Consider the following 57671-nt stretch of genomic DNA (forward strand, 5'->3'; position numbering starts at 1 on the left):
TTCGTAATCTTCCGGCAAATGCCGTCCGCTTCCGAATAACCTCCGCGAATTTCTTCGCTTTGCTTACGCTCAATGTTCAGTTTTCAAAGAACAATTTGTGTTTCGTTTTGTTTCGTTATTTCATTGCCGTTTGAAGCGGCTTAAGTAATATATCACACCCCGCAACAGGATTGCAACCCTTTTTACTCATGGAATTTTCAACCATTTTAATAGTCATTCGTACTAATAGAAAAACCGGCAACTCCGCCAGTGCGGAGCGCCGGTTCTATAGCGATGGCTTAGGCCTCTTAGTGCTCGTCGCGCATGTGCGGGAACAGCAGTACGTCGCGGATCGACGGCGCGTCGGTCAGCAGCATGACCAAACGGTCGACGCCGATGCCCAGACCGCCCGTAGGCGGCATGCCGTATTCGAGCGCGCGGATGAAGTCGTCGTCCATCTCGTGCGCTTCGTCGTTACCCGCTTCCTTCTCGGTCAGTTGCGCTTCGAACCGTTCGCGCTGATCGATCGGATCGTTGAGCTCGGTGAATGCGTTCGCGTGTTCGCGGGCGACGATGAACAATTCGAAGCGGTCCGTGAAGCGCGGATCGGACGCTTTTTTCTTCGCCAAAGGAGAGATCGCCACGGGATGACCCGTCACGAACGTCGGCTGAATGAGCGTATGCTCGCAGAACGTCTCGAAGAACGCATTGACGATGTGACCGAACGACATATGCTTCTCGACCGGTACTTTGTGCTCCTTGGCCAGAGCATGCGCCTCTTCGTCCGTCATTTGAACTTCGAAGTCGACGCCGACGACTTCCCGGATGAGCTGCGTCATCGAGACGCGGCGCCAAGCCGGGGTCAGATCGACCTCTTGCCCTTGATAAGAAATCTTCGTCGTGCCGTGCACTTCCTGCGCGATGTGCGCGATCAGCTGCTCGGTCAAATTCATGATGTCCTCGTAGTCGGCATACGCCTCGTACAGCTCGATCATCGTGAATTCCGGGTTGTGGCGCGTGGAGATGCCCTCGTTGCGGTACACCCGCCCGATCTCGTACACCTTCTCCAAGCCGCCTACGATCAGGCGTTTCAAATGAAGCTCGATGGCGATGCGCATGTACAGCTGCATGTCGAGCGCGTTGTGATGCGTAATGAAAGGACGCGCCGCCGCGCCGCCCGCGATCGAGTGGAGCGTAGGCGTCTCCACTTCCAAGTAACCGCGGCTATCCAAATAACGGCGCATCGATTGAATGATCCGGGAACGGGTAATGAACGTCTTCTGCACATCCGGGTTCACGATCAGATCCACGTACCGCTGACGGTAACGCGTCTCGACGTCCTTCAGGCCGTGGAATTTGTCCGGAAGCGGCAGCAGCGACTTCGTCAACACTTCGAGATCCTTGACCTTGACGGACAGCTCGCCCGTCTTCGTCTTGAAGACGACGCCTTTGACGCCGATCATGTCGCCGATATCGAGCAGGTCGAACGCCTTGTACTTATTCTCCTCGACCGAATCTTGACGGACGTAGATTTGAATTTTGCCGGATAAGTCCTGAAGATTGGCGAAAGACGCTTTGCCCATGCCGCGCTTGGTCATAATGCGGCCGGCCAGGCTGACCTCGACCGCTTTCTCGTCGAGTTCTTCCTTCGTGAAGTCGGAATACTTCGCCGCGAGCTCTCCCGCTTCGTTCGCCCGGGCGAATTTGGTGCCGAACGGGTCGATGCCGAGCGCGCGAAGCTCGTCCAGCTTGTTGCGCCGGATTTGCAGCAATTCCCCTAATTCGATTGTTTCGGTATTTTCCGTGTGGTCCATGATCGTATACTCCTTCGTCTTTCGAGTCTAAACAGAGCAAGCAAAGCTTCCCTAACGCCGGAAGACGTCGGAGAAGCTTTGCGTAGCGAACGGATAGGCGTTAAATATCGATGGTTACATTTTGATATCGACGATTTTGTATTGAATAATGCCCGCAGGAACGCTCACTTCTACCGTCGTGCCTTTTTTCTTGCCGATAATCGCCTTTCCTACAGGGCTTTCGTTCGAAATCTTGTTATTCAACGGGTCGGACTCCGCCGTGCCCACGATCGTATATTCCATCGAATCTCCGAATTCGAGATCTTCCACGACGACGGTGGAGCCGATGCTGACCGTCTCCAGGTCGATCTCTTCGTGGTTGATGATGCGCGCGTTGCGGAGCATCTTCTCCAGGGTGATGACCCGTCCCTCGATGAAAGCTTGCTCGTTCTTCGCGTCTTCGTATTCGGAGTTCTCGCTGATATCGCCGTAACCGATGGCAACCTTAATTCGTTCCGCGACTTCGCGGCGCTTGACGGACTTCAGGTTCTCGAGTTCTTCTTCCAACCGCTTAAGACCGTCTTGGGTCAGAAGCACTTCCTTATCGCTCATCTCACCGATCTCCTGTCATGGGAAAGATTTTCACGGTTGCTAAAACAATATATGGCCTGTCGCCGCCGACATGCCATCTTCGGGTGGTAAAGCCTTGGATTTTCCTGATGTTCGGGCGAATATTGGTTCTGATTATATTTCAAGCCCTCAGAAATGTCAATTCGCGGAAATGCCCATATTGAAACCGCTTCCTGCGAGCAAAAATGCCTTCGGCGTCCTCAAGGTCCTAGTGGACGACCGCTTCTCCCGCCCCCGACGCGTTCTCGGCTTCCTGCCGAAGCAGTTCGTCGACGGTGTTAACGTAATCCTCCAGGACGGAGACGACGCCGGCGCGCGCGGTCAGATCCATGACGGAATTTTTGACTTGCGCGGAGTCCGGCAGGCCTTTCAAATACCAGGCCAAATGCTTGCGCATCTCGCGAACCGCGACGCTTTCGCCCTTCAGATCGATCAACCGGTCCATATGAAGGATCGCGATGCGGATCTTCTCGGCCGGCGTCGGGTCGGCGAGCAGCTCGCCCGTCGTTAAATAATGGACGGTACGGTACAGCATCCACGGGTTGCCTAGGGCGCCGCGGCCGATCATGACGCCGTCGCAGTTCGTATGCTCGAGCAGCTTCTTCGCGTCCTCCGGGGAGAACACGTCGCCGTTGCCGATGACCGGAATGTTCACTGCCTGCTTCACGTCCCGCAAAATATCCCAGTTGGCCTTGCCCGTATACAGCTGTTCCCGCGTGCGTCCGTGCACGCTGACCGCCGCGCCGCCCGCGCGTTCGACCGCTTGCGCGTTCTCGACAGCGTAAATATGCTCGTCGTCCCAGCCGATGCGCATCTTGACCGTTACCGGTTTCTTGGCGGCATCCGCCGCGTAAGACACCATCTCGTATATTTTATTCGGATCGAGCAACCAACGGGCGCCGGCGTCGCACTTCGTCACCTTCGGTACCGGGCACCCCATGTTGATGTCGATAATGTCCGCGTTCGTGTTCTTGTCGACGAACTTGACGGCTTCGACGAGAGATTCCTTGTCGCCGCCGAAGATTTGCAAGCTCAGCGGCTTCTCCCGTTCGTCCACGAACAGCATCTCGAGCGTCCGAGTATTGCCGTGAAGAATCGCTTTGTCGCTGACCATCTCGGCGCAGACGAGTCCGCAGCCGAATTCCTTGGCGATCAGCCGGAACGCCGGATTGCAGACGCCCGCCATCGGCGCGAGCACGACGTTATTGTTCATGGCCACGTTGCCGATCTTAAGCATGGTGTTTCGACTCCTTTCTTAACTCGCCGTCGGCCGGATTCCACGCGGCGTAACGGGCGATGCCTTCTTCCTCAAGCGAGAACGCCGACAGCTCGCGCGCCCAGGGGAAAGGTTTCTCCTCCGGCCACGCGTCGCGAAGCGGCACCAATACGAACGCCCGCTGTCCCATTCTGGGATGCGGGAGCGTAAGTTCCGGAGTGTCCATTGACGTCTCTCCGTGAACGAGCAAGTCCAAATCGATATTCCTCGGTCCCCAACGCACGTCCCTGACGCGCCCCATTTCCTGTTCGATCGCCAGCAGGCGCCTCAACAACTCGACCGGTTCCAGTTCCGTGTTCAGAGCGACCGCCATATTCAGAAAAGAAGGCTGGTCCGTATAGCCGACGGGCGCGGTTTCGTAAGCCGCCGACACGCGGAGAAGCTCGACCCCCGGCTCCACCTGCAGCCTGCGCACCGCTTCCGCGAGCGACTGTTCCCGGTCTCCCAGGTTGGCGCCTAGCGCCACGTATGCTTCCAACACGTGCTCAATCCTCTGCGGGTACGACGTTGCCGTCCGGGTTCCGTTTCCTGCGGAACTCCACGGTCACCCCGTCGAACGTAATGTCGAACGGCGGATTCGGCTTCGTCACCGCCACCGTCGCTTGAATGATACTAGTATACGTACCGAGCAATGCGGATGCAATGTTCTGGCACAACGTCTCGATCAGCTTGACCGGCGGACCTTCCACGATTCCTTTCACGAGGGCGTGGATGTCCGCGTAATTGACGGTGTCCGTCACGTCGTCGCTGGCGGCCGCCTTCCCCAAGTCCATCCGCATGTCGAGATCGACGTAATATTTCTGCCCCAGCTTGTTCTCTTCGGGGTATACGCCATGGTATCCGTAGAAAACCATGCGCTTCAATAACATTCTATCCATCGGTCAAACCCCCGTTCCTGCTTGGCGATACGCGATCGCGTCGGTCATCGCGGCGACTCGCTTCATCTCGGCGACGTCGTGTACCCGGACGATCTGGCAGCCCTGCGCGATGCCGAGCGCGGTCGTCGCCGCCGTTCCTTCGAGCGCTTCCCCGGGCGTTACGCCAAGCGTTCGCTGGATGAACGATTTGCGCGACGTCCCGAGCAGCACCGGATAGCCGAGCGCGACGATATCGCCCAGCCGTCCCATCGCATCCAGGTTCTGCCCGAGATCCTTGGCGAAGCCGATGCCCGGGTCGAGCCAGACGTTCCGCTCTTCCACGCCCGCGTTCCGGGCGATCGCGACGCACTCTTGCAAGTCCCGCAGTAAGTCGGGAATAAAATCGGAGTACTCATGGTCGTTGCGATTATGGGTCAGAACGACGGGACAGCCGAACCGCGCGGACACCGCGGCAAGCTCGGGCTCCCGCTTGAACCCCCACACGTCGTTCACGATATGCGCCCCGGCTTCGAGCGCCGCGCGGGCCGTTTCCGCTTTGTAAGTATCAATGCTTATCGGTAACGCGACATGCTCCCGAATCGCCCGGATGACCGGCACCACGCGGCGAATCTCTTCCTCTTCGGAGACGGGCGCGTAACCCGGGCGCGTGGATTCGCCGCCGACGTCGATGATATCGGCACCGTCATCGGCCATCTGCTTCGCCCTCTCGACGGCGGCGGACACCTCGTCATAGCGGCCCCCGTCGGAGAAGGAATCCGGCGTCGCGTTCAGGATTCCCATCACGAGCGTTCTCACGCCGAGCTCCAGCTTCAAGCCGTCCGTGAATTCATAGGTTCTATGGTAGAAGGTCGGCTTCATCGTTCGTTCCTTTCCGCTTCCGCGCGGTATTCGCGCATAAGGGTACTCGTGATCGGCCCGACGGAACCTTCGCCGCCGGGATGATGCCCGCTTCCCTCGCTATTCTCGATCTTCGCGACCGGCACGATTTCTTGAATAGAATTCGTCAGGAAAGCTTCGTCGGCGGCCAGCAGCTCGTCCCACCCGTACGAGCCTTGCTCCGTCCGGATGCCGAGCCTTGTCGCCAGATCCAGCACGTAGGCCCGGGTAATCCCTTCGAGCAAGCCGGTCGACGCTTCGGGCGTGTACAAGACGCCGTCCGCGATCCAGAACACGTTGCTGACCATTCCCTCGACGATGCGGCCTTCCCGATTCAGGAACAACCCTTCCGTTCCCGCGCCGGCGCCAGAGGCGATTAATTCCCTCTTGCCATTGATATTATTCATATAGTGGAACGATTTTAAACGGACATCGCCTTCCGGGGTGCTGCGCGGCGTCTTCAGCAACCGGATCGTCTTGCCCTTGCGCGAGGACGGTTCGTCCGGGGGGAGCGCCTTGGCATAGACGACCTCGTTCGGCCCGGCATACCCTTCGGGCGGCAGCCCGATATCGCCTTCGCCCGCGGATACCGACCAGCGAATATACCCGTCGGCCAATCCGTTCTCCTTCAATAGAACGGCGACGCGGTCGCGCATCCGCGCGACGTCAGGCTCATAGGCGATGCCTAGCGCCTCGCAGCCCTTCGACAGCCTCTCCGCGTGCTCCGCCAGCAGCCACGGCTCCCCGCCGTACGTCCGGAACGTCTCGAACAACCCCATCCCGTACAAAAAACCGTGATCGAATGCGGAGATCACGGCTTCGGTACGGTCTATCGGTCGTCCGTTATACAGAAACTTCATTCCCTGACGCCCGATTTCTGGCTCAGGAAATTGCGAAGAATGCGAAGCCCGTGGTCCGTCATGATGGACTCCGGATGGAATTGCACGCCTTCCACGATGTACTCCTTGTGCCGTAGGCCCATGATCATGCCGTCTTCCGTCTCGGCGCTGATCTCGAGGCAATCGGGGAGCGTCTCGCGCTTCACAATCAGAGAGTGGTATCGGGTCGCGGTGAACGGGGAAGGCAATCCTTCGAAGATCGTTCGCTCGTCGTGGGAGATTTCCGACGTTTTGCCGTGCATCAGCTCGCCCGCCCGAATGACGTCGCCGCCGAACGCTTGTCCTATCGCTTGATGGCCGAGGCAGACGCCGAAGATCGGAATCTCGCCCTTGAAGCGCTCGAGCAGCGCGAGGCTGACGCCCGCTTCGTTAGGCGTACAAGGTCCCGGGGAGATGAGGATGTGGTCCGGCGCCAGCTTGGCGATGCCGTCCAGATCGATCTCGTCGTTGCGGTAAACTTGAATGTCCTCGCCGAGCTCGCCGAGATATTGTACCAAGTTATACGTAAAGGAATCGTAATTATCGATGACCAGAATCATGAGCGTTTCCCTGCCCTTCCGTTGCTTCGCTATATTGGACCGCTTTCCACAGCGCCTTCGCCTTGTTCAGGGACTCGTAGAATTCCCGCTCCGGCTCGGAGTCGATGACGATGCCCGCGCCCGCTTGGATGTGGCACACGCCGTCCCGAACCGCGATCGTGCGAATAATTATATTAAATTCCATATTCCCGCTATAGTCAATCCATCCGACCGAACCGGTGTACGGTCCCCTGCGCGTCGGCTCGAGCTCCTCGATGATCTCCATCGTACGGATCTTGGGCGCGCCGGTAATCGTTCCTCCCGGGAACACGGCTGCCAATACGTCGAGCGCGTCCTTGCCGCGGGCGATCCGACCTTCTACCTGGGACACGAGGTGCATGACGTGCGAGTACCTCTCGACCGTCATGAGCTCCGGTACCTTCACCGTGCCGTATTCGGAGACGCGGCCGAGATCGTTGCGCTCGAGGTCGACGAGCATGACGTGCTCGGCCCGCTCCTTGTCGCTGGACAGCAGCTCGTCCTCCAGCGCCAAGTCCTCTTCGGGCGTCCGCCCGCGCCGCCGCGTGCCCGCGATCGGGCGGGTCGACAGCTTGCCATCGTCCAGCTTCACGAGCAGTTCGGGGGAGGCGCTGACGAGCGAGAAGTCCGGCGCGCGGAACATTCCCATATAGGGAGACGGATTCACGACGCGAAGCCATTCGTACAGCGTCTCGGGTGCGGCTTCCGTCGGCCGGCTCTGGCGCAAGGACAAGTTCACTTGAAACACGTCCCCTTGCCCGATATACCGCTGAACGCTGCGCACCGCCTCTTGATACGTAGCCTTGCTCATCGAAGTGGACAAGCCGGGCAGGCTCTCCACGTCGATCTGCAGCAGATCGCGCTCCGTCCGTTCGCGCATCGCGCGCTTGCGGGCGGCGCTCGCCTCGCCGCGCCCGTCCGCCAGCCAGCCCGACCACTGGCGCTCCATATCCGCCGACCGCTCCCGCGCGCCGTCATACCGCTTTCGCAGCGAACTCGGCTCTATTCCGCTCCCGACGCGAGCATGGACGGCGATGTACACGGCGCCTTCCTCATGGTCGGCGATCCATAGCTCCTCGAACCGTTGGAAGACGTACTCGGGCATGCCCAAGTCGTCCGCGGCGACGACCGGAAGCCTCTCCAGGCTGCGGACGACGTCGTAGCTCCAATAGCCGATCACGCCGCCGACGCAGTCCGGAACGCCTTCCGGACGAGGACCGCGCCACGGGCGCATCCACTCGCGCAGCACTTGCAGGGGCGAGCCCTCTAGACGGGCGGCCTCTTCCCACGCCGCGCCTTTTGCCGTTTCGGCGAGCAGGCGCGCGCCGGCTTCGTCTCCGACGAGGACCGATGCCGGTCGCAGGCCGACGATCGAGTAGCGACCGCCCTTCCCGCTCTCCAGCAGGCTGGCGTAAGGGGAAGCCTCTTCCCACGCCCGATCCCAGAATGCCGGCAGCACGTCCGGTCCCGTCTTTATTTTCCGCACGTAGGGAAGCAGCGAGTACCCCCCCTCTTCGTTCCACCGTACCCACTGCTCGAATGCCACTTCCACGCGACTGCTCCTCCGACGTTCGTTATCTTTACTATGCAGAATATCACAAAAGGCCGGTTCAAGGAATTTTATATATTGACTCGACATATATCGGACTGATATATTAGCGTCGTTACAAAGTTGGATGGTTATTCCAGTATGTCCAACATCACACTAACCGCCACAGACGGAGGTCGCCGCATGAACAGTCAGGACGTCATTCTAGGCATGCTCATGAAACGTTCCTTAACGGGTTACGAGATCAAGCAAAACTTCGAGAATATTTTCGCCTACTTCTACAGCACCAGTTACGGAACCATCTATCCGATGCTTCACCGGATGGAAGAGGAGGGGTGGATCTCGAAGGAAACCGTGCAACAGGAAGGAAAGCCGAACAAGAACGTCTATACGATCGCGGAGAGCGGCCGGAGCCGGTTCCATGATTATTTGCGCAGTCCCTTGGAATCGGAGACGGTCAAATCGGATTTCCTGATGAGGCTGTTCTTCGGGCATTTGGCGGATACCGGCATGGTCATCGAGTGGCTCCGAACCGCCCTCGCCCAAACGCAAGAGCAGTTGGACGGGTTAAAGAAGATGTATGCCTTGCACCGGGACGGCATGCATCCGGCGCATCTTATCTGCATCGAGATCGGAATCAACGGCTACACGTCCAAGCAGGCGACGCTTCTCGAAGGCTTGGCGCGCATGGAACAACTCCAAAGGGAAGAGTAGGTGTAACATGACCGGAACAGGTTCGAACCGCAATTTGATCATTCTGGCGATGGCGCTCGGGTTGCTGATGGCTTCGCTGGACAATACGATCGTGGCGTCGTGCATTAACAAGATCAGCGAGGACTTCAACGTCTTCGATAAAGTCAGCTGGGTATTCACGGCATATATGCTGGCGGCGACGAGCACGATGCTCGTCTTCGGGAAGATGTCCGATCTGTTCGGACGGAAAATGTTCTACATGATCGGCATCGCCTTGTTTCTGATCGGGTCCGCGCTATGCGGGATCGCCCAGAACGCCGACCAGCTCATCTGGTTCCGCGTCATTCAGGGAATCGGGTCCGGCTCCTTGTTCCCGATCAGCTTCACGATCATCTATACGATCTTTAACGATCCGAAAGACGCTGCCAAAATGTCGGGCGTGTTCGGCGCCATCTTCGGCCTCTCCTCCGTCGCGGGGCCGCAGCTCGGCAGCTTCATCGCGGATCATCTCGGCTGGCGATGGAACTTCTATATTAACGTGCCCATCGGCATCGCCTCCATGCTCGTTCTGATGGTCGCCCTCAAGGAAACGCGTTCGGAGAAAAAACCGAAAATCGACTATCTGGGCACGGCGTTCCTCATCATGACGACCGTAGCCTTGATGCTTGCGCTGGAATGGGGCGGCAAGGATTACGCTTGGAGCTCCTGGCAAGAGATCGGCTTGTTCGCCGCTTCGGCCGTCTTCGGCGCGTTGTTCGTTCTCGTGGAGCTTCGGGCCGCCGAGCCGGTGCTGCCGCTCTCCATCTTCAAGAACAAGATGGTGCTCGGAACGAGCGTCATCTGCTTCTGCCAAGGCGTCATCATGTTCTCGGCGATTACGTATTTGCCGAGCTTCACGGTCGGCGTTCTCGGACACGAGAATTCCAACGGCGTGCTGACGCCGATGATGGCTTCGCTGATCGCCGGGGCGATTCTGTTCGGCTTCCTCCAGGCGAAGTTCGCGTTCCGCACGCTCATGCTGTTCACGATGCTCATGACCGTTATCGTCGCGTCCATGCTGGCGGTCGTCGGAACGGATGCCTCCAGCGCCTACATGATCCTGCTGATGATCCTGCTCGGCATCGGCGCGGTCGGACCGCTCATGAGCGTCGCCCAGAGCGCCATCGCCGCCAACGTCGATCCGAAGTACATCGGCGTCAGCTCTTCCATCGTCGGGTTCTGGCGCAACATCGGCGGCATCATGGGCGCGTCGATCATGGCGACGATCGTCAACAACAACCTGCACCGGTTGATTACGAACGGCGCGACCGAAGTCGGCATCCCGTCCGGCAAGGTCGACGAATTGGCGAATCCGGAGCTGCTCATGCGGGCCGGCGGCCAACTCGATCCGCAGATCCGGGAGTTCCTGCAGGGCGCGCTCGGCACGTCGATCAACCACGGCTTCGTTCTCAGCATTTGCGTCGGCGCCATCGGCCTGTTCACGGCGCTGTTCGTCGGCGCGAGCCGGCTGGATGCCGCCGCGGCGAAGAAGCAACAAGCAGGCGCAGCCCACGCGTAACGAACGAGCCGTTAAGCGTAAACGCACAAGAAGCCCTCGCCGCCATCGGCGAGGGCTTCTTCGTTATTGTATTCGGGTAATGCAGGGAGGCCGATTAGAAGTTCTCCTCCGCGAACTTGCGTTTCTTGCCGGTCAGCATGTAGATGACTGGCACGACGATCAGCGTGAGCAAGGTCGACGTCGTCAATCCGCCGATGACCGTAATCGCCAAACCGCCGGAAATCAAGCTCGTCTCCGTTTGCGACATCGCCAGCGGAACGAGCGCAAGAATGGTCGCGCAAGCGGTCATCAGAATCGGTCTGAGCCGCGTCTTGCTCGCTTCGACGACCGACTCCAGCAGCGGCATGCCGGACTTGGCGTTCTTCTCGACCCGGTCGAGCAGGACGACGGCATTCGTCACGACGATGCCGACGAGCATGAGCATGCCGATCATCGAGCTCATGCTCAGCGTCTGCCCGGTAACGAGCAGCGCCCCGAGCGAGCCCGCCGGCACGAACAATAACGAGGACAGGATGATGAGCGGCGTCCGCAAGCCGCCGAACGTAACGCTCATGACGAGGAATACGAGACCGATGGCAGCCGCCAATGCGATCAGAATGCTTTGGAACCCGCTGTTGATCATTTCGAGTCCGCCGCCGATCTTCATCTCGACGCCGTCCGGCAAGCTGAGGCTTTCGAGATCCTTCTGCACGGTTTGCGTTACGGCAGCGGTATCGGAGCCTTTTACCGTCGCGCTGATCTGCGCATACGTCTTGCCGTTGTCATGGCTCACCGAGACCGGCGCCGTTCTCTCGTTTACTTCGACGACGTCCCGCAGCTGCTTGACTCCCGCGGCGGTCGGGATCGAGATCTCCTCCAGCTGCTCTTTCGACGCAATTTTTCGATCGTACGAGATCGTAATGTCCCAAGCCTTGCCGTCCAACGTATACGTCCCCGCGTCCGCGGGCTTCAGCTGTTCGCCGACCGCCTGCATGACCTGGAAGTACGACAGGTTGGCGTCTTGCCCCGCTTGGTTGATCGTCATCTCCCACTTCGGCGTGACGTCCTTCAGATTGTTCGTTACGTCCTTCAGGTCGGCGCTTTGCTTCATCAGCGCCTCGACCTGGGCGGAAGCCTTCGCCAAAGCGCCCAGATCGGATGCGTAGAGGCTGACGTCGATATTATTGCCGCTAGGAGGCCCGTTGCCGGCTGCTTCCTTCACGTCGACCTTCGACTCGGGAGCAAGCTCTTGGACGGTCGCCGTCAGCGCCTTCGTCGCTTGTTCGATGAGCGGTTCCGTGTCGGTGCCCTCCAAGAAGTTCACGGTGAAATGGGCTTTATTGGCTGTCCCGCCGGTTCCTCCTCCGAACGGACTGCCTCCGCCTTCCCCGCCGATCGTCGCTTGGTAATTGTCGACGCCCGGCATCTCCTTCAAGTAGCTTTCCACTTTCCCTCCGGCCGCGTTCGTCTGTTCAAGACTGCTTCCTGAAGGCAACGCGATATCGATGTCGATCGTTTTGGCCGAGCCTGCCGGAATGAACGAGACTCCGAGCAGCGGAATCGTGGCGAGCGAACCGACGAGAATCGCGACCGCCCCGATCAGTACGACGGCTTTGCGCTTGAGCGCGCCCCGGATGACTTTCTCGTAGAAGCGGACCAACGCTCCTTCGTGGCTGTGCTCTTTGACATTGCGGAAGAACTTCGCCCCTAATACGGGGATGAGCATCATCGCGACGAACAGAGACACGACGATGGCGATGACGACCGAGACGGCGAACGGACGGAAAAACTCGCCGATGATGCCGGAGACGAACGCCAGCGGCAGGAACACGACGATCATCGCGAGCGTCGAGGAGCCGACCGCGCCGATGACCTCTTTGGTCGCCCGGTAAGCGAGCTCCTTGCCTTGGTACTCCTTGCCCTTCTCTTGCCGCCAGCGGAAAATATTCTCGATGACGACGATGCTGTCGTCCACGATCCGCCCGATCGACACCGCGATGCCCCCAAGCGTCATAATGTTCAAGCTGTAGCCCATCTGATCGAGCACCGCGATCGTCGCGAAGATCGAGATCGGCAGCGATAAGATTGAAATGATCGTTGCCCGCACGTTGCGAAGGAACAGGAAGATGATAATGACGCAGAAAAGCGCGCCGTATAAGCCTTCGCGGATCAAGGAGGAAACGGAATCCTCGATTTCCTTTCCTTGGTCCTCGACGACATGGACGTCCATGCCGACGGAGTCCTTGTAGCCTTCCAGCTCGTCCTTGACCGCGTTCGCGACGTCTGCCGTATTCGCGTCTTGATTTTTGACGACGCTGAGAATGAAGCTTTCTTCCCCGTTGAACCGGGAAATCTCGTCTTGCTCGCTTACCGTCGTTACTTTCGCGATATCCGATAGAAGGACCTGCTCCGCGGCTGCCGGGCCGTCTGCCGAATTGCCTCCCGGACTGCCTGCCGCGCCGCCCATCGGATTAGCCGCCGCTTGCCCGCCACCCGGGCTAAGCTTCAATTGCTCGAGCTGCTCGACCGCGTTCATTTTACCGACCAGGCGAATCGGGATCGTATTGTCCTCGCTATTGACGGAGCCCAGCGGCAGCGCATAGTTCTGGGCTTCGATCGCGCTCTGGACGGCACCGATCGAGATGCCCTGCTCGCTTGCCTTCCGTTTGTCCACCACGATATCGAGACGCTCGGATTTCGTGCCCTTCAGCTCGACCGAACTGATCCCGTCGATCTGTCGGAGCTTCGGCAGCACTTCGTTTTCAAGCCGTTGCTGCAGCCCTTCCGGATCGTTCCGCGTCGAGAAGATCGCCGCTTGGTAAATCGGCTGCGACCCGGCGGACAATCGTTGAATCTTGACTTCCGCCTTGTCGGGCAAGTTCACCTTCGCGAGAGCGCCCTCCACCTCCGTCGTGATCTTGTCCATATCCTTGCCGAACGGATATTGCACGAACACCGATGCCATATTCTCCGACGAGGTACTCGTCAGGGAGTCGTAGCCTTTAAGCCCGGTTAGGCTAGCCTCGATCGGCTTCGTGACCTCGGATTCGATCTCTTCGGTCGACGCGCCGGGATAGACCGCTTGAACGAAGACGGCGGGGAAACTAACGTCCGGGAACGTCTGCTGCTTGATCTTAACGCTAGAGTACAGCCCCAACCCCGTAACCAAAATACACAAAATCAATACGGCTACGCCGTTTTTCAAACTGAACCTGCTAAGTGCGCCCATAATCTCTCTCCTCTCGTCTAGTTGCGTGTTCAAAAAGTCCGGTTTTCAGCACCGAGAAGGTTGAAAGAAGCTAGGGAATGAGGATCGGAGCGTAGGCAAACCTACGTGAGAACCGGAAGTTACGGCTGAATTCAAGATTCGAAGCCGAAACAGCATCCCGAATGACTTCGTGATCAAAAGCGGACTTTTTGAACCACCTCTATGAGAGGAGTATACAAAACGTATTTGAACTCAATATGTACGGACGATAACAAATCGCGAGCGGTCGGCTATCGTGCGAAGGAGAGCGGCAGGCTGACGGTGAATTCGGTTCCCTTGCCCGCTACGCTGAACACCGCGATTTCGCCGTTGTGGAGATCGACGATCCGTTTCGCGATGGACAGGCCGAGACCGTTGCCCCGCACCGCCGCGTCCCTCGACTTGTCCGCTTTGTAGAACGGCGTGAAAATAAGGGCGTGATCCTCCTCGGGAATGCCGATGCCGTTATCGGCAATGACGACGCTCGCCGTTTCGCCGCCATGATGAAGGCTGATCCGGATATGCCCGCTTTCCGGCGTGAACTTGATGGCGTTATGGAACAAGTTCGTCCAGACTTGGTTCAACAGGTCCTCGTCCGCGACGATCGTCGTCTCTTCGAGTTCCAATTCGACTCGGAGCGCCTTCGCTTTCCACTGCGGCTCGCAGGCGATCACGACATGGCGGAGCTGCTCGTCCAGCCGGAACTTCCCGGGGTTGAGCGTCGGATGCCCCGTCTGCAGCGAGGACAGCCGCAACAGATTATTGCCCATCCGGGAAAGGCGCTCGCTTTCCTCTTCGATAATCGTCAAGTAATGATTCCTTTTGTCCTCGTCCATTCGCTTGCTCTTGAGCGCCTTCGAGAATCCGGAGATGGACGTGAGCGGCGACTGAAACTCGTGGGATACGTTATTGACGAAGTCGACCCGCATGCGGTCAAGCGCCCCCAGCTCTTCCGCCATGTGGTTAAAGCTGTTCGTCAGCTGGCCGATCTCGTCTTTCCGCTTGGATCGGATCGACACGTTGAAATCGCCGGACGCGAGCTTCCGCGTCGCTCGCGTCAGCCGGTGCAGCGGAAGGACGACGTACCTCGACGCGATCAGAATAAGCACGCTGCCGACGAAGAGCACGATGCCGAGCACCGTCAGCAGAACGTTGCGGAACTGCGCCAGCAAGCCTTCGAGCTTCGGCGCCAAGAACAAAGCGTAAGGCTTGTCTTGAATCCGAAGCGGAAGCCCGATCAGAATGCCGCGAGGTCCGTCGTGCTCCTCGTTATTCCTGGCAATGCCGCCGTTCAGAACCGTCTCGAGCATCTTGTCGTTGGCGAATTCGGGTTCCGAATCATCCAAGGAATAGATCCTAGTCATCGATTCATCGTATAGCTCGACCCGGAAAGCCGGAAATATGACCATTTGTTCCATGTACGCTTTCACTTGATCCGGGGTCGTCGTCTCCAGATTGCGAATGATTTCGCCCCCCGTTCGGACAAGCTCATCCTCGAAAGAGACCTTAATCCGGCTCATGTATAGCCTACCCGAGACCGAGAATCCGACCGCGATGCTGACGATAATGACGACGATAAAAATAAGCACGACGCGTACATAGAGCGACTTAGTCATGGACGACCTCCAGGCGGTAGCCCAAGCCGCGCAACGTCGTGATCCGGAACTCGGATTGGTAGGATCCGAACTTCTCGCGTAGCCGCTTGACGTGCACGTCTACCGTTCTTTCGTCGCCGTCGTAATCCAGCCCCCAGATCTGGTCGATCAGTTGGCTGCGGGTGAACAGTCTGCCCGGCTGGCTGGCGAGCTTGTACAGCAGCTCGAATTCCTTCAGCGGCAACGTCGTCGCTTGCCCGTCCCTGTTATCGACGATCTGGTAGGCGATGCGGTCCAGCGTCAGGCTGCCCAGGTTCGTTTGCTGGGAGACGGCGATGCGATACCTCTTCAGCAGCGCCTTGACTCTCAGCACCATCTCCATCGGATCGAACGGCTTGGTCATGTAATCGTCCGTGCCGAGCTGGAACCCTTTAATCTTCTGGTCGGCCTCGGCTTTGGCGGTAATCATCAGAATCGGAATGTCGCCCTTCTCCCGGATTCTCTTGCACAGCTCCCAGCCGTCCAGCTTCGGCATCATGATGTCCAAGATGACCATGTCGACTGGCTGAGACTGCACGTGCCGCCACGCTTCTTCCCCGTTGACCGCCTCCGCGACGTCGAAGCCTTCGTCCGTCAAATATAAATTCACCAATTCGCGAATGTGCGGATCGTCGTCCACGACGAGCAGGTTGGCCATAACCGATCACCGTTCCCTTCCTAACTGGAATTATGGATGATCCGCGAGTGCGCCGCAAGACTAAGGGGAGTCGGAGAAGGCGGGTTGGCGGAAAAACCGCGGGCGGAGGAACGGAGGAGGTAGATGCGGGGACGGTGGGGCAGAGATGGTACGGCTGTTCGTAATGGGAATTGTCGGCGACTCGCACGCTTGATGGATATATATTTAATCAAGAAAAATCCATTAAAATGAATCAAATATAATGGATTTTTACATTTGGCAACCGTGCCGCTAACTCCCTACAACGCAAAAAGCTTGCCGAGGGATGCTCGGCAAGCTTCAATCCGCCGAAGGCGGACCGAAATGATTAGTTGTCGAAGTTGAACAGAGGCGTGCTCAGGTAACGTTCGCCGTTGGAAGGAACGACCGCGATGACGCGTTTGCCTTCGCCCAGTTCCTTGGCGACTTTGAGAGCCGCGAAGATCGCCGCGCCGGAGGAAATACCGACGAGCAAGCCTTCTTTCTTGGCTACCGTGCGAGCCGTCTCGAACGCTTCTTCGTTCTCGACCGTCAACACTTGATCGTAGATGTCGCGATTCAAGATCTCGGGAATGAAGTTCGCGCCGATGCCTTGGATCTTGTGCGGGCCGGGGCCGCCGCCGGACAACAGCGGGGAAGCCGCAGGCTCGACCGCAACGACTCGGATGCCAGGGAAGTTTTCTTTCAGCACTTCGCCGGCGCCGGAGATCGTGCCGCCCGTGCCGATGCCTGCGACGAACGCGTCAAGCTTGCCGTCGAGGGAGTTGATCGCTTCGACGATTTCCGGACCCGTCGTCTCGCGGTGGATTTTCACGTTCGCTTTGTTCTTGAATTGTTGGGGAAGGAAATAATCCGGGTTCTCTTGAGCGATCTCTTCCGCTTTGCGTACGGCGCCGTTCATGCCTTCGGAACCGGGCGTCAAGACGAGTTCCGCTCCGTAAGCGCGAAGTAGGTTGCGACGCTCCAAGCTCATCGTCTCGGGCATAACGAGAATCGAGCGGTAGCCCTTAGCCGCGGCGACCATCGCCAGGCCGATGCCGGTGTTGCCGCTCGTCGGCTCGACGATCGTGCTGACGCCCGGTTTGATGATGCCGTCTTGCTCGGCGACTTCGATCATGCTGATGGCGATGCGGTCTTTTACGCTGTGTCCCGGATTCTGGTATTCCAGCTTCACGTAGATTTCCGCGCTGCCTTCGGGCACGATGCGGTTCAAGCGTACGAGCGGCGTATCGCCGATCAGTTGAGTGACGTTCTGAACAATCTTAGCCATGGACAATTCCCTCCCAAAATATACGGCCGATGCCGCGATGCGTTAATCCGACTAAATCAGTAGGTATTTATGTTTTCATCTTATCAAAACCGATGGAAGATTGTCAATAGCGACGTTCCAAGGACTGCCAATCCGAACGGCTCATTCCTAATTTCTTAACGCTCGATCTTTGATTTCGGCGCCGTATTTCGCAAGCAGCGACTGTTCGAAATCCTTCGTCGAAGGCGCCTTACCGAGGGCGATCTGACGACGGACGTCTTCGCGAATCTGCTCATCCGATTTCGTCTGAGACAGGCCGCGGCCGTCCACCTTCACAACCGCGTAGCCTTCGTCGAGCGCGATCGGCCCGCCGATGTCCCCGGAGCTTAGCTCCTTCGCCGCCCGCAGCACCTTCTCGGAGACGAACGGGTCGTCTTCCTCGACCCAACCGAGATCGCCGCCCGCGTCCGCGGTAAACTCGTCGAGGGAACGGGTTCTCGCGATTTCGCCGAAATCCGCGCCGTTAGCCAATCGGGCGATCACGTCGTTCGCCTGCTTCTTCGAGTCGACGACGATGAGCATGAGATGATATTGCTTCTTCGGCATCAGTTCCTGTCGGTGCTCGTCCAAATAACCTTCGATCTCTTCCTCCGATACCGTCACGCCTTGTATAATCAGCTTCTCGAGCAGCAGGCGGTAGCGGGCATCTTCCAGCACTTCCTGCGGATTCATGCCGAGCTGTTCCTCCATCTGCCGATAGAAAGCTTCTTCGCTCTCGTAGCCTTGCTTCATCTGGCGAAGCTCCGCGTCCAACTCTTCATCCGACACTTCGATCCGTGAAGAGGCGGATTCTTCTTTCACCGCTTCTTGCAGCATCATCGCCCGCAAAGCCTGAGAGCCGTACGCGGACAACAACCGATCCATCAGCTGTTGCCTCGTGATGACGACGTCCCCGACCGTGGCGACGACGTCGCTTCCGGACTGTCCGGCCCCGCCTTGCGACGACGTCGCGGAAGCGCTCGAGACGGGCGACGTCTCGGCGGGAGAAGCTTCTTGAGACTTGCATCCCGATAACATTGCCAATGTTGCCATTGCCAAGAGGGCAAGCAGTACGAACGGCTCGCGCCGTATCGTCTCCCTCATGCTTCTCATCCCTTTCCAGGTCCGATCTTGATCACGAAGTTTATTCATGGGTGGTTACTCGACGTCGAATCTTGAATGCTGCACGGGACTTCCGGTTCTCACGTAGGTTCGCCTACGCTCCGATCCTCATTCCCGTGCTTCATCCAACCTTCTCGGTGCTGAAGATCGAACAATTTTATCTTTTACAATTAAGCCCGATCCGTCAACCGGTACAGCTCTTCCAGCTGCGCGTCGTCGAACATGTATTTCTCGTTGCAGAAATGACAGTGGAGCTCCGCTTCGCCGTCTTCGTCGATCATGCTGCGCAGCTCTTGCCTGCCAAGCGTAATGAGCACCTTCTCGAACCGCTCGCGCGAGCAATTGCACTTGAAGACGGGCTCGATGCTGTCGTGGATCGTCAAGTCGTCGCCGACTAGAAAACGCAAAATGCCTTCCGGCGTCTCCCCTTGATCCATCAGCGCCGTCACGTGCGGCATCGCCGCGATCGCCCGTTCCAGACGAACGAGCCGGTCCTCGGCCAAGCCCGGCAGCACCTGCACGATGAACCCGCCCGCGTGAACGACGGAATTGTCCGTCTCGACGAGCACCCCGAGCCCGACGCACGAAGGCGTCTGCTCCGAATCCGCGAAATACAGCGTGAAGTCCTCGGCCAACTCGCCCGAAATAATCGGAACGCTGCCCCGGTAAGGCTCGCGCAAGCCGAGATCCTTCGTCACGTGAATGTAGCCGCTGCGTCCGACGACGCCGGCGACGTCCAGCTTCCCTTGGCTGTTGCTCGGAAGATGCACGTGCGGATGATCGACATATCCTCTAACCTCGCCGGTTGCGTTCGCGTCGACGACGATCTGCCCGATCGGTCCGTCGCCTTTTACTTGCACGGTCAGCTTTTCTTTGCCTTTCAGCATGAACCCCATCATCGCCGCGGCGGTCGCCGTTCTACCTAGCGCGGCCGTCGCCGTCGGGAACGTATCCTGTCTCCGCTGAAGCTCTGACACGAGCGCCGTCGTCCTTGCGGCGAACACGCGCAAGCCGCCGTTCCACGCGGTACCCCGTATGATTTCGTCTTTCATTTCCATCCATCCCCTTTCCCAGTTGCCCTGCTGTTCGCATCCCTACCGAAATAACAGCAAATATACATCTATTTCGTCCACCCGGGACGAATTTTCGTCCATTCCCGAAAAATAACTGTATATTTGCATGTATTCCCGCCAGCAGCCCCTGCCAGAGGGAAATACCTGCATTTACGTCGGTTCGTGAAACAGCATTGCTCAAAGAATTCGGCGCCTTGAGCGCCGAAAATAGCTGTCCATTCCGGATAGCCGCAAGCGGGAATCTTGCCTCTATTGTTACCCGTTCCGTTCGTAGACGATGCGTAAGCCTTCCAGCGTCAGCAAAGGATCGACGAGCTCGATCGTTTCCGACTCGACCGCGATGAGCTCCGCCAATCCGCCGGTCGCGATGATCCGCGGCTTTACGTTGAATTCTTTGGCGATTCTTCTCGATATGCCGTCCACTTGCCCGGCGTAGCCGTAGACGATGCCCGCCTGCATGGCCGCGACCGTATTCCGGCCGATAACCGACTTCGGCTTCGCGAGCTCGATGCGAGGTAGCTTCGCCGCCCGCTGGTACAGCGCCTCGGCCGAGATGCCGATGCCCGGTACGATCGCCCCGCCTATGTATGCGCCGGTCGCGTCGATATAATCGAACGTCGTCGCCGTTCCGAAGTCGACGATGACGAGCGGCGTGCCGTATTTCTCGATGCCCGCCACCGCGTTCACGATCCGGTCCGCCCCGACTTCGCGCGGATTCTCGTACCGGATATTCAGTCCCGTCTTGATGCCGGGGCCGACGATCAGCGGTTCTTTGCCGACGTACTTGACGATCAGCCGTTCGAGCGTGCTCATGATCGGCGGCACGACGCTCGACAGAATAACGCCTTCTATTTGTTCCGCCCGGACTCCCGCCAATTGAAATAGGTTCGTCAACAGGATGCCGTATTCGTCCACCGTGGAGGACCGGTTCGTGCTGAGCCGCCAGTGGTGCGTCAATTCCCGTCCTTTGTAGAGACCGAGCACGATATTCGTATTGCCGACATCGAATACCAGAATCATAGCGATGCCGCCCCCTTCTTCTCGTTAAGGTCCAGGCTTATGTCCAGCGCTTGGAACGAGTGGGTGAGTCCGCCGACGGAGATGATGTCGACGCCGCTTCTCGCCACCTCGGCTACCCGTTCCGGACGTATGCCCCCCGAAGCCTCGAGCACGATATGCGGCGCGAGCTCGCGAACGGCCTTAACCGCAACCGCCATATCGTCGGAGCTCATATTGTCGAGCATGACGATATGCGCGCCCGCATGGACCGCTTCCTTCGCCTGCGCAAGCGATTCCGCTTCGACTTCAATCATCATCGTATGCGGGATGCGCGACTTCGCGGCTTGGACGGCCGCGGTGATGCCTCCGGCCGCTTTGATGTGATTATCCTTGATCATGACGGCGTCGTATAGCCCGAAGCGATGATTGAATCCTCCGCCGACGCGAACCGCGTATTTCTCCAACGTACGGTGGCCCGGCGTCGTCTTGCGCGTATCCGCGATACGTACGGGCTGACCCTGCGCCGCCGACGCGTACTCGTTCGTCTTCGTCGCGATGCCGGAAAGCCGCTGCAGCAAATTCAACGCGAGCCGCTCGCCGGTCAGAATGCTGTGCGTCGAGCCTTCCACGACGGCAAGTACCGTGCCCCGCTCGACCCGATCCCCGTCCGCCGCCTGGGCGTCGAACTTCAATCCCGGATCCACGACTTCGAATACGAGCCGTGCCAGCGGAATGCCCGCCAGAACGCCCGATTGCTTGGCGTGGATAATGCCGCGCGAACGGTGGCCCTGAGGAACGATCGCCATCGTCGTCACGTCGCCGGAGCCGATGTCCTCCGCGAGCCATGCGCGAAGCTGCGCTTTCACTGAATCAACCGCCGGCCCTGGAATCGTCCAATCGTTTTCTCGTTCAAACATGTTCGTCGACCCTCTCTGTGCGAATGCCGGATTCCCGATTCAATATCGTATGCTTGCGCCAGTTCTGATCGTCCCTCTGAGGGAAATCTTCCCGGTAATGACCGCCGCGGCTCTCTTCCCGGTTCAGCGCCGCCTCCGTCACGAGCAACGCGCAAGTCAGCAGATTGGCGTATTCCAATTCTTCGCGCTTCGTCAGGTTGAGCTGGAACAGAGGCAATTGCTTCTTCAGATCGTCCAGCCCTTTCTGCAAGCCCGCGCGTTCGCGTCGCAATCCGGTGTAACGAACCATGCCCTTCTGCAGCTTCAGCCGTCTTTCGATGAGCGCGCCCGTCAGTACCGCGTTACGTTCCGCGGCCGGTCCGTTGTCGGCCGTCTTCTTGCCCGGCGACATCTCGTTGATCGCGTTCACGATGCGCTGGCCGAATACGATCGCCTCCGACAACGAGTTGCTCGCCAGCCGGTTCGCCCCGTGGACGCCGGTCGACGATGCTTCGCCGCACGCGAATAGACGGCGGATGCTCGTCTCGCCGTGCAGGTCGGTCTTCACTCCGCCCATCATGTAGTGGGCCGCCGGAGCGACCGGGATCCAGTCCGTCGTCATGTCGAGCCCGTAATTCAGGCAGAATTCGTAGATCGTCGGAAAACGGTGCTTGATCAGCTCCGGCGTCTCGTGCGTAATGTCGATATAGACGTAGGTCGATTTGGTCGATTCCATCTCGCTGACGATCGCTCTCGCGACGACGTCCCTTGGCGCGAGCTCGAGCTGCGGATGGTAATTCTCCATGAATCGTTCCCCGCGAATGTTGCGCAGATACGCCCCTTCTCCCCGTACGGCTTCCGAGATCAAGAACCGCGGAGCTCCGGGATAACACAGCGACGTCGGATGGAACTGGTTGAACTCCATGTCGCGAATGTCCGCTCCCGCCCGGTAAGCCATCGCCACGCCGTCGCCGGTCGCCACTTCCGGATTCGTCGTATAGCGGTACAGCTGACCCGTGCCGCCCGTGCATAGGATGGTCGCGCTTCCGAATACGGCGACTCTCGAGCCGTCCGGCTTCTGCACGAGCGCGCCGCGGCATTCTCCGTCCTCGGTGAGCAGATCGAGCACGAAATGATCGTCCCACAGCTCTAGCGTCGGGTCGGCTTTGACCCTTTCAACCAGCGCACGAACGATCTCGAATCCCGTCGCGTCCCCGTTCGCATGGAGAATGCGACGCTGGCTATGCGCGCCTTCCTTCGTCAAAGCGAACTGGCCGTCTTCTTCGTCGAAGTTGGTGCCGTAACGAATCAGTTCCTGCACACCTTGAGGTCCTTCATGCACAAGAACGTCGACCGCCTCGGCTTCGCAAAGTCCGGCACCGGCGATCAACGTATCTTGCGCGAGGAAATCCGGAGAATCCTCGTCCGATATAACGGCGGCGATACCGCCTTGCGCATAGCGCGTATTGCTGTCGAACAGCGATTTCTTCGTGATCATCAGCACGCGTTTCGTCTCGCTTGCTTTCAAGGCCGTATACAAACCCGCGATGCCGGCGCCGATGACGATGACGTCGGTCTCTATGCGGGGAAGCTTGTCCAGATCAAAATCGACAACGTAACGTGGAATCATGAGTAATTAGGTCCCCTACTCCAACAAGAGAGTAGCGCACGCTACTCGGGTCAATTACTTGACCAGCAGCATGCGCTCCAGCGATAAACGTGCTTTGTCCGCGACGTCCTGCGGCACGTAGATTTGCGGTTGCATCGTCTCGAGACACTTGACGACCTTCTTCAGATTATTGACTTTCATGTTCGGGCAGACAAGGAACTTCGACGCGAAATGGAACGTCTTGTCCGGGCTGTCCAGACGAAGCTGGTAACCGGTACCGTCTTCGGTGCCGACGATGAATTCCTTATGGTCGGATTCCCGGCAATATTTCAAGATCGCCGTCGTGCTGCCGACGAAATCCGCCATCCCGACGACTTCCGGACGGCATTCCGGGTGAACGACGAACCGCGCGTTCGGGTGCTTCGCCCGCATCTCCTCGACGTCTTTGATCGTCAGCATGTCGTGGGTGTTGCAGTAGCCTTCCCAGATGATCATATTCTTGTCGGTGAATTGTTGGACGTAATGGCCCAGGTTCTTGTCCGGACACCAGATGATCTCGTCGGAATCGACCGAATTGACGACTTTGACCGCGTTCGCGGACGTGCAACAAATATCGGTTTCCGCTTTGACATCGGCGGAGGAGTTAATGTAGGTAACGACTTTGGCGTTAGGATGCTTCGCTTTGAGCTCGCGCAAGCCGATCGGATTGACCATGTCCGCCATCGGGCATCCGGCCCGTTCGTCCGGTACGAGCACCGTCTTGTTCGGCGCCAGGATCTTGGCGCTTTCCCCCATGAAATGAACGCCGCAGAATACGATGACGTCCGCGTCGGTCGAAGCCGCCTTCTGGGCGAGCAGGAACGAGTCCCCCCGGAAATCGGCAACCTCCTGTATTTCATCGCGCTGATAATAATGCGCGAGTATGATGGCGTTCCGTTCTTTCTTCAGCTGCATCAGCCGCTCGCGCAATTCGCGGTTCTGTTCCGCTTTGCGCTCCAGAGCTAAAGCCTCCATAACGTTCCCCTCCCTATGCTGTCCGGCTGTCCGGCTGTCCGGCTGTCCGGCTGTCCGGCTGTCCGGCTGTCCGGCTGTCCGGCTGTCCGGCTGTCCGGCTGTCCGGCTGTCCGGCTGTCCGATTAGATTGTGAATGAATGCACAAACATGGCGAGAATGCTTTCTTTATTGTAGACGAAAAGGACTTCGTTCATTAACACTTAATTTACACGTGCCGGATAGGGCTGTCAATTCAAATAGACGCCATTATAAGCCCTTTTTCGGCGTTTATCGCCCGCATGGCAAACGGGGTGTCCCCTATGCGCCCTTCCGCGCGGGAACACCCCGTTTTAGGTGTGACTACGTTTATTTGTTCTCGTCCGGTTCTTCGTCCTTACGCAATTCCGGCGTCGGAGGAAGCGGTTCGTCTTCGCGGGTCTGGATGCGCACTTTTACGCCGCCCAGCACGTCAACGATCGGTTCTACCTTCGACTCTTCGCCGGCGGATCCGGAACCCGAGCCTTCCGCGACTTCGATCGTGCCCTTCTCGATAAGCGACTTGATTTGGTCGAGATCGAGCGTCTCTTCGTCGAGCAGCGTCTTGGCGATGAGGTGCATCTCCGCGCTCTTCTCGTTCAGCAGCTTCTTCGCGCGATCGTAGCAATCGCGCGTAATGCTCTGCATCTCTTGGTCGATCTCGTAAGCGATCGCGTCGGAGTAGTTCTGCTCGTGGCCGATGTCGCGTCCGAGGAACACTTGGCCTTGAGAGCTGCCGAACTGCATCGTGCCGAGCTTGTCGCTCATCCCGTATTCCATGATCATGGCGCGCACGATGCTTGTTGCGGACTTGAAGTCGCTATAAGCTCCGGTGCCGATCTCGCCGATGAAGATTTCTTCCGCCGCGCGGCCGGCGAGAAGGCCCGTTACTTTATCGAGCAGCTCTTGCTTCGTGACGAGCATCCGGTCTTCCTTCGGCAACATGATGACGTATCCGCCCGCGCGTCCACGCGGAATGATCGTAACCTTGTGAACCGTGTCCGCGTGCTCGAGGAAGAATCCGGCGATCGTGTGGCCCGCTTCGTGATAAGCGACGATGCGCTTCTCGCGGTCGCTGATGACTCGGCTCTTCTTCTCCGTGCCGACGACGACGCGGTCGATCGCTTCGTCGACTTCCTGCATCGCGATGTCTTTCTTGTTGCGACGGGCGGCGAGGAGCGCCGCTTCGTTCAGCAAGTTCTCCAGATCGGCGCCGGTGAAGCCGGTCGTCCGCTTGGCGATCGTGCCGAGACGCACGTCTTTGTTAAGCGGCTTGTTGCGCGCGTGAACTTTCAGTACCGCTTCGCGGCCTTTGACGTCCGGACGGTCGACCGTGATCTGACGATCGAAACGGCCCGGGCGAAGCAGAGCCGGGTCGAGGATGTCCGGGCGGTTCGTCGCGGCGACGATGATGATGCCTTCGTTCGCGCCGAAGCCGTCCATCTCGACGAGCAATTGGTTGAGCGTCTGTTCGCGCTCGTCGTGACCGCCGCCGAGGCCCGCGCCGCGTTGACGACCGACGGCGTCGATCTCGTCGATGAAGATGATGCAAGGAGAATTCTTCTTCGCGTTCTCGAACAAGTCGCGGACGCGGGATGCGCCGACGCCGACGAACATCTCGACGAAGTCGGAACCGGAGATCGTGAAGAACGGTACGCCCGCTTCGCCCGCAACGGCGCGAGCAAGCAACGTCTTACCGGTACCCGGAGGGCCGACGAGCAGAACGCCCTTCGGAATGCGGGCGCCGAGAGCGGCGAATTTGCGCGGATCTTTCAGGAACTCGACGACTTCGACCAGTTCCTGTTTCTCTTCGTCCGCGCCGGCCACGTCTTCGAACGTGACCCGCTTTTTCTCTTCATTATAAAGGCGCGCGCGGCTCTTGCCGAAATTCATCACTTTACCGCCGCCGCCCTGCGCCTGATTGATCAGGAAGAAGAACAGAACGAACATGATAATGAACGGAATGATGGAGGTCAAGAACGTGAGCCAGAAGTTTTGTCCCGGCGTCTTTTTCAATTTGTATTCGAAGCCTTTTTCCTTGCTCCAGTCTTCGAATTGGCCCGTCGTGCGTTCCGAGATCGGCGCGCGGCCCGAGAACAATTCGCCCTTCTCTTCGGAAGACTTCGGATTAAGCTCGCCGGAGACGAGATACGTGCCGTTCTGGAGCTGCAACGTAATCGACTTCACGTTGCCTTGCTGAACCACTTTCACGATTTCGCTGTAGCTAAGTTCTTTGGTCGTTTCGTTCTTTCCGATGAAGAACTGAACGATTCCGACCGTCACCAAGAAGATGAGTAAGTAGAAACCTGTATTCCGGATGAACCGATTCATCCCCGACCTCCTCTCGACAAGCTTTTCATTATTTTACCATAGCCTGTCTTGGCATCACAATCATCGCGCCCGACCCGATGAACCGGGGCGTCTAGCTCGTATACACTTCGGGTTTCAGTACGCCGACGTAAGGCAGGTTGCGGTACCTCTCCGCGTAATCGAGGCCGTATCCCACGACGAAAGCGTCCGGAATGGTGAAGCCCGTATAGTCCGCGTTCAAGTCGACCGTACGGCGGCCCGGCTTGTCGAACAGCGCCACGACGTTGACGGACAGCGCGTTGCGGCGCTCCAGCACGTCGATCAGGTAGCTTAAGGTGAGCCCGCTGTCGATAATATCTTCTACGATCAGTACGTCGCGTCCTTCGACGGAAGCGTCCAAATCTTTAATGATCTTGACTTCTCCGGACGATCTCGTCGAATTGCCATAGCTCGATACGGCCATGAAATCCAATTCGATCGGAATCGTAATGTTCTTGGACAAGTCCGCCATAAAAATAAAAGCGCCCTTCAGTACGCAAATGACGAGCGGATTGCGCCCCTCGTATTCGCGGCTGAGCGAAGCCCCCAGCTCCTGTACCTTCTGCTGTATTACTTCCTCCGAGTATAGAACTTCTTGAATGTCGTTGTGCAAAGAAGGTACCTCCCAGTGAGATTATTACACGGTATGATGGCATGACACCGATCATGCAAGCTTATCATCGCGTTCGAACGGTTTAATGTCCGAACGGCCGCTTACGTTTTCCGATCTTCGGCGTACGCGATTCGCAAAGTCGCGGCCGTAGCCTCCGTTACGAGCGCATGTCCGGACCTTCGAAGCCCGGGAATCCACAGAACCCGTCCGTCTCCGTTCGCCAAGATAGGCACAAGATCGCGGAGAGAACGCGGTACTTTCGCATCGACGAACATATCTTGCACTTTTTTGGTGCCGTTTAGTCCGTACGGTTGCATCAGATCGCCCGGCAATCGGCTTCTGACCGTCAGCGGAAACGCCAGCTCGCCGAAGTCGAACCGCGCTTCGTTGCGGTCCGCCTTGCCGCCGGGAACCGATCCCCGAAGCAGCTCCAGCTCGAACCGGCCTCCCGTCTCGCCGATGTTCAATTCGTCCATGCCGTCGGTTACCGCATACGCAAAATGAAAAGGAATCGACTCCGGATGCCCGGGGCCAATATAACTTTCCTCATATTCCCTTCGCAGCACCCATCCGTTCCCGAGATCCAACCGGATCGACGTCGGACGATGTTGCGTCATGGCCTCCGCGAGCTCCTCTATTCTAAGGAAATCCAGCATTTGGCGCGGGTTTGAAGAACAGTTTAATATTAATTTAATCAATCTGCGTTGTAAAGCGACGTGAAGGCCGCGGAACCAACGTCGCTCTAGCCGAAACCCCTGTCCCGACGGCCGAACTCCTTCTCGGAAAGCTTGCATGGCCCGGTGCTCCATATAATCGTCGTCCGCTTGCGCCGAATCCGCCAATCTGACCAACGATTCCTTGAGGCGAGGATTGTAACGTTCCAGCTCCGGGATCAGGTCGTGGCGCATGGCGTTGCGGAAGTAGTGACGGTCGGCGTTGCTGCTGTCTACCGCGTAGGGCACCCCGTTTCGCTTACAATAATCCAGAAGCTCACATTTGCTTATACGCAGAAGAGGGCGAATCCGTTCCAAGCCGTTTTCGGTGCGTCTTGGATGAATGCCGGCGAGCCCGCTCACGGCCGTTCCCCGGATGACCCTCATGAGTACCGTCTCCGCTTGGTCGTCCGCATGGTGTCCGGTGACGAGATGGCGGATGCCGTGCTTCCGGGCGACCTCTTCGAGAAAAGCGTACCGCCGTTCCCTCGACGCGGACTGCGCGTTCCGCCCCGTCTCCTCGAGGTACGCCGGCATTCCGAGTTCTACCGATTCGAAGGAGAGTCCCCATTCCTGCGCGACGCGGGCGACCAACTCCGCCTCCGCGTCCGATTCGGCGCCCCGGAATTGATGGTTCGCGTGGGCGACGACGATCGTCAAGGGCGTCGTCTCCGACATCGTCTTCAGCAAGCGGAGCAGCGCCATCGAGTCGGGACCGCCGGACACGGCGGCGACGACCGCGCCGCCTTCTTGCCACCAGCCGTCCTCCCGGGCCCGCGCCATCACTTCGTCTGTCCAATCCCTCTGCGGACGCACGCCCATCGCTCCTTCGTCTCTTCTTTATTGAAGCATCCAGATCGCCGCCGCGAATAAGCTGAGCACGATCGCTCCGCCGAGCAGGCCGGCCATCCAGCCCGGCACGCTGTCGCCCTGCTTCGCCGCCCCGCCCTTCGATCGGAACGATTCCCTCCAATAAGAGGAAGCGTCCTTGGCGGATTCGAATTTCCCTGCGAACGCCTTGTCCATCCAACCTTCGAGAGGCTTTAGTTGGGCATGCGTACGCACGAGCTTCATGAGCTCGCGCGGATGGCGATTCTGCGGAATGAGCGTGCGGGTCAATTGCTTCAGTCTCTTGCCGTCCAGCGCATGCAGCCATAGGACGGCGACCCCGAACAGATCGTAAGCCGGATCGGCCGTCCGGCTTCCCGCGGACCAATAACCGCGATCGTATATTTCGGTGAACTGTCGCACGCTTCGGCCGAACGCCGACGCTCCGCCGTAATCGACGAGTTCGACGCGGCCGTAATCGCCGATCAGCACGTTGTCGCTTTTGACGTCGCCGAACGCCCATCCCGCCTCGTGCAGCCGGGATAACCGCTCCAGCAATCGGTAACCGATGACGCCGAGCCACTGCGGGCCGTTCTTGCGCAGGAATTCGGCCGCCGGAATGCCCGGCACGTAACGCATCGCGTAGAACGGCACGGTCTTCCCTTCCAGTACCGCGTCGTCCACGTCGAGCAGGAAGGGCGGCCGAGCTTTGTCCGATCGATCGAGCGAAGCGAGAATGTTGGCCTCTCCTTGCAACTCCGCGGCTTCCAGGCCAAGCTTGACCGCGCAGCTTCCCCGCCCGCCGGGCAAGGAAGAAGCCAAATACACTTGGCCGTTCGAGCCTAAGCCGAGCAAGCGTTCGAGCCGGTATTTCCTGCCGTTCCAGTTGCCGATCAGCTCGGTCCCCTTCGGAAGAGGCAACCGTTCGTTAGACGACGTAGTCACTCCGCACCTCGTTCGATGTTCCCCGCGTCGCTTGTATCGGCGTTTCCGTCAGGTCCGTTTTGCTTATTTTACCACAAGTCGTCCTTATAAACTCAACGACCTCCAGCAGCGCGGGCCCCGTCGGCGTCGTCCCCTTCATCCGGATGCGCCCGAAGAGCGAGCCGAGCCTGGACGGATCGCTCGTCCAGCCGGCATCCATGACGCACGGCGAGTACTGGCTATCCCCCGGAAAATGGAACACCGACACTTGGCTCCGTCCCGAACGGGCTTGCAAGCTAAGCGACAAATCGCGCACCGCTTCTTCCACGGAGAGCAGCTTCGGCTTCATGCTGGCGCTGGCGTCGATAAGCAGCGCCACGGAAAGCGCGGTCGTCTCCTCCATCTCCTCCATCACCTTGACGACTTCCGCGCGCTTCTGCGGAGGGAGCGCGCCGACGTCGCCCACGCCGAACACCTCGCGCAGCTCGCGGTTGACCGCCTGCCGGATCGTGCCGGCGACCGTCTGGCGCGTCATCATCTGCACCGTCCGCGCCAATTGGCGGCTCGTCACGATGCGGCTGATGCCGCCTCCCGCGCGGGCGATCTCGGCGATCTCCGTCGCGCCGTATTCGCCGATCGCGCCTTCGTCGACGACGCCGGCGACGTTCACGGTAATGCCTTCCGCGAACGCTTGGGCCGCGGCGACGACCGGGCTATCGCCCACGTTCGAACCTCCGTCGGTTATGAGTAAAATTTGCTTCATTAGGGCCACTCTCCTTAAGATGTAGTTCAAAAAGCCCGATTTTGATCACGAAGCGATTCAGGATGTTTATTCGGCGTCGAATCTTGAATGCTGCACGGGACTTCCGGTTCTCACGTAGGTTTGCCTACGCTCCGATCCTCATTCCCTAGCTTCTTTCAACCTTCTCGGTGCTGAAAACCGGGCTTTTTGAACCTTTAATTGATGAGGTAGTTCAAAAAACCCGATTTTGATCACGAAGCGATTCAGGATGTTTATTCGGCGTCGAATCTTGAATGCTGCACGGGACTTCCGGTTCTCGCGTAGGTTTGCCTACGCTCCGATCCTCATTCCCTAGCTTCTTTCAACCTTCTCGGTGCTGAAAACCGGGCTTTTTGAACATGCGCTTGAATAATTGGCTTCTCGTTAGGTGTCTAGCATCTATTAAGAGTGTCGCCAACGATTGGGAGATTTATCCTTAGGGCGGGGAAGGGGAGGAACTGCGGCCATCAGGGCCGTCGCACCTTGCGCAAGGTGCAGCCATCTCGCGTTTAAATCCGCGTACGCAAGTTTCCGCTCCCGCCGGCTACCCCCGGCTCGCTTCAACTTCACGAGCGCCGTATAGTTGAATGGCTCTTCCCGAGCCATAGCGGCAATAGTTTCCGTTATTCACCGAGTTTCGGCTCGGTTTCGCATCATAGAGGAAGCTTTTCCGCTATTCTCCGCCGAATGTCCGACATCGGACGCGATGTGCAGATTTAACGGAATAAGCATCCGTTATCCCCTCCGCATGCCGCTCTCCAAGTCGGAATAACGGAAAGAGTTTCCGTTATCATTCACGCGACTCCGGTGCCTGCACGCCGCCCCTCCCTTCTCCCGGACAAATAACGTTATCGCATAGCGCTATTCCGCCGAAAGTCGCCCAATTCTCGCGAATAACGCTCTGCGATAACGCTATTGCAGCGCCGATCTGGAATTTAGCCTATATCCGCGCACGATAGAGTGATGGCATCACTTTAATCCATAATTGTCTTACCACTTCCCTACAAATAGAGTGATGCTATCACTCTAATGCTCGTCGCATACCGCTCACCGCTCGAAACTATAAATTCTGAATAACTAATAAACAGGTGGAATTTCATCCAATTCCTACGGTGCCCGGCTTCTCCTATTTCTAATAAAATAGGAGAATCATTCATTTCCCAACATCATCCAAACGGAGGACGCCATGAGCTTTATCGAAGCATCGCAATTGACCAAGGTGTTCCGGCACGATATCAAAGAACCGGGACTGATCGGCGCGGCGAAACATTTGTTCACGCAGAAACACGTAAACAAGACCGCCGTCGATCATATCGACCTTCGCATCGAAGAGGGGGAAGCCGTCGCCTACGTGGGGCCGAACGGCGCAGGCAAATCGACGACGATCAAGATGATGTCCGGCATTCTCGTTCCGACGTCGGGATCGGTTAAAGTGGCCGGAATCCTCCCTTACAAAAACAGAATCGAGAACGCGAAGATCATCGGCGCGGTGTTCGGACAGCGAACGCAGCTCTGGTGGGACATCCCGATCCAGGAATCGTTCTCCCTGCTGAAAGACATCTATGCCATACCCGATTCGGTATACCGGAAAAATATGCAGGATTTCACCGAGATGCTTCAGTTGGACGAAATCCTCCATCTGTCCGCGCGCAAGCTATCCCTTGGCCAGCGAATGCGCGCCGATCTGGCGGCCGCCCTGCTGCATAATCCGAAGATGGTGTATTTGGACGAGCCTACGATCGGCTTGGACGTATCCGTCAAACAGCGGATTCGGGAATTCATCAAGACGATCAACAGAGAGCTGGGTACGACGATTCTGTTGACGACTCACGACTTGGGCGATATCGAGGATTTATGCAACCGTTTAATCATTATCGATCACGGAAAGATCATCTACGACGGTACTTTAAGCGCGGTGAAAGACAAATTCGCCAGAGAGCGGACGATTCATTTTCAAATGCAGAAGCCCTTCGCGGAACCGCCGTCATGGTTGAATCAGCTCCCCGGCGTCGAGCTGCACGGCATTGCCGACAGGGAAATCGCCCTGCGGTTCGACCGGTTCCGGGTTACCGCCAGCGAAGTGGTCACCCTTGCGATGAAATACGGCGAAATCATCGACTTTAGAATGGACGAGCCGGACATCGAGCATGTGATCAAACGGGTATACGAAGGCAGTCTGGAACTCGACGACGTCAAGTTAGCAGGAGAATCTTCATGAACGTTAGATCGTTAGCAAGCCTGGCGAACCGGTCAATGCAGAACGCCTTTGCTTATCGGATGTCTTATTTCCTCACGTTTGCGTCCAACGTGATCGGCTTCATCGCTTTGTATGCGTTATGGGAGGCGATATACGACGGGAGAGAGCAGCTGGCGGGGATGTCGTGGGATCAGATGAAAGCTTATTTGCTCATTACTTTCATGGCAAACTCCCTGCTCTCCTGGTATTCGGAAAGCGCGATTGCCAATAAAGTGCTGGACGGAAGCGTCGCCGCCGATCTCCTCAAGCCTCTTGATTTCCAGAAGGCGCGATTGGCCGAGACGATCGGGTCCACCGCGGTGGAAGGCGGTATTACCGTCATTATTCTATGCGTTATTGCGGCGACTCTGTCGGGCATCCCCGTTCCGCATTCTCTCGAGACTTGGGCATTGTTCCTGTTTAGCCTGTTCGGATCGTTCGCCGTCAAGTTCGGCGTCGTCTATATCGCGGGGCTGCTTTGCTTCTGGTCGACGGGCTCGTTCGGCATCATCTGGTCGCGAATTGCCATTACGAATCTGCTATCCGGCGCAACGATCCCCTTGACTTTTTTTCCCGGATGGTTGGAGAAGCTCGCGCTTTATTTGCCGTTTCAAGGTATCGTGTATACGCCCGCATCGATTTACATGGGATATGTGGATTCTAAGGAAGCCCTGCAATGGATCGCCCTCCAATGGGCATGGGCAATCGGTCTGTGGTTCGCGGGCAAAGGAATATGGAGTTGGGCCGTTCGCAAAATAACGATACACGGAGGGTAAAGGGAGGGAGTCGGATCGTGATTAGTCGGCTGCACAGAGCTTTTTATTTATATTGGCGTCACCTTAGCCAGCAATTGAAGGCTATATTGGAATATCAGACGGACTTCTTCATCCTCGTCATCTCCGCGGTTCTGACCCAGCTGCTCGGAATCGTGTTCCTGAAGGTGGTTTACACGAAAATCCCGGACATCAACGGCTGGCAATTCTGGGAAGTCGCCTTCATGTACGCCATGATTTACTTGACGGAAGGAATCGGCTCGCTCTTCTTCGAAGGCACGTGGAGGATCGGATCCTTGGTCAATCGCGGGGGGCTGGACGTATTCCTGCTGCGCCCCCTATCTCCTATTCTTCAGGTGTTGTGCAACGGCATCGGAATGAACGGACTGGGCAACATCGCGATGGGAAGCATTATCGTCGTACAAGCGATCATCTATATGCCGATGCATTGGACATGGGACAAAATCGCCATCACGATCTTGCTGCTCCTATCCGCCGTCGTGATTCGCGTAGCGATCAATCTAGCCTCGAATTCCGTCAGCTTCTGGACGCGCGCCTCCCGAAACGCATTCCCGTTGATGGTCCATAACTTAAGCGACTTCGCCAAGTACCCGATTACGATATTTCCGGTCGCGATTCGTTCGCTCGTCACTTTCGTCGTCCCGTTCGCGTTCGTGAGCTTTTTCCCGGCATCGTATATTTTCGGCAAGAACGGGACGGATTGGCTATGGGCGTTATCCCCGATCGTTGCGGTTGCTTGCGCCGCTATAGCCTATAGAATATTCGCGCTCGGGCTTCGCACTTACGAGAGCGTGGGAAACTAATAGGCTTATCGCAACGAAAGAAGCTCATCGGGTCACTTCGGCAACTCCCGTCTCGTCGAGTAAGGGAAGGGGCTTGCCTTCTGCCGCTTCCGCGAGCCGGGCGACGATCCGGCCGCCCCAGAGCTCCTCGTTCTGGGACATTGCGGTCGTAATCTGCCCGTTGTCGATCGCTTCCCGGATTTCCGGCGTTAGTCCGAAAGTCAGCGCGTAACGGGTGAGGCCCATCGCCTTCCATACGAGGACGGAGGCCGAGCCGGATACGAAATCGAGACCGACGAACGCGTCGAAATGCGGATGCGCGTCGATCATTTCCTCTATGTTCAGAAGGGCCCGATCTTCGCTGCCTTCGTTATAGCGCACTTCCAGAACCTGAATGTCCGTATGCTCGTTCAAGTACGTGAGCATGCCTTCCAGCCGATCGTTCAGGCTCTTCATTCGGCTCATTCCGGTTTCGGCCAGAATCATGCCCTTGCCATCCAGCAGCTTGTCCAACGCTTCCCCCATTTTCGCGCCTGCTAACGTATTATTCGTACCGATATAGGCCAGGCGCTTGCTCGAAGGCGCATCCGATTCGAAGCAGATAACCGGAATGCCGCTATTTACGGCTTTGTCGATGACGGGAGCGAGGGCATCCCCGTTAACGGGGTCTATCGCGATGCCATCGACGTTCTGTTGGATCATCGTCTCCATCATCCGGATTTGCTGCTCCTGATTCGCTTCGTCGGGAGCTTTGACGATCAGCCGGAAGCCCTTCTCGGCGGCGGCCTCTTCCGCGGACCGCGTAATCGTCTCGTAGAACGGATGCGTCATCGGATAGATAATGCCGAACGTTCGCGCAGGCGCGTTGCCCGTCGCCGCCGAAGCTTGAGGCTCGGCGGAGGACCGGGAATTCGTATTCGACCCGCCGAAGCATCCGGATAAGGCGAGGCTGCACGCCAAGAGGATCATGAAGAGCAGGATCGGCCTAGGTCGCCTTATGATCGCGTTGGGCATGTCAATCTCCTTCCGTCGCCCGGTCCGCGGGCATTCCTTGCCGCCGGAAATCCCGCGTGGTCATGCCGGTTATTTTCTTGAACAGGTTGGAAAAGTAATGAGCGTCGTTGTAGCCGACCTGATAAGCGATCTCGTACGACTTCGCGCGGGTTGTCTGCAGCAGCTCCATCGATTTGCGGATGCGGGTTTGGGTCAAGTATTCGATGAACGGCTGGCCGGATTCCTGGCTGAACACCTTGCTGAGGTGACTCGGACTAACGCGGACATGCTCGGCGGCGTCCTGAAGAGAGAGTTGGTCGTTTCCGTAATGCTCTTGAATATAAGCCTTCACCTTGGCGATCATATCCCCGTACTTATAAGACGCTTCGGCTCTCCATTGCCAGAGCTTCTCCAGCAGCGTCTCCAAGTATCGGCGGCATTCCTCCACGCTCGCGATTCCTCTGATGGCCGACTGCAGCTCCGCGATGATCTCTTCGGACGATTCCGCCGACCGGAAAGTCCGCTTCGCTTCCCGCAACGACTCCAGCGTCAAGTCGTTCAGCAGGTAGTAGCCGTACATGGACGATCGCCAATCGACGTCCGCGAGACCGGCAGCGAATTCCCGGATGAACGAATCCTTCTGGCCGGGCATTCCGATCTTCAGAAATTCGGCGAAGCGCGCCCGGTCCAAGTAGGCGGAGGTTCCCGTCGTCCCGCCGGACAAATCCCACAGCGTCTGCCGGTTTTGCAGCGTCATCCGGCGCAGGTTGCGGTCCTCCTCGGCTTCCAGGAACGAGACGTGAATGCCTTGAAGCCGGTCCTGCACGCTGCCGATCCCGAAGATGACCGAACCTGGCAGCTCATCCTCCAACCGGGGAATCCATTCCCGGCGAATTCGTTCGATCTGCGCTCCGAGCTCTTCGCGGGAATCTCCCTTGAGGATCCAAGCTTTCTCCGTCCGGCTGCGCTTGAAGCTCCAACTGCCGGCGGGCGCGAGCATCGCGTCGTCGATGATTCTCTCCGCTTGGGCGACGGCCGCCGAGTCCGTGAACGCCGGATTGCCGGAATCCCTCATATCGCACAGCACGACCGCGTAATGCGAGGCGATCAGGCTTAGCGAAAGCGATGACGCCGCTTCGACCGCCTCCGTCGTCGTGACGAGCCCTCCGCATAAGTCGCCGAACAGCTTGGCGGGGGTATACGACTTGCGCTCCTTGTCCCGACGCTCTTGATCGATCTTGTCGCTTACGGAATGGAGCAGCTTGACGAGATCCAGCGACCGGACCGGCTTCAGGCAATATTCCTCGACCCCGATTCGCAAGGCGGACCGGGCATAATTGAATTCGTCGTGGCCGCTAAGAATGATGATTCTCGTATCCGGCAGCCGTTGGCGCACGATGGCGCTCAGCTCCAGGCCGTTCATGAAAGGCATCTTGATGTCCGTGATCAGAATGTCGGGCATCCACTTCTCGATCATCGGAAGCGCGACTTCTCCGTCCGGAGCATCGCCGCAATAGATGAAGCCTTCCTTCTCCCAATCGACGCAATCCCGGATGTTCTCCCGAATGACGATTTCATCGTCGACCAGCATGACCTTCTTCATCGCCATTCCTCCTTATTTTTTCGGTATGCGAACGGAAATGCGGGTTCCGACGTTCTCTTCGCTATCGATATGGAGGCCGTATCGCTCCCCGAAGTAAAGCTTGAGCCGCTGGTGAACGTTCTGCAGGCCGAAGCCGCCCAACCCCGGCACGCCGTCATCTTGGTCGTCTTCGGCATACCCCGATTCGCGCGGTTCGTCGAGTCGAGCCCGCAACTGATCCAATCGTTCGGGCTTCATGCCGATGCCGTCGTCCTCGACGAACAGCACGATATCCTGCGCTTGCTCGATGGCGGCCCCGATCCGGATCAGCCCTTTGCCCCGTTTGTTCTTGATCCCGTGGTAGATGGCGTTCTCGACGAGCGGCTGAAGCGTCATCTTGAGAATCGGGAACACCTGGAGCTTCGGATCGACGTCGATCTCGTAATCGAGAATGTCGCGGTAACGCGTCTTCTGGATGACTAGATAGCTCTGCACGTGGTCGAGCTCGACTTTGATGGAAATCCAATCGCGCCCTTTGTTCAAGCTGATCCGGAAAAAACGCGACAGCGCCTGCACAAGCTGGATCACTTGCTCGTTCTTGCCGGCCTCGGCCATCCAAACGATAGAGTCGAGCGTGTTGTACATAAAATGCGGGTTGATCTGGGCTTGAAGCGTCCGCAGCTCGGCTTTCTGGATCTGCTCCTGCTCCCGGATGCTCTGTTCCAGCAGCATTTTGATCTTCTCGAGCATGATATTGAAGCTGCTGCCGAGGTCGGCGATCTCGTCGCGTCCGGAAGGCTTCACCTTGGCGTCGAGGTACCCGGTGGCGGCCTGGCGCATCTTGCTCTTGAGCAGCTGAATCGGACGGGTGAGCCGAGAGGTAATGAAAAAGTAGAGCGTGATCGTGAACACGATGCTTAAGACGACGCTGACGATGATCAGCTGGCGGATCCGGTTGGCATCCTCCACGATTTCCTGCAAGGGGGCGGATCCGACGATCTTCCAACCGGTTTCCTGCGACGTGGCGAACACGACGAACTTCGGCTTGCCGACGGACGAGTCGACGAAGCTGTCCCTGGCGACGCCGGCGTAGTTCTTCCAGTCGATATCGCCGCGCGTTTGCTCGGGATCGGATAGAAGCGACGGAGTGAAAATCGATTCTCCCTTGGCGTCGGTTACGTAGAAGAAACCGGTTTTGCCGATCGCGACGTTATCGATGAACCTCTTCACGACCGAATCGTCGATGTCGATGACGATGAAGCCGACGACCTCGTGCGTAATCGGCTGCTTGACCGTCGCGATGATGGAGATGACATTGCGTTCGGGATACAGAAACCCGTCCAGCCGATCGAGCTCGGAAGCTTCGGAAGGCGGAATGTTCAGCACCGCCATCGGCGTCTTCATAAGGGTCGTGAAATGGGGATTACGCAACGGGTTGTGATCCAATTGAAACACGCCCTTGCGCTCGCTGATCCCTCTTCCGTACAGATTGATCATCGTAATATTGAGCACGCTTTCATAAGTATACGTCTGGCGGTACAGATCGAACGTTTTCAATAAATATTTAGCATCGTCGTACGTTTCGCTCTGGGAAAATAGAAACCGAAGCACCTGGGGGCTCTTCTCGAGCTCGAGCAGCCTCCCGGTATCCTGGAACAGAACGTCGATGTCGCGCGCGAGCCGGTCGGCGACGAGCATCGTGGCCGCTTTGCTGTGCCCGGACACGGTGTTGAACGATTTCTGATAGGAGACGAGGCCGACCGCGACGAGCGGAATCGACGTCAAGATCACGAACATGGTCAGTAGCTTGGCCCGCAGGCTAGAGGTGATTTTCCCGACGATATTCATCCCGCAGGTTCCTTTCTAGGTATGTTGAACCAAAGATTTTCCAAGCTTAGGCCGGTCAATAAGCCGGTTTTTCATGCTTACAGCGCCGCTATGCTCGTATATCCGGTCTGTAAGCCGGTTTTTCATGCTTACAGCGCCGCTGAGCTCGCATAACCGGTCTGTAAGCCGGTTTTTCATGCTTACAGCGCCGCTGAGCTCGCATATCCGGTCTGTAAGCCGGTTTTTCATGCTTACAGCGCCGCTAAGCTCGTATATCCGGTCCGTAAGCCGGTTTTTCATGCTTACAGCGTCGCTGAGCTCGCATATCCGGCCTATAAGCCGGTTTTTCCTGCTTACAGCGCCGCTAAGCTTGTATATCCGGTCCGTAAGCCGGTTTTTCATGCTTACAGCGTCGCTGAGCTCGCATATCCGATCTGTAAGCCGGTTTTTCCTGCTTACAGCGCACTAAAGGCAGCTAACATTTGAGACTCACCGTAACTTATTCTCTCGTTCAAATTATCTAAGCGCGAAATTCCGTTGATTCCGATGATTGCGGAGGCTCTTCTACTTGCTACTATAGCAAAAAAACGATCCGTAAAGGGCGGTCCCTCGAATCGCGAATCGAAATCTCCACCTTTTGCCCAAAAAAACGCAACATTCCGCTCGGCATCCTCCCCAAGTTCCCATAAAAACGATAGAAACAGCCGCGAATGTCCGTATAACCGTCGATTGTAAGCGTTTTATAATGAGCTCACACCAACAAATGGTGAACCGATGGGGAGGAAATAGAAAATGAAAAGAGTAGGAAAATGGGGCGTGTCGCTCGCGCTAGCCGCATTGATGATCGTCGTAACCGCTTGCGGAAACAACAATAACAACGGCGGCAACGCTAGCCCGTCGCCAAGCGCCGAGGTTAAGGCGTCGGAAAGCGCAAGCCCGAGCGCGTCTCCCGCGGCGGCGGATAAGCAAGTCGTCCTCGGCTTCGCCCAAGTCGGCGCGGAGAGCGGCTGGCGTTCGGCCAACACGAAGTCGATCCAGGAATCCGCGGCGGCTGCCGGCTTCGACCTGAAATTCTCCGACGCGCAACAGAAGCAAGAGAACCAAATCAAGGCGATCCGTTCTTATATCCAGCAGAAGGTCGACGTCATCGCTTTCTCGCCGGTCGTCGAATCGGGTTGGGATACCGTGCTGAAGGAAGCGAAGGACGCGGGCATTCCGGTCATCCTGACGGACCGCGCGGTCGATTCCAAGGACACGACGCTTTACAAAACGTTCATCGGCTCGGACTTCGTCGAAGAAGGACGCAAAGCCGGCCAGTGGGTGCTCGATCAGTACAAGGATACGCAAGATGACATTAATATCGTCGAATTGCAAGGCACGACGGGCTCCGCTCCGGCCAACGACCGCAAAGCGGGCTTCGCGGACGTGATCAAGGCGAATCCGAAATTGAAAGTCATCGCGTCCCAGACGGGCGAATTCACCCGCGCTAAAGGCAAAGAAGTCATGCAAGCGTTCCTGAAAGCGAACAAAGACATCGACGTTCTGTACGCCCACAACGACGACATGGCGTTAGGCGCGATTCAAGCGATCGAAGCGGCCGGCCTCGTTCCTGGCAAAGACATCATCATCATCTCCGTCGACGCGGTCAAAGACGGCATGACGGCCGCAAGCGAAGGCAAGATCAACTTCATCGTCGAATGTAATCCGCTTCTTGGACCGCAGCTGATGGAAGCCGTTAACGACGTGCTGGCGGGCAAAGAAATTCCGCAACGCGTCGTAACCAAGGAAGGCACGTTCACTTCGGAGCAAGCCAAAGAGGCGCTTCCGAGCCGCCAATACTAATCGATTCCGGCTAGCCGCTCACTCAGGGGAGCAAACATGCCGAAAGACGAAGCCGCTCCGCTACCGATGACTATGGCGTCGGGGCGGCTTTTCTCTTAAGGAGGAATAACCAATGACGAATGACAGAACCCCGATGCTGCAGATGAAGGGCATCCGCAAGAGCTTTCCCGGCGTCCGCGCGTTAAAAGGCGTCGACTTTCGCTTGTTTCCGGGCGAAGTCCATGCGCTGATGGGCGAGAACGGAGCGGGGAAGTCGACGCTGATCAAGGCGCTGACCGGCGTCTATTCCGTCGACGAGGGAACCGTCCATCTGGACGGAAGTCCGATCCGCATCCACAGTCCTCAGGAATCCCAAGCCGCAGGCATCAGTACCGTCTATCAAGAGGTAAATTTGTGCCCGAACCTGACCGTGGCCGAGAACATCTTCATCGGCCGAGAGCCGCGAAAGCTCGGGCGCATCCGGTGGAAGGAGATGAACCGGGCCGCGTCTGCGCTGCTGGCCGATCGGATGCAGCTGCATATCGACGTCACCCGCAATCTGGAATCGTATTCGGTGGCCGTCCAGCAGCTCGTCGCCATTGCCCGAGCGCTTAGCATTTCAGCCAAGGTGCTCATCCTGGACGAACCGACGTCGAGCCTCGACCGCAACGAGGTGCAGCAGCTGTTCGCGATCATGCGCAAGCTGAAAAACGAAGGACTCGCCATCTTGTTCGTCACTCACTTCTTGGATCAGGTATACGAAATCTCGGATCGCATTACCATTCTCCGCAACGGCGAATTCGTCGGAGAATACATGGCGGCGGAGCTGCCGCGGATCGAGCTCGTTTCCCGCATGATCGGCAAGGAGCTGCATGCATTCGAGGAAAAGGCGAGAGCTTCCTCGGATAGGAAGGCAGCTAGCGACGCGCCATGGATCGAAGCGGCGGGCCTCGGACGCAAGGGGGCGATCGAGCCTTTCGATCTTTCCATAAGCGAGGGGGAAGTCGTCGGCTTGGCCGGGCTGCTCGGATCGGGACGGACGGAAGTCGCCCGCTTGTTGTTCGGGGCCGACAAGGCCGACGAAGGCAAGCTGACGTTCGCCGCGGGCGGGGATGGACTGCGTTCGCCAAGGCACGCGATCTCGCGCGGAATCGCATTCTGCTCCGAGAACCGGAAGACGGAAGGCATCATCGACGAGCTGACCGTCCGGGAGAATATCGTCTTGGCTTTGCAAGCGTCGCGCGGGTGGTTCAGGACGATTTCCCGCAAGAAACAGGACGAGATCGCGGACGAATACATCAAGGCGCTCAATATCAATCCGCCCAACCCGGAGCATCTGGTGAAGAACTTGAGCGGCGGCAATCAGCAAAAAGTCATCTTGGCGCGCTGGCTGCTGACGCAACCGAAGCTGCTCATTCTGGACGAACCGACGCGGGGCATCGACATCGGGGCGAAAGCCGACATTCAGAAGCTCGTGCTCTCCTTGTCGGAACAAGGCATGTCCGTGCTCTTCATCTCCTCCGAGCTGGAAGAAGTGCTGCGCGTCTGCGAACGGATCGCCGTGCTGCGCGACCGGCGGATCGTGAAGGAAATCGCCGGCGAAGACATGAATTCGCATAACGTCATGCAAGCTATCGCAGGAGGGTGAGGGCCGGATGAATCAAACGAACCGAACGAATCTAATGAACCGTATGAGGAAACACCACTTATTTTGGCCGCTCGCCGTGCTGGGCGCGCTGCTGCTGTTCAACCTGATCTATTCGCCGGACTTCTTCTCCGTTAAGATGCGGGGAGGCCATCTGTACGGCAACGTCATCGACATTCTGAATTTCGGGGCGCCGCTTATTCTCGTCGCGATCGGCATGACTCTCGTGATCGCGACCAAGGGCATCGACCTGTCCGTCGGTTCGATCGTCGCCATCGCCGGAGCGATGGCTTGCCTAACGATCAGCAAGGGAGGCGACCAGAACTCACTCGGCCTCGTCCTTATCGCAGTGGGACTGGCGCTTGCGCTATCGGTAGTGCTTGGCTTATGGAACGGCCTGCTCGTGTCCGGTGCCGGCATTCAGCCGATTATCGCGACCTTGATCCTGATGGTCGCCGGACGAGGGATCGCCCAACTGATTACGGACGGTCAGATCATCACGCTTTCAAGCCCTAAATACGAATTTATCGGCGCGGGTTCCTTGGCGACGCTGCCGTTTTCCATTTTCGTCGTCGTTGCGGTGTTCGCAATCGCCGCGCTTGTCACCCGCAAGACGGCGCTTGGCATGTTCATCGAATCGGTCGGCTGCAATCCGGAGGCGAGCCGACTCGCGGGCATTCGGTCGAAGTACATCGTGATCGCGGTTTATATGTTTTGCGGCCTCTGCGCCGGTATCGCCGGGCTGCTGCTCAGCTCCAACATCTCGAGCGCGGACGGCAACAACGCCGGCCTATGGTACGAGTTGGACGCGATCCTCGCGGTCGTCATCGGCGGCACTTCCTTGAACGGCGGACGCTTCTACTTAACGGGCACGCTCGTCGGGGCGCTCATCATTCAGACGTTGTCGACGACGATCTATACCGTCGGGATCCCCCCCGAAGTGACGCTCGTCGTCAAGGCGTTCGTCGTTCTCGCGGTATGCCTCATCCAATCGGAAGCTTTCCGCAAGGCGCTCGCGTACCGTTGGAAGACGCGCCGTTATCCTGGAGAGAAAGAGGTGGCGCGCCATGTTTGACCGTAAGCTGCTTCCGATTTGGGTGACGATCGGCTTGTTCGCGCTCATGTTCGCGGCGGGATCGTTCCGCTACACCGGATTTTTCTCCATGCAGGTCGTGCTTAACCTGCTGATCGACAATGCTTTCCTGATCCTGACCGCGGTAGGAATGACCTTCGTCATCGTGTCCGGCGGAATCGATCTGTCGGTCGGCTCGGTCATCGCCTTCACGACGATGGTGTCCGCAACCCTGATCCAGCAGGAGGGGTGGCCGCCCGCCGTCGTCATTCCGCTCGTGCTGGCCATCGGAACCGTCTTCGGATGGACGATGGGAGCGATCATCCACTATTTCAAAATCCAGCCGTTCATCGTCACGCTGGCCGGCATGTTCTTGGCCCGGGGTCTCTGCTACGTGATCAACATCGACACGATTACGATCGATAACGCCTTCTACACGAAGGTCGCGCAGACGAAAGTCGGACTGCCGGGCGGAAGCTTCGTCTCCATCAATGTCCTGATTGCCCTGCTGGTCGTCGCGATCGCGATCTATCTGGCGCACTATACGCGGTTCGGACGGAACGTGTACGCGATCGGCGGCAACGAGCAATCGGCGTTGCTCATGGGTCTCCCGGTAGGCCGGACGAAGATCGGCGTCTATGCGCTCAGCGGGTTCTGCTCCGCGTTGTCCGGAGTCGTCTACACGTTCTATATGCTGTCCGGTTACGGCCTGCACGCGGTCGGAACGGAGCTCGACGCGATCGCCGGGGTTGTCATCGGCGGCACGCTGCTGACGGGCGGCGTCGGATATATCGCCGGGACCGTCTTCGGCGTTCTTATTCAAGGGGTGATCCAGACGATCATCAGCTTCGAAGGAACGCTCAGCTCCTGGTGGACGAAAATCGTCATCGGCTTGCTGCTGTTCCTGTTCATCGTCCTGCAAAGGATGCTTGGCGCGCGCCGTTCGTCGGCCAAGACGTAAACAAAAGGGAGCCTATCCGCATGCGCTCGATCGGCACGAAGCTCTTTCTCGTCTTTTTCGTCGTCATCGGATTAACGTCCGCCTCGCTCGGTCTGTTCTCGTATTCCGCTTCCAAGACGGCTATCGTAGACCAAGCGCGCGCCAGCTCCGCGCAGACGATCGCCCTCGCCGGCGAGAAACTCGACATGAAGCTGCAATTTTACCTCGATTCGATGAATCAGCTCGTCAAGAACAGCGAGTTTCAGGAGCAGCTGTTCCAATTCGCCAACGCGGGTTCGATGCCCGCGGACGAGTTGGACGGACGGATCTCGGCCATCCTCGGGATGCTGGACCGTCTGGCGTTGTCCGATCCGCTAATCCGGAATATTTCGCTGCTGTCGCTATCCGATCCCATCCCTCTGATCAGCACGGAGCGGGAGGCGGGCCGACCCGACAAAGATGCCGATTGGATCAAGCTTATCCGCGAGACGGAGGGAAAGCCGGTCTGGCTGCCGATTTCTTCGCAAGGCTATCTCGGCGGTGCGCCGTCCGCGAAGCCGGTATTCGCTTGCGCCAAGCTGCTAGGCAAGTCGAACGTCGGCTCCAACGAATACGCGCTGTTGATTCAGATCGAGTCGACGGCGCTGCAGGCCATGATCGACGGGATTAAGCTGGGGGAGCACGCGGAGACGGTCGTTGCCGACGGAGAAGATCGGCTTATCGCGGCAAGCGGGTTGGATGAAGCCGGCTGGAAGTCTATTCTCCCGTCCGTATCCGGAGTCGCGGCCGCCGGGGAAGAGATTCGGAAAGACGATTCGGGAGAAGAACGGCTCGTCGCCTACCGGATATCTCCGGTGACGGGATGGATGCTTGCGGGCTCCGCCCCCCTTCACGACTTGACCGGCGCGACGGAGAACATTCGCAAAGTCACCTATATGGCAGTGGCCGCGAGCATCGCCGTGGCGATACTCGTCGGCTTATGGATCTATCGCTTCGTCGCCAAGCCGCTCGGAAGCTTGAAACGGCTTATGCGGCAAGCGGCGGACGGGGACTTGCGAGTCCGCATGAACTATCGCAGCAAGGACGAGATCGGACACGTCTCCGCAGCCTTTAACCAGATGACGGCGCATATCGGTCAGCTTGTCGCGGACGCGCGCCTTTCGGCCGAGGATGCGCTGGCTTCCAGCGGTCTCGTATCGGAAGCGGCCCGAAGAACGGCCGACTCCTCCCGGGAAATTTATCTGGCCGCGGATCAGATCGCGCAAGGCGCCGCATCGCTAGCCGCCGCCTCCGAACGCAGCGGCGGCAGCGTCTCCCGGATCGGGGAAGAGATGTCCGATTCGTTCGTTCTGCAATGCGAGATGTCGGACGCGGCCCGTCTCGTACATGATCATTGCGAGGAAGGAGGGCTCGCCGCCCGCATGCTGCTTCGGAAGACGGAAGAGACGGACTTGCATTTTCGCCGGCTCGGAGATAAGGTAAACGGTCTGGCGGACGGCGCGGAGGCGATTCGGGAGATGCTGGGACTGATTACCCGTCTGGCTAAGCAGACGACGATTCTGTCGCTTAACGCCTCTATCGAAGCGGCCCGAGGCGGTCAATCCGGCGGGGGCTTCAAAGTGATCGCGGACGAGATCCGGAGGCTTGCCGAGCAATCCAACGCTTCGATCAAGCAAGCGGAGACGCTGGCGGAAGGTATCCGCGAGGAGGTCGGTTCCGCCGTTCACGCCATGCGGTCGGCGGAGCCGTTCTTCCGGGAGATGTCCGTCGACGTCGGTTCCGTTCATCGTCTGTTCCATCATGTCAACGGACTGATGGCTCAGCTAAAGGAACGGCTCGATACCGGCAAGAGCTCGATGGAGCGGCTGCAGGCCAGCCAAGAAATTATTGCCCATTCGATCGGGGAAGTATCGGCCGTATCGCAGCAATCGTCCGCATCGACCGATCAGGTCGCCGCCCTTTGCTTGTCCCAACGGCAAATCGGGGATGAGCTAGTCGCTTTGTCGTCGGACTTAAAGGCGGTATCGGCGAAGTTGGAGCAACAGATGGCGAGCTTTCTGGTATAATGAACCCACGGTTGGCAATGGAAGCGCATTCTCCTGGGGGGATAAGCAGTGAAAACTTGGAATATCAGAAAGTATAAGTTTCCGATTCCCTTATACTCATCTGATCCCTACGCAAAGCTTCTTCGGCGTCCGGTGGACGCCAAAGGCGTTTTTGCTTGGATTAAAAAGGGTGGCGTAATCGGGGCGGTCGCGCTTCTCCTGATGATGTTCGGCTGCGATTCATCGGCTTCGTTACCGGGCTCGCCGGCTACCGATCCGACGATGTCGGCGGGAATAGCCTCAGAGGAAACCGCAACGGCCGCCGTCGTGTCCGATCGGGAATTCACCCTTGGCTTTTCGCAGTTGGGCTCGGAAAGCGATTGGCGGCTCGCGAACACCGATTCGGTGAAGGAAGCGGCGGCGGAAGCCGGTATCCGGCTCCGTTTCGATAACGCCGAACAGTCCCAGACGAAGCAATTCGAGGCGATTCGTCGGTTTATCGGCGAGAAGGTCGACGTGATCGCGATCGCCCCCGTCGTGCAATCCGGCTGGGAGCCGATTCTGAAGGAAGCGAAGCAGGCGGGCATACCGGTTATCCTGTCGGACCGCAACGTGGAGGTGAGCGACCCGTCGTTGTACGTGACGTTCATCGGGTCCGATTTTACCGAGGAAGGGCGCAAGGCTGGCAAATACCTGCTCGACAAGACGCGGGATTTCGCCGGGCCGGTCGGCATCGCGGAGCTCAAAGGAACGGAGGGCTCGTCGCCTTCCATCGAGCGGGGCAAGGGCTTCCGGGAGATTATGGCCAAGCGCGAGGATCTTGTTATTCTGGAGAGCGAGTACGCGGATTTCACGCAGGAGCAGGGCAAGGAAGCGATGAGATCGTTCCTGAACAAGCGGGGACGGGACATTCGCGTGTTATTCGCCCATAACGACGACATGGCGCTCGGCGCGATCGAGGCGATCGAGGAATACGGGCTGGAGCCGGGCAAGGATATCGTCATCATTTCCGTCGACGGCACGCGCAAAGCGTTCGAGATGATGGCCGAAGGCAAAATCAATTGCGTCGTCGAGTGCAATCCCTTGCTCGGGCCGAACCTGATGCAGGCGGTCAAGGAGCTGATGGCGGGACGAACGCTTCCAAAACGAATCATTACGCCGGAGAGCGTGTTTACCGAAGAAATGGCGGAAAAGGAAGCCGCGGGACGGAAGTACTGATCCCGCGGCTTTTTTTCTGCCTGCCGTTCAACTCACCGTTCTCGGCCGCTCCACCCGGTTCAGCCCCGGGTACCGGAACGCGGCCCATTCCGGCTGATGGCGGGTAATGCGGGTGACGATGACGGTCATATCGTCCTTGACGCCGCCGGGATATTGGCGCAACGCCGTATCGAGGAGCGCGTCGGCGATCTCTTGGGGGTCGCCGTCCTCCAGCTCCTGCAGCACCCGCTTCATCCACTGCTCCTTGTTCAGGGCGTGGCCGGGCGAATCGAAAATGCCGTCCGTCATCATAATGAGCGTATCTCCGGGCCGAAGCTCCACCCGCAGCATGTCGATCTCGATATCCTGCAAAATGCCGATAGGCAAGTTGCTGGCCACGATCGGGATCACTTCCCTTCCCCTCTTAATGTAGCTCGGCGTCGACCCGATCTTCAGCATCGTCGCATGCGCCGTATACAAATCGATCAGCGCGAGATCGACGGTCGCGAACATCTCGTCCGGGGAGCGCAGCAGCAGAATCGAATTGACCGATTTGACCGCCAGCCGCTCGTCGATGCCCGACTGAAGCAGCTGTTCCAGCATCCCGAGCGCCGCGCTGCTCTCCATTCTCGCCCGGACCCCGTTGCCCATGCCGTCGCTCAGCGCGACGGCGAACTTCCCGTTGCCGAGCTCCACCATGCTGAAGCTGTCTCCCGACAGCAACCCGCCGTCCTTGGCCGCTCCCGCCACCCCCGTCTCCACTTCGTAGATTTTGGCCGATCCGAACGTCACGGTGGACAGATGCGACGCGGGTTCCCCGTTTCGCTCCCCCCGGACGGTTACCGTCTCTCCGAGAATTTCGGTCAGAATCGGCGCGATCATCTTGCGGCATTCGTCGTATCCGGTGCGGAAAGCGTGCACCATCTCGATCTCGATATGTCCCTCCTCCAGACTAATGATATCTATATGTTGAATCGCCAGCCCCAGACGGTCGAGCGCATCCCGGATCTGTCTCTCCTGGGCTTCCATCTGCTGGGCTTCGCGGCGAATTTCTTTCACGAGATCGTCCATGACCTGGGACACGCCCGACAGCTGGTCCGCGACGAGAAACCGGCTGTCCTGAAGCTGCTGCCGCCAGTGTTGGTCGTGGCGGTACACTTCGTATTGGCGCTTGAGCACGTCCAGCACGAGAGGCGTCTTCACGCATACCCGCTGCCACGGCTTCGGAATCTGGGACGGCATCATATCCGGATTGCTTTCGATCGCCGTCATCATATCGGTCATCAGCTTGTACGTCTGGATGAATTGCCCGTCCCAGCACAGCCCTTTGCGATGGCAATTGGCGCAAGCGCGCTGGTGGACTTCGTTCACGAAATGGTCGAGCTCGCGATCCTGCCGACCCGTCTCTCCGGCTTGCGTCATCTGCCGGAAGCTTCTGGAGAGCTGGCGGAACACCTCGGAGAATTTCTCCACCCTCTCGGCGGTCAGATCGCGAACTTTTTGCGCATATTCCTGCTGGCTTTGCGCATAGGTTGTAGTACCCGGCACGAATTTCGCGATGCGCTCGATCGCGAACCGGGGAGTCGCGAGGAACAAGACCGATGCCGCGACGGTCGCCCACGTGGACGCCATCGTCTCCGCGTTGTCGGCACCGTATAGCGCCAGCACGGAAGTGCCGAGCAGCAGACCGAAGATCGCGGCCGCTTTGCCCCCTTCCCGCACGAGCCCGGCCATGAGTCCGCCGAAGGCGAGCAGGCCGACCTCCGCGGGAGTTCCGTGATTGGACAAGCTAAGAATCATGCCGGCGACGACGCCCGCCGACGTACCGAGGGCGGGACCGCCTATGTAAGCCGTCAACACGACGAAGTAACGGGAGAGCACGCCGGCGACGACGATGCCGTACACCGTCCAACCGGTCATGCCGGTCAGCAAGCAAGCCATCAGAATCGCGATGCCGACCCATTCCTCGTGCCGTAAGTTCGTCGACTTGGACGTCCTCGTCAAGATCGGCAGCGCATGGACGAGCAGCAGCGTCAGCACGAACGCGAGTCCCGCCTCCACTAACGTCAACGCGTAGGGAAGCCAATTCGTCTTGTCCGCGAGCATCGTATCGAACACCCGGACGAGCAGCACCGACGCGAACACGACGACCGGCGCATGGGACAGATCCGCTTTCTCGTACAGCGATAATCCCCTATAGAGAAGAAATACGATCCCGATCTCCCCGACGATGACCGCCGGCATCGGATCGATCGCCCAGAAGCTGCCCGCGACGAGCGATAGCATCGCCCAGAAGGCCAAATCCTTCCGCAAATACAGCACGACCCCGAAGAACGCGGCCGCGAACGGCGCGATTCCTTCCAGCATCGCCGCCCTCCCGAGCAGGAACCCGATCGCGACGATCAGCATCACCCACTGCCGCTGAGCGATCGCTTGTCCCCATCTCTTGTAGAATGGCACGCGATCGCTTCCTTTGGCTTCCTTGCCCGACTTCTCGGCGGAACTGCTCCGCTTCTGCAACCAACCCCCGTTCCCGCTTTCGGGAATCGAGGAGGGTCCGGTCCCCGCGCGTGGCACGAAAGGAACGACGGACGACTTGTCCATGATGCACACCCCATTTACCAGATTGAATGTGCTTTTCATTATAGGCTGGGCATTTTAGGAAGTTTGTCAGAAACGGTTGGCGGTGGAAAAGTTTTTTCCGACAGGTTCGGGCGGCGATTGGCGACGGGGCGCGCGGGTGCGCCCAGCCCTTGCGGCGCGCGGGCTAGGGGAGATTCGCCAATCGTCCTTCCCGGCATTCCCTCCGATTGCGACAACAAAAAAGCGCCTTCATCCGACGACGAATGGCGCACCCTGCCGTCCGATTCCGGACGCGATCCGCGCGGCGTTGCCGGATCGTCGCGAAAACCGGATGGCGGACTGGATGGATCAAATAAAAATGCCTGCCGGGATACTGAACCCCGTGCAGGCATTTTTATCATGCTTGTTCTTTTACGTCGGTTAACGTCCCGCCGCCGCGAACGAACAACGGAATCACGTCGATAGGCGCGTCGCATTCGATCCATTGCCCGCCTTGATGAATCTCGTCGCTGAACGCGTTTTTCCAGACTTCCCCCGCCGGCAAATAAACCTTCCGCGTCGTCGTGCCGGCATATAAGATGGGCGCAACGAGAAGATCGGGCCCGAACATAAACTGGTCTTCGACGCTCCACGCGGTTTGATCCTGCGGAAAATCGTAAAACAGCGGCCGCTTGGGAGGCGTACCTTTCTCGTGCGCGGCCCTCATAAGCCCCGTAATATAGGGACGTAGCCGCTCGCGGATGAGCATGTACGTTTTGAATATTTCGTAAGCCTCTTCCCCGTAGCTCCATACTTCATTCGCGGCACCGCTATTGCACATTCCCCCGCCGCTCGTCCCCAAAGGCTCGGAATGCGGCTCCCGGTCGCCGTGAAGACGGAATACGGGACAAAAAGCGCCGTATTGGAACCAACGGATGATGCATTCCCGGAACGCGGGATCGTCCGGATTACCGCCGTGGAAGCCCCCGATATCCGTCGTCCACCACGGAATTCCGGACAAGCCCATGTTCAGTCCCGCCGCGAGCTGATTCCGCATGGAAGCAAAGCTGGAATCGATATCCCCGGACCAGACCAAGGCGCCGTAACGCTGGCTGCCCGCCCAGGCGCACCGCAGCAGATTGACGACGTTGCTCTGACCCGACTCCGTCATGCCGTCATAGAAGGTTTTGGCATACATGACCGGATAGATATTCCCGATTTGAACGTTCGGCCCCAGGTGATACCGGTAATTGTCGAAATCGTACACGGAATATTCCGGCTCGGCTTCGTCCAGCCAGAAGATCCGTATGCCATGATCGTAATAGTTTTTCTTAACGGTATTCCACACGAATTCGCGCGCGCCGGGATGGGTGGCATCGTAAAAGACGGTGTCGCCCAAAAAGTCCATCGTGGTACGGATGCCCCTGTCCGTGCGGACCAGGTAACCTTTGCGCAGCATTTCCGCATAATTCTCGCTATTCTTGTCCACTGTGGGCCAAACGGAGACCATCAATTCGACGCCCATCTCCTTCAGCTCGCGCACCATCGCTTCGGGATCCGGCCAGTAGTCGGGATCGAATTTCCAATCGCCCTGCATAGGCCAATGAAAAAAGTCGATGACGATGACGGAAAGAGGCAGTCCCCTCCGCTTGTATTCACGCGCGACGGATAGCAGTTCTTCCTGCGTCTGATAGCGGAGCTTGCATTGCCAGAAGCCCATGCCGTAATCCGGCATCATCGGAACGGTACCGGTCGCCCTGGCATACGCTTCTTCGATTTCCGCCGGCGTATCCCCGGCTGTCATCCAGTAATCCAGCTGCTTCGCGGACTTCGCTTCCCACTCGGTCACGTTCCGGCCGAAGGTCGCTTTGCCGATCGCCGGGTTATTCCAGAGGAAGCCGTACCCCAAGCTGGACAAGGCAAAAGGAACGCTCGCCTGCGAGTTGCGGTGGGCAAGCTCCAGCGTGCAGTACTTCACGTTCAGGTTCGGCTGCTGATATTGGCCCATGCCGAACAATTTCTCGTCCGGATCGGATTCGAACCTTAGAGTCAATTGATAATCGCCGCCGAGAATAGGCTTGAATTCTCGGGCGTCTATGTTGAGTGCGCTGCAAAATTCGTTGATGTTGTTCCGATTCCGGACATATTCTTGCAGCAGAATATCCTTCTTCTGATTGTAAAACGCGATCTTCCCGCCGGCCGAAATCTCGGCGCGGATTTTTCCGTTCGTGATGGAGGCTGTCTCTCCGTTGATCGCTATCTCCGCTCTGGCCTGCAGCTGCGGAAGCAGCGCCCAATCCTCGTTCCCCATCGCGGCCGAATGCGTCGCCCGCACGCGAAGACTGTCCGCGCCCCAGGGCTCGATCCACAGCTTCTCCGAATCGTATTCCCGAATCAGGCGTCCGCCTTCAACCCGAAATAAACTATCCATGCAAATTCCTCCGTGTTTGAGTAATCCATCTAGGGAAGGATGAGTCCTGTCCGATCGATCGAACCGACTCGATCGACGACATCGAAGGTCAAGTTCAAATGCCACTCATAGCTCGATTTCGCGGGAATGACGCCGGCCCGGTTCCATTGGATGGCGGTGTCGAGAGCATCCAAATCTCCGGCGCACGGCTCCAGCGCCGCCACGTATCGCCCGTCCATGATGCCCTCCCATACGCCGAGATAAGGTACTTTCTCGATCGGATAGGAGAGACCGACGGCGTGCCCCGATACCGTGTTATGCAAGGCGCACCAGCCTTCTTCCACTTTCCTCGCCGCATAATATTTTTCGCACTTGCCCGGATATTTCGGATACACCGCGTCGATCCGGTATCGCTTACCCTCTACGATCGTTTCCGGCCAGCCGTGAACGGTACCGAACCGGCCTAACCGGTTGTCGACCGAACAGGTGGACATCACCTGCATGACGGAAGGCGGCAACACGATTTTCGTATTCTCTTCGCATGTCAGCAACAAATGGGGCGCCCAAATGAACCGAAAATCGAAATCGGATACATTGTCCGCGCGATACGCGATCGCGATGGTGTTTTCTCTCGTAAACCGCACCGTCTTTTCGAGCCGATAGGGAAACCGGACCCCGTTGACCGACAGGACGAGCGATTCCCCCGCCAAATGGCAGTCCCAAGGCAGCGCCCATACTTCGCCGTGGTCGGGAACGCCGATTCCTCTCCATGGCGCAAGCGGATAGAAACAAGGCTCGATCGAGGGAAACGCCTCGTCGAAGCCGCTTACGTCCCCGTCCGCATAACGGGTATCGTAGTTCGAGCGTTTGTAGGAAGTCCCAGGCGATTGAAGCAGATATTCCCGGTTAACGAATTTGTCGTAGATGCTCTGGATTTTTCCTCCGCTCTCCGGAATGACCGTAACGGCAAGACGGGAGCTTTCCAAGACGACCGAACGGATGTCTTTGTAGAACGATTCATGAATGTGGACGGACATTAGGCTCACCCTCGCTTACCCTTTAACCGCTCCATTCGTCAGTCCGCTGACGATGTAACGCTGTATGAAAATAAAGATCAATACGACCGGGATGATGCTTACAGTCCCGAATGCCATCGTGTTGTTCCATGACGTGCTCTGGAAGCCAAGGAAGTTGTAGATTCCCGCCGTAATCGGTCTCATGTGTTCGTTTCCGATGAAGGTCATGCCGAAGATCAGGTCGCCCCACGCAAAGAGAAATGAAAAGACCATGGCGACCACGACGCCGGGAACGGCGATCGGGATCATGATTCGCACAAAAGTCATAAACAAGCCGCAGCCGTCGATTTTGGCCGACTCCTCCAACTCCTTCGGCAACGTGGCGAAATACGTCCGAAGCGTAACGACCGAGAAGGGAATTCCTGCCGTGGCGTTCGCCAGAATGGTTCCCCAGTATGAGGAGCCGATCAATCCGAGATGCTTGAATTGAATGAAGAGCGGCGTCAGAATCAGCGATGCAGGCAGCATCTGCGTGACCAGAAACAGCAGGAGGAACAAATGCGTTCCGGGAATTTTGAACCGCGCCAATCCGTAGGAAGCCGGAACCGCAAGCAACGTCGAGATGGCGAGCGCGCCGAAGGCAATGATCGCGCTGTTCTTGAAACCCTCGAAAATGTTATAGGACGAGCCCGACAACTGTTCCGTATAAGCTTTCACATAGACGGTATGGGGAAACCAGGTCGGCGGAGACCGGAAAATTTCTCCTTCCGCCTTGAGGGAAGTAACAATAAGCCAGTAAAGCGGAAACAGGAACAAGGCAACCAGGATGATGCTGACGAGCGGAAGTATCCAAGACGAAAGCTTGAGCTTATTCATGAACCGCTCACCTCTTCCCGGTAAACCAGCCTCAAGTATATAAATCCAATGACTAGCAGGACGAGGAACATCAGATTCGATGCCGCGGCTCCTTGGCTGAAATTGAATTCGTCGAACGACAGCTTGTAGGCGTAAGTGGACATCATTTGCGTCGAATTGACCGGTCCGCCTTTGGTCATGATGACCACCAATTCGAACACTTTGAAGGTATAGATGAATCCGAGCACCAGCAAAGACAAAATAGCGGGTTTGAGCAACGGCAGCGTGATGCGGAAAAACCGTTTGATGGCATTCGCGCCGTCGATGGACGCGCTTTCGTAAATGTCTTTCGGAATCGTCGTAAGTCCCGTCGTCAGCAGCATCATGTTAAACGGAATGCCGATCCAGGTGTTGGCGAGCACAAGCGCGAACATCGCGGTGAACGGCGTTACCAGCCATTCCACGGGTTCGCCGGTCAGATGCAGCATCGCGAGAAGCTCGTTCACGATGCCGCCGCTCGTGCCGAACATGAACTTGTACGTCATGGCCGTAATCGTCGCGGGAAGCAGCCAGCTGATCATGACGAGCCCCCGCAGCCGCTCGGCCATCCGGAACGGACGCGAGAACAGCAGCGCGAACGCCAGCCCGATGATGAATTGAAAGACGATGCACGCCACGGTGTAGATAAGCGTATTGGTCAAGGACGTAACGATAATGCCCTTGCGAAACAATTCCTTGTAGTTGTCCAGCCCGATAAAGGGCTGATCCCCGCTGGAGATATTCATGACGTTGACGTCGAACATGCTCAAGCGGAAATTGTCGACGATCGGATAGCCTACGAAAAAGAGCATGTACAACAGTGCCGGGAGAACGAACAAATAACCTGCCGCCCGGTCTTTCGATCTTGCCATATTCATCACCGCCTAAGGAGAGAAATTGGAGTACATGAAGCTTCCATGTACTCCAATTTTGAATTTGCATGATAATGTGCCGGTTTATTTGCCCATGATGGCGTCTATTTTCTCTTGCGCTTTCTTTGCCGCTTCTTCAGGCGTGGATTTCAAAGTGAGCGATTCGGCCAAAGCCTCCGAGATCGCGTTCGAAATTTCCGGCCATTTCGGGTGCGGGCCGCGCGGCTGGGCGTAGTTCATGTTTTCCGCGAATACTTTGAGCTGCGCGTTGTCCGTCCAATACGGATCTGCTGCTACGTCCTTGCGGGCCGGGAAGTAGCCGAAGCTTTGGGAGAACGGCTTGATGACGTCCGGAGAAGTCGCGTATTTGATGAACGCAACGGCTTCGTCCACGTTTTTGCCGTTGACGACCCCGAGGTTTTCCCCGCCGAGGACGGAAGCGAATTGCTTGTCCTTCGGTACGAAGGCAAGCCCGAATTTCAAATCCGGAACGGTCGAAGCGAGCTCCGGGAGCTGCCACGGTCCGTTGATCATCATGGCCAGCTTGCCTGCGGCGAATTGCTTCATGACGTCGGATTGCGTCCAGTTGATGACCTCTTTGCTCATCGAACCGTCCTTGATCAGATCAGCCAGAACTCCGAATGCTTTGGTGCCTTCCGCGCTGCCCGCGGAATCGAAATTGGCTCCGGTCGACAAAAGCCAAGGGAGAAATTGGAATGTGCCTTCTTCATTGGCCGGCGCACTGATGCCAAGTCCGGTTACGCCGTCTTTCGTTAGTTTCTTGGCCGCAACCTTCAGCTCATCCCAGGTTTGCGGAGGCGTGACGCCTGCGTCCGCCAGCATTTTCTCGTTGTAGAACAGCGCCAGGTTGTTGCTGCCGAGCGGGACGCCGTACTGCTTGCCTTCGTAAGAGGCGGATTTCCACGGTCCCGGGAAAAACTGGTCCTTGTCCGGCCAATCCGCGATTTTGTCCGTAATATCCGCGAACAACCCCATTGCGGCGTAGGCGGCATGATCCGGATTGTCGATAATGACGAGATCCGGCAGCTCGGATGCCGCGAGTCCGACGGACAAACGTTTCTTGAAGTCGGCGAACGGAACGTACACCGGTTCGATTTCGACGTTCGGATTTTGTTTCGCGAAGCCGTCCGTCAGCGTTTTGATTTTATCGAAGCGGTCTTTGCCTTCGAAGTAAAACCACAACGTCAGCTTTTTCTGCTCGACCGGTTTGGCCGATTCCGATGCGGACGGCGATGCGGAAGATTCCGCCGCTTGGGAAGAAGATTCCGATGCATTCTCATTCTTATTGCTGGAACCGCACCCGGCTAGTGCAAATACAAGAAACAACATCACTGCCAAAAACCACAATCCGGACTTCTTCATTGTTGCGCCCCCTTGAGCTTGGTTGTTGTTGCTTTTTTATTGTAGTTGCCATGAAAGCGCTTTGAAAATTTGAAATATCTAAAAAAGGTGGAGATTGTTAAGATCCGCGGCTTGCGCTTAGAATAGTCCAACATTCTTAGGATATTAGAATTTTGAAACGCTTTCATAAACTTTAGAATAATAATTGCTCCATCATTCGGCTAGCAAAGGAGGCTTTTAGAGTATTGCCCGGTTCCAAGAACAAGATCGTCAACCATCTTTTTGAAAGGGGTTACACAAATGATAGTAAAGAAGATCAGGCTATTCCTATCCGCATCGTTGACCGGCATGATGCTGTTTAACTTGATTCCGGCGCCGCTGGCTCTTGCCAGTACGACGATGCCGGCCAATGCAGCCGTGTATGAAGCGGAAAACGCAGCCTTATCCGGCACGTCCAAAGCGGCAACGGACCATACCGGCTATACGGGAACCGGCTTTGTAGCCGGATTCGACTTCAGCAGCACGGCCAAAACGACATTTACGGTAACGGTAGGCACTTCGGGAGATTTTTTCATCGATCTAAGGTACAGCGCGGGAAAAGTGAACGGATGGCCGGACAACCGAACAGTTGGGCTTCTAGTCAATGGCGTAAGTCAGGGCAGCATTACGCTGACCGGTACGGACTCGACCTGGAACACCTGGGCGGATGACGTCAGGACCGTTACGCTTAATGCAGGCTCCAACACGATCGCGTATACCGCTTTGACCGCCAGTGACAACAGCGATTCGATCAATCTCGATAAGCTGACGCTTTGGAAGGATGTCGCCAATCCTGTCGTTTATTCTTTACGGTTTGGCCAAAGCTCTTACACGGTTACGGAGTCCGGTAGCGCTCAAATGGCCGTTTCCGAAGTCTACACCGATGAAACCGTTGTCGATGTGACCGCGAGCTCGACATTCGGTTCTTCAGACCCGTCCAAAGCGACCGTAAGCGCATCCGGATTAGTGGCCGGCGTCAGTCCCGGTTCGGCAACGATTACGGCCCAAAAAAACGGGAATACGGCAACGGCCGGAGTAACGATTCAAGCGAATCCTACTGCAACGGTCGATTTTGCGAAACCGATGAGACAAGTGGATAAGAGCATGTTCGGATACATTCTGACTCCCAATTAC

The 57671-nt window shown here is 57.7% G+C and carries 47 protein-coding genes (1 of these 47 running past the window's edge); 13 read left to right on the plus strand and 34 right to left on the minus strand.

The features are described 5' to 3' along the window. Positions 1 to 287 precede the first annotated feature (287 nt). The 9 genes from lysS to ACFPPD_RS07390 form a co-directional block, all read right to left on the minus strand. On the minus strand, positions 288 to 1793 hold the full coding sequence (gene lysS, locus ACFPPD_RS07350) for a lysine--tRNA ligase (RefSeq protein WP_209749505.1): 1506 nt from the start codon (positions 1791 to 1793) through the stop codon (positions 288 to 290). Between the two features lie 114 nt (positions 1794 to 1907). Beyond that, positions 1908 to 2384, minus strand: a complete 477-nt coding sequence (gene greA / locus ACFPPD_RS07355) for a transcription elongation factor GreA (protein ID WP_209749506.1) — start codon at positions 2382 to 2384, stop codon at positions 1908 to 1910. 226 nt (positions 2385 to 2610) lie between these two features. Beyond that, positions 2611 to 3639 (minus strand): tRNA dihydrouridine synthase DusB, encoded by a 1029-nt coding sequence (dusB, locus tag ACFPPD_RS07360; RefSeq protein WP_209749507.1) that lies wholly within the window; start codon positions 3637 to 3639, stop codon positions 2611 to 2613. Next, positions 3632 to 4159, minus strand: coding sequence for a 2-amino-4-hydroxy-6-hydroxymethyldihydropteridine diphosphokinase (gene folK, locus ACFPPD_RS07365; RefSeq protein WP_209749508.1), 528 nt, complete (start codon positions 4157 to 4159; stop codon positions 3632 to 3634). Before folK ends, dusB begins: the two co-directional genes overlap by 8 nt. A 4-nt stretch (positions 4160 to 4163) precedes the next feature. Further along, a complete protein-coding gene (gene folB, locus ACFPPD_RS07370) occupies positions 4164 to 4556 on the minus strand; it encodes a dihydroneopterin aldolase (protein ID WP_209749509.1) in 393 nt (130 codons plus the stop codon). A gap of 3 nt (positions 4557 to 4559) precedes the next feature. Further along, positions 4560 to 5414, minus strand: a complete 855-nt coding sequence (folP, locus tag ACFPPD_RS07375; protein WP_209749510.1) for a dihydropteroate synthase — start codon at positions 5412 to 5414, stop codon at positions 4560 to 4562. Further along, positions 5411 to 6292: an aminodeoxychorismate lyase gene (pabC, locus tag ACFPPD_RS07380; RefSeq protein WP_209749511.1), complete on the minus strand. Its 882-nt coding sequence runs from the start codon at positions 6290 to 6292 to the stop codon at positions 5411 to 5413. Before pabC ends, folP begins: the two co-directional genes overlap by 4 nt. Continuing rightward, entirely contained in the window at positions 6289 to 6870 is a 582-nt protein-coding gene (pabA, locus tag ACFPPD_RS07385; RefSeq protein ID WP_209749512.1) for an aminodeoxychorismate/anthranilate synthase component II, read from the minus strand. Before pabA ends, pabC begins: the two co-directional genes overlap by 4 nt. Next, positions 6851 to 8440, minus strand: coding sequence for an anthranilate synthase component I family protein (locus ACFPPD_RS07390; RefSeq protein ID WP_378081692.1), 1590 nt, complete (start codon positions 8438 to 8440; stop codon positions 6851 to 6853). Before ACFPPD_RS07390 ends, pabA begins: the two co-directional genes overlap by 20 nt. Positions 8441 to 8620: 180 nt before the next feature. On the opposite strand from ACFPPD_RS07390, the gene ACFPPD_RS07395 reads away from it, so the two are divergent. Both ACFPPD_RS07395 and ACFPPD_RS07400 read left to right on the plus strand, forming a co-directional pair. Further along, a complete protein-coding gene (locus tag ACFPPD_RS07395; protein ID WP_209749514.1) occupies positions 8621 to 9151 on the plus strand; it encodes a PadR family transcriptional regulator in 531 nt (176 codons plus the stop codon). Positions 9152 to 9158: 7 nt separating this feature from the next. Next, positions 9159 to 10688 carry a DHA2 family efflux MFS transporter permease subunit gene (locus ACFPPD_RS07400; protein WP_209749515.1) on the plus strand — a complete coding sequence of 510 codons (1530 nt, stop codon included), beginning with the start codon at positions 9159 to 9161 and terminating at the stop codon, positions 10686 to 10688. A gap of 94 nt (positions 10689 to 10782) precedes the next feature. Here ACFPPD_RS07400 and ACFPPD_RS07405 read toward each other — a convergent pair whose 3' ends face one another. From ACFPPD_RS07405 to ACFPPD_RS07475, 15 genes are all read right to left on the minus strand, one after another. After that, positions 10783 to 13896 carry an efflux RND transporter permease subunit gene (locus tag ACFPPD_RS07405; protein WP_209749516.1) on the minus strand — a complete coding sequence of 1038 codons (3114 nt, stop codon included), beginning with the start codon at positions 13894 to 13896 and terminating at the stop codon, positions 10783 to 10785. Between the two features lie 269 nt (positions 13897 to 14165). After that, on the minus strand, positions 14166 to 15530 hold the full coding sequence (locus ACFPPD_RS07410; protein ID WP_378081695.1) for a sensor histidine kinase: 1365 nt from the start codon (positions 15528 to 15530) through the stop codon (positions 14166 to 14168). After that, positions 15523 to 16206 (minus strand): response regulator transcription factor, encoded by a 684-nt coding sequence (locus tag ACFPPD_RS07415; RefSeq protein ID WP_209749517.1) that lies wholly within the window; start codon positions 16204 to 16206, stop codon positions 15523 to 15525. Before ACFPPD_RS07415 ends, ACFPPD_RS07410 begins: the two co-directional genes overlap by 8 nt. 346 nt (positions 16207 to 16552) lie before the next feature. Continuing rightward, positions 16553 to 17494, minus strand: coding sequence for a cysteine synthase A (gene cysK / locus ACFPPD_RS07420; protein ID WP_209749518.1), 942 nt, complete (start codon positions 17492 to 17494; stop codon positions 16553 to 16555). 147 nt (positions 17495 to 17641) lie between these two features. Next, on the minus strand, positions 17642 to 18664 hold the full coding sequence (locus tag ACFPPD_RS07425) for a peptidyl-prolyl cis-trans isomerase (protein WP_209749519.1): 1023 nt from the start codon (positions 18662 to 18664) through the stop codon (positions 17642 to 17644). Positions 18665 to 18804: 140 nt separating this feature from the next. Further along, positions 18805 to 19692, minus strand: coding sequence for an Hsp33 family molecular chaperone HslO (hslO, locus tag ACFPPD_RS07430; protein WP_378081700.1), 888 nt, complete (start codon positions 19690 to 19692; stop codon positions 18805 to 18807). A 270-nt stretch (positions 19693 to 19962) separates the two neighbouring features. Next, a complete protein-coding gene (locus ACFPPD_RS07435) occupies positions 19963 to 20727 on the minus strand; it encodes a type III pantothenate kinase (protein WP_209749521.1) in 765 nt (254 codons plus the stop codon). Continuing rightward, positions 20724 to 21623 (minus strand): carboxylating nicotinate-nucleotide diphosphorylase, encoded by a 900-nt coding sequence (gene nadC / locus ACFPPD_RS07440; RefSeq protein WP_209749522.1) that lies wholly within the window; start codon positions 21621 to 21623, stop codon positions 20724 to 20726. The genes ACFPPD_RS07435 and nadC overlap by 4 nt, the downstream gene beginning before the upstream one ends. Continuing rightward, entirely contained in the window at positions 21616 to 23232 is a 1617-nt protein-coding gene (gene nadB, locus ACFPPD_RS07445) for an L-aspartate oxidase (protein ID WP_209749523.1), read from the minus strand. Before nadB ends, nadC begins: the two co-directional genes overlap by 8 nt. Before the next feature lie 54 nt (positions 23233 to 23286). Then, the gene (nadA, locus tag ACFPPD_RS07450; RefSeq protein WP_209749524.1) at positions 23287 to 24225 is read right to left on the minus strand and encodes a quinolinate synthase NadA; all 939 of its coding nucleotides are present in this window, start codon (positions 24223 to 24225) and stop codon (positions 23287 to 23289) included. A gap of 345 nt (positions 24226 to 24570) precedes the next feature. Next, the gene (gene ftsH / locus ACFPPD_RS07455) at positions 24571 to 26571 is read right to left on the minus strand and encodes an ATP-dependent zinc metalloprotease FtsH (protein ID WP_209749525.1); all 2001 of its coding nucleotides are present in this window, start codon (positions 26569 to 26571) and stop codon (positions 24571 to 24573) included. Positions 26572 to 26662: 91 nt separating this feature from the next. After that, positions 26663 to 27202, minus strand: coding sequence for a hypoxanthine phosphoribosyltransferase (gene hpt / locus ACFPPD_RS07460; RefSeq protein ID WP_209749526.1), 540 nt, complete (start codon positions 27200 to 27202; stop codon positions 26663 to 26665). A 101-nt stretch (positions 27203 to 27303) separates the two neighbouring features. Further along, positions 27304 to 28731: a tRNA lysidine(34) synthetase TilS gene (tilS, locus tag ACFPPD_RS07465; protein ID WP_209749527.1), complete on the minus strand. Its 1428-nt coding sequence runs from the start codon at positions 28729 to 28731 to the stop codon at positions 27304 to 27306. A 24-nt stretch (positions 28732 to 28755) separates the two neighbouring features. Beyond that, a complete protein-coding gene (locus ACFPPD_RS07470) occupies positions 28756 to 29688 on the minus strand; it encodes a protein kinase domain-containing protein (protein WP_378081706.1) in 933 nt (310 codons plus the stop codon). Continuing rightward, the gene (locus tag ACFPPD_RS07475) at positions 29672 to 30430 is read right to left on the minus strand and encodes a hypothetical protein (protein WP_209749528.1); all 759 of its coding nucleotides are present in this window, start codon (positions 30428 to 30430) and stop codon (positions 29672 to 29674) included. The genes ACFPPD_RS07470 and ACFPPD_RS07475 overlap by 17 nt, the downstream gene beginning before the upstream one ends. 1204 nt (positions 30431 to 31634) lie before the next feature. On the opposite strand from ACFPPD_RS07475, the gene ACFPPD_RS07480 reads away from it, so the two are divergent. The 3 genes from ACFPPD_RS07480 to ACFPPD_RS07490 are packed head-to-tail and all read left to right on the plus strand — an operon-like array spanning position 31635 to position 34281. Beyond that, positions 31635 to 32666, plus strand: a complete 1032-nt coding sequence (locus ACFPPD_RS07480; protein WP_209749529.1) for an ABC transporter ATP-binding protein — start codon at positions 31635 to 31637, stop codon at positions 32664 to 32666. Beyond that, positions 32663 to 33460, plus strand: coding sequence for an ABC transporter permease (locus tag ACFPPD_RS07485; RefSeq protein WP_209749530.1), 798 nt, complete (start codon positions 32663 to 32665; stop codon positions 33458 to 33460). Before ACFPPD_RS07480 ends, ACFPPD_RS07485 begins: the two co-directional genes overlap by 4 nt. Positions 33461 to 33477: 17 nt before the next feature. Then, positions 33478 to 34281 carry an ABC transporter permease gene (locus ACFPPD_RS07490; RefSeq protein WP_378081709.1) on the plus strand — a complete coding sequence of 268 codons (804 nt, stop codon included), beginning with the start codon at positions 33478 to 33480 and terminating at the stop codon, positions 34279 to 34281. 24 nt (positions 34282 to 34305) lie between these two features. On the opposite strand, the gene ACFPPD_RS07495 is transcribed toward ACFPPD_RS07490, so the two are convergent. The 4 genes from ACFPPD_RS07495 to ACFPPD_RS07510 are packed head-to-tail and all read right to left on the minus strand — an operon-like array spanning position 34306 to position 39064. Beyond that, on the minus strand, positions 34306 to 35274 hold the full coding sequence (locus ACFPPD_RS07495; protein WP_378081712.1) for a sugar ABC transporter substrate-binding protein: 969 nt from the start codon (positions 35272 to 35274) through the stop codon (positions 34306 to 34308). Between the two features lies 1 nt (position 35275). Beyond that, a complete protein-coding gene (locus ACFPPD_RS07500) occupies positions 35276 to 36856 on the minus strand; it encodes a response regulator transcription factor (protein ID WP_209749531.1) in 1581 nt (526 codons plus the stop codon). 12 nt (positions 36857 to 36868) lie between these two features. Then, entirely contained in the window at positions 36869 to 38683 is a 1815-nt protein-coding gene (locus tag ACFPPD_RS07505; RefSeq protein WP_209749532.1) for a cache domain-containing sensor histidine kinase, read from the minus strand. A 15-nt stretch (positions 38684 to 38698) separates the two neighbouring features. Further along, the gene (locus tag ACFPPD_RS07510; RefSeq protein WP_209749533.1) at positions 38699 to 39064 is read right to left on the minus strand and encodes a hypothetical protein; all 366 of its coding nucleotides are present in this window, start codon (positions 39062 to 39064) and stop codon (positions 38699 to 38701) included. A 390-nt stretch (positions 39065 to 39454) separates the two neighbouring features. Here ACFPPD_RS07510 and ACFPPD_RS07515 point away from each other — a divergent pair, with 390 nt between their 5' ends. The 6 genes from ACFPPD_RS07515 (at position 39455) to ACFPPD_RS07540 (ending at position 47403) form a co-directional block, all read left to right on the plus strand. Further along, the gene (locus tag ACFPPD_RS07515) at positions 39455 to 40504 is read left to right on the plus strand and encodes an ABC transporter substrate-binding protein (protein WP_209749534.1); all 1050 of its coding nucleotides are present in this window, start codon (positions 39455 to 39457) and stop codon (positions 40502 to 40504) included. Positions 40505 to 40616: 112 nt separating this feature from the next. Next, a complete protein-coding gene (locus tag ACFPPD_RS07520; RefSeq protein WP_209749535.1) occupies positions 40617 to 42131 on the plus strand; it encodes a sugar ABC transporter ATP-binding protein in 1515 nt (504 codons plus the stop codon). Positions 42132 to 42138: 7 nt separating this feature from the next. Then, a complete protein-coding gene (locus ACFPPD_RS07525; protein WP_378081717.1) occupies positions 42139 to 43203 on the plus strand; it encodes an ABC transporter permease in 1065 nt (354 codons plus the stop codon). After that, positions 43196 to 44161 carry a galactofuranose ABC transporter, permease protein YjfF gene (yjfF, locus tag ACFPPD_RS07530; protein ID WP_209749536.1) on the plus strand — a complete coding sequence of 322 codons (966 nt, stop codon included), beginning with the start codon at positions 43196 to 43198 and terminating at the stop codon, positions 44159 to 44161. Before ACFPPD_RS07525 ends, yjfF begins: the two co-directional genes overlap by 8 nt. Positions 44162 to 44181: 20 nt before the next feature. Then, complete coding sequence (locus ACFPPD_RS07535; RefSeq protein ID WP_209749537.1) at positions 44182 to 46206, plus strand: methyl-accepting chemotaxis protein; 2025 nt, start codon at positions 44182 to 44184, stop codon at positions 46204 to 46206. A gap of 48 nt (positions 46207 to 46254) precedes the next feature. Then, a complete protein-coding gene (locus ACFPPD_RS07540; protein ID WP_378081721.1) occupies positions 46255 to 47403 on the plus strand; it encodes an ABC transporter substrate-binding protein in 1149 nt (382 codons plus the stop codon). Positions 47404 to 47430: 27 nt separating this feature from the next. On the opposite strand, the gene spoIIE is transcribed toward ACFPPD_RS07540, so the two are convergent. Continuing rightward, positions 47431 to 49986 (minus strand): stage II sporulation protein E, encoded by a 2556-nt coding sequence (gene spoIIE, locus ACFPPD_RS07545; protein ID WP_209749538.1) that lies wholly within the window; start codon positions 49984 to 49986, stop codon positions 47431 to 47433. A gap of 76 nt (positions 49987 to 50062) precedes the next feature. Here spoIIE and ACFPPD_RS07550 point away from each other — a divergent pair, with 76 nt between their 5' ends. Next, a complete protein-coding gene (locus ACFPPD_RS07550) occupies positions 50063 to 50389 on the plus strand; it encodes a hypothetical protein (protein WP_209749539.1) in 327 nt (108 codons plus the stop codon). On the opposite strand, the gene ACFPPD_RS07555 is transcribed toward ACFPPD_RS07550, so the two are convergent. The 5 genes from ACFPPD_RS07555 to ACFPPD_RS07575 form a co-directional block, all read right to left on the minus strand. After that, positions 50363 to 52375 carry a glycoside hydrolase family 31 protein gene (locus ACFPPD_RS07555; RefSeq protein WP_209749540.1) on the minus strand — a complete coding sequence of 671 codons (2013 nt, stop codon included), beginning with the start codon at positions 52373 to 52375 and terminating at the stop codon, positions 50363 to 50365. The genes ACFPPD_RS07550 and ACFPPD_RS07555 overlap by 27 nt on opposite strands. A 29-nt stretch (positions 52376 to 52404) precedes the next feature. After that, positions 52405 to 53391, minus strand: coding sequence for an aldose epimerase family protein (locus ACFPPD_RS07560; RefSeq protein WP_209749541.1), 987 nt, complete (start codon positions 53389 to 53391; stop codon positions 52405 to 52407). A gap of 15 nt (positions 53392 to 53406) precedes the next feature. After that, complete coding sequence (locus ACFPPD_RS07565) at positions 53407 to 54246, minus strand: carbohydrate ABC transporter permease (protein ID WP_209749542.1); 840 nt, start codon at positions 54244 to 54246, stop codon at positions 53407 to 53409. After that, on the minus strand, positions 54243 to 55136 hold the full coding sequence (locus tag ACFPPD_RS07570; protein ID WP_209749543.1) for a carbohydrate ABC transporter permease: 894 nt from the start codon (positions 55134 to 55136) through the stop codon (positions 54243 to 54245). Before ACFPPD_RS07570 ends, ACFPPD_RS07565 begins: the two co-directional genes overlap by 4 nt. Before the next feature lie 84 nt (positions 55137 to 55220). Next, complete coding sequence (locus tag ACFPPD_RS07575; protein ID WP_209749544.1) at positions 55221 to 56519, minus strand: ABC transporter substrate-binding protein; 1299 nt, start codon at positions 56517 to 56519, stop codon at positions 55221 to 55223. Between the two features lie 279 nt (positions 56520 to 56798). On the opposite strand from ACFPPD_RS07575, the gene ACFPPD_RS07580 reads away from it, so the two are divergent. After that, positions 56799 to 57671: the 5' portion of a CBM35 domain-containing protein gene (locus tag ACFPPD_RS07580; protein WP_209749545.1), read on the plus strand. The gene runs 6138 nt beyond the window's last position; the window shows 873 of its 7011 coding nt (coding positions 1-873); its start codon is at positions 56799 to 56801; its stop codon lies beyond the right edge, outside the window.

This window comes from Cohnella suwonensis, assembly GCF_042655365.1.
GTDB lineage: Bacteria > Bacillota > Bacilli > Paenibacillales > Paenibacillaceae > Cohnella > Cohnella suwonensis.

Coding starts and splice junctions, on each gene's coding strand:
- ACFPPD_RS07560 (WP_209749541.1), bottom strand. CDS start 53,391: ATGTCCGTCCACATTCATGAATCGTTCTACAAAGACATCCGTTCGGTC.
- ACFPPD_RS07415 (WP_209749517.1), bottom strand. CDS start 16,206: ATGGCCAACCTGCTCGTCGTGGACGACGATCCGCACATTCGCGAATTG.
- pabA (WP_209749512.1), bottom strand. CDS start 6,870: ATGATTCTGGTCATCGATAATTACGATTCCTTTACGTATAACTTGGTA.
- ACFPPD_RS07500 (WP_209749531.1), bottom strand. CDS start 36,856: ATGAAGAAGGTCATGCTGGTCGACGATGAAATCGTCATTCGGGAGAAC.
- ACFPPD_RS07435 (WP_209749521.1), bottom strand. CDS start 20,727: ATGATTCTGGTATTCGATGTCGGCAATACGAATATCGTGCTCGGTCTC.
- greA (WP_209749506.1), bottom strand. CDS start 2,384: ATGAGCGATAAGGAAGTGCTTCTGACCCAAGACGGTCTTAAGCGGTTG.
- folB (WP_209749509.1), bottom strand. CDS start 4,556: ATGGATAGAATGTTATTGAAGCGCATGGTTTTCTACGGATACCATGGC.
- ACFPPD_RS07505 (WP_209749532.1), bottom strand. CDS start 38,683: ATGAATATCGTCGGGAAAATCACCTCTAGCCTGCGGGCCAAGCTACTG.
- ACFPPD_RS07535 (WP_209749537.1), top strand. CDS start 44,182: ATGCGCTCGATCGGCACGAAGCTCTTTCTCGTCTTTTTCGTCGTCATC.
- ACFPPD_RS07480 (WP_209749529.1), top strand. CDS start 31,635: ATGAGCTTTATCGAAGCATCGCAATTGACCAAGGTGTTCCGGCACGAT.
- dusB (WP_209749507.1), bottom strand. CDS start 3,639: ATGCTTAAGATCGGCAACGTGGCCATGAACAATAACGTCGTGCTCGCG.
- ACFPPD_RS07395 (WP_209749514.1), top strand. CDS start 8,621: ATGAACAGTCAGGACGTCATTCTAGGCATGCTCATGAAACGTTCCTTA.
- nadC (WP_209749522.1), bottom strand. CDS start 21,623: ATGTTTGAACGAGAAAACGATTGGACGATTCCAGGGCCGGCGGTTGAT.
- yjfF (WP_209749536.1), top strand. CDS start 43,196: ATGTTTGACCGTAAGCTGCTTCCGATTTGGGTGACGATCGGCTTGTTC.
- nadA (WP_209749524.1), bottom strand. CDS start 24,225: ATGGAGGCTTTAGCTCTGGAGCGCAAAGCGGAACAGAACCGCGAATTG.
- ACFPPD_RS07405 (WP_209749516.1), bottom strand. CDS start 13,896: ATGGGCGCACTTAGCAGGTTCAGTTTGAAAAACGGCGTAGCCGTATTG.
- ACFPPD_RS07575 (WP_209749544.1), bottom strand. CDS start 56,519: ATGAAGAAGTCCGGATTGTGGTTTTTGGCAGTGATGTTGTTTCTTGTA.
- cysK (WP_209749518.1), bottom strand. CDS start 17,494: ATGGCTAAGATTGTTCAGAACGTCACTCAACTGATCGGCGATACGCCG.
- ACFPPD_RS07410 (WP_378081695.1), bottom strand. CDS start 15,530: ATGACTAAGTCGCTCTATGTACGCGTCGTGCTTATTTTTATCGTCGTC.
- spoIIE (WP_209749538.1), bottom strand. CDS start 49,986: ATGGACAAGTCGTCCGTCGTTCCTTTCGTGCCACGCGCGGGGACCGGA.
- pabC (WP_209749511.1), bottom strand. CDS start 6,292: ATGAAGTTTCTGTATAACGGACGACCGATAGACCGTACCGAAGCCGTG.
- nadB (WP_209749523.1), bottom strand. CDS start 23,232: ATGATTCCACGTTACGTTGTCGATTTTGATCTGGACAAGCTTCCCCGC.
- ACFPPD_RS07425 (WP_209749519.1), bottom strand. CDS start 18,664: ATGAATAAACTTCGTGATCAAGATCGGACCTGGAAAGGGATGAGAAGC.
- ACFPPD_RS07510 (WP_209749533.1), bottom strand. CDS start 39,064: ATGAAAAACCGGCTTACGGACCGGATATACAAGCTTAGCGGCGCTGTA.
- ftsH (WP_209749525.1), bottom strand. CDS start 26,571: ATGAATCGGTTCATCCGGAATACAGGTTTCTACTTACTCATCTTCTTG.
- ACFPPD_RS07475 (WP_209749528.1), bottom strand. CDS start 30,430: ATGAAGCAAATTTTACTCATAACCGACGGAGGTTCGAACGTGGGCGAT.
- ACFPPD_RS07520 (WP_209749535.1), top strand. CDS start 40,617: ATGACGAATGACAGAACCCCGATGCTGCAGATGAAGGGCATCCGCAAG.
- ACFPPD_RS07565 (WP_209749542.1), bottom strand. CDS start 54,246: ATGAATAAGCTCAAGCTTTCGTCTTGGATACTTCCGCTCGTCAGCATC.
- ACFPPD_RS07485 (WP_209749530.1), top strand. CDS start 32,663: ATGAACGTTAGATCGTTAGCAAGCCTGGCGAACCGGTCAATGCAGAAC.
- ACFPPD_RS07400 (WP_209749515.1), top strand. CDS start 9,159: ATGACCGGAACAGGTTCGAACCGCAATTTGATCATTCTGGCGATGGCG.
- hslO (WP_378081700.1), bottom strand. CDS start 19,692: ATGGAAATGAAAGACGAAATCATACGGGGTACCGCGTGGAACGGCGGC.
- ACFPPD_RS07495 (WP_378081712.1), bottom strand. CDS start 35,274: ATGCCCAACGCGATCATAAGGCGACCTAGGCCGATCCTGCTCTTCATG.
- ACFPPD_RS07525 (WP_378081717.1), top strand. CDS start 42,139: ATGAATCAAACGAACCGAACGAATCTAATGAACCGTATGAGGAAACAC.
- ACFPPD_RS07570 (WP_209749543.1), bottom strand. CDS start 55,136: ATGGCAAGATCGAAAGACCGGGCGGCAGGTTATTTGTTCGTTCTCCCG.
- ACFPPD_RS07515 (WP_209749534.1), top strand. CDS start 39,455: ATGAAAAGAGTAGGAAAATGGGGCGTGTCGCTCGCGCTAGCCGCATTG.
- ACFPPD_RS07555 (WP_209749540.1), bottom strand. CDS start 52,375: ATGGATAGTTTATTTCGGGTTGAAGGCGGACGCCTGATTCGGGAATAC.
- lysS (WP_209749505.1), bottom strand. CDS start 1,793: ATGGACCACACGGAAAATACCGAAACAATCGAATTAGGGGAATTGCTG.
- folP (WP_209749510.1), bottom strand. CDS start 5,414: ATGAAGCCGACCTTCTACCATAGAACCTATGAATTCACGGACGGCTTG.